This is a genomic window from Desulfovibrio sp. 3_1_syn3, from assembly GCF_000145315.2.
Classification (GTDB): domain Bacteria; phylum Desulfobacterota; class Desulfovibrionia; order Desulfovibrionales; family Desulfovibrionaceae; genus Desulfovibrio; species Desulfovibrio fairfieldensis.
In genome coordinates this window covers 1,711,814-1,768,498 of sequence record NZ_ADDR02000001.1, presented here as the reverse complement: position 1 = coordinate 1,768,498, position 56,685 = coordinate 1,711,814, and the positions used below count along the sequence as shown (strand labels likewise).

Sequence of the window (56,685 nt, the reverse complement as noted above, 5' to 3'; positions counted from 1 at the left end):
GTGCGCGCCACGCGCGCCCAAATGGACCGCGACGCCTATCAGCGCGTCCTGAAAAAAACACTCTACGCCACGCCCGGCCTGCGCCTCTGGCAGGACACGGTCACGGACGTCGTCACGGACGCGGGCCGCGTCACGGGCGTGCGCACGGCTCAAGGCCTGGAATTCACGGCCCGGCACGTGCTGCTGACCACCGGCACATTTCTGGACGGGCGCATCCACATCGGCCTGACCAACCTGCCGGGCGGCCGCCTGGGCGACGCCCCGGCCCTGGGCCTTTCCGACAGCCTGCGCGCTTTGGGCCTGGAACTGGGCCGCCTGAAAACCGGCACCACCCCGCGACTTTTGCGCTCTTCCATCGACTTTTCCCGCCTGGAGGAACAGCGCGGCGACACGCCGCCTCCGGCATTCAGTTTTCACGGCCCCGGCCCGGTCTTGCCCCAGGTTTCCTGCCATATCACCTGGACCAGCGGCCGCACCCACGAAATCATCCGCGGCGGCTTCGACCGCTCGCCTCTGTTCACCGGCGTGATCCAGGGCGTAGGCGCGCGTTACTGCCCCTCCATTGAGGACAAGGTGGCCCGCTTTCCCCAACGGGAACGGCATCAGATTTTTCTGGAGCCCGAGGGCCTGGACAGCGCGGAGGTCTATGCCAACGGCATTTCCACCAGCCTGCCCCTGGACGTGCAGATGGCCATGCTGCGCAGCATCCCCGGCCTGGAGGGCGCGGTCATGGTCCGGCCGGGCTACGCCATCGAATACGATTACGTGAACCCCGTGCAGTTGCGCCCCACGCTGGAAAGCAAAAACGTGCCGGGGCTCTGGCTGGCCGGGCAGATCAACGGCACCTCCGGTTATGAGGAAGCTGCGGCCCAGGGCCTCTGGGCCGCCCTGAACATCGTCCGTGCCGAAAAGGAACTGCCGCCCTTCGCGCCGGGCCGGGACGCGGCCTACATGGCCGTGCTGGTGGACGATCTGGTGACTCTGGGCACCCAGGAGCCCTACCGCATGTTCACTTCCCGCGCCGAGCACCGCCTGCTGCTGCGCGAGGACAACGCCGACGCCCGCCTGACCCCGCTGGGGCGCGACCTGGGTTTGGTAGGCGACGCCCATTGGCGCGCCTTCTGTGAAAAAAGGGAAAATGCGGAGCGGCTCAAAAAACACCTTGAGAATATGCGTATTCCCGCCGATAAGCAGGATGAGAACAACGACGCCGCCCTGCCGCCGGGCCGCAGCCTGGAAGACGTGCTGCGCCGCCCGGACATGGACCTGGAGCGGCTGGCAGCCGTGCTTGCGGCGTCTCCGGGCCCGCTGGCCGGGCTGGGCGCGGAGCTGGCCGCCGAGCTGGAACGCTGCGGGCGGACCGTATACGGCGGCGTGCAGACGGACATCAAATACGCCGGATACCTGGAACGCCAGCGCGCGCTGATCGCGCGTACTGCCCGATTGGAGGCCACGGCCTTGCCCTCGGATTTGGATTATGCCAGAGTGGCCGGACTGTCCCGTGAAGTGGAAGAAAAACTCAGCCGCGTGCGCCCCTTGAACCTGGGGCAGGCGGGCCGTATTTCCGGGGTGACCCCGGCGGCGGTGGCCTGCCTGGAAATACACCTGCACAAGCTGGGTCTCTTGCGTCCTGTCCGACGGCAAGAGCGCAGAGGCGACGTTTTTTCGTAATTCCGACCGCGAGCCGAGCGCAGGCTCACGCGCAACGTGTTCCTGGAATCCATTCCGGTGGCCTGATAATGAGCACAGAAGAATACATCCTGATTTTCGGCGTCCTCTTTGTGGCGCTCTGCATCCTTCTCGTCTGCCTGCGCACCAGATTGCAAAAGATCAGGCAGGAGGAACGCCGCAGAAACGTGGTTCGCCGGATGCTCGAGACAGCTCAGGAACAGAACGAAATTTTCGATCTGAAAATGCTGGACAGCGAAGCCGGAAAAAACGGCCTGTCCGGCACCCTGGTCAAGCTGACCCCCGAAACCCTGCACATGGAAGTGCTGGCTTACGTCTCCAAGGAATGGACGGACACCCAGGTGGACGTCTATTTTCGCGTCAGCCTGCCGGAAGGCCCGGTCTTCTATAAATTCCGCGCCGCCATCCAAAGAGTGGAAGCCTCGCGCGAAAAATCCCGCGTTTTCCTCACCGCGCCCCGAGACCTGGAAGTGGGGCAAAAGCGCAATTTCATCCGCATCAAACCGCAGAAGGACGCGGTGCGGGTTATCGGCGTCTGGGCCATTGATCCGGCCAAACCCATTCCCCGCACCACGGCCGAAATCGGCCGCCCGGTCATTCACTACAAGCTGGGCATGAACAACGAGCCCGTGCAGGTGGAAAACATCTCCGCAACGGGCATGGCCCTGCGTTTTCAGATGGAAAACCCGGAAACCCGGCCTGTTGACCTGGACAAAGGTTCACAGCTACTCTGTCTCGTCATTTATGCCATGGACAAAAAAGGCGAGAAACTTATTACTTTCTGGTGCACCTGCGAGGTGATCAACACCCGCACGACCGAAGCTCCCTCGCCCGCTCTGATTCTGGGGGTGGAGTTCACCAACTGGGCCGTGCTGGAACAGGGCAAGTCCGAAATCCACTGGTTTCACAGCTCCACATCACGGGGCGTGGGGCCGATCACCCAGTGGGTCATGCGCATGGATATGGAACAGCGCAAACTGCTCTAGGACTGTTTTCCAATACCATGTAACAGTTAGAGCATTTTGCGCCTGAAAGTATCGTTTAACGGCGAAGTAAATTCGCCTTGCGATAATCTCGCGGTGCGGATTTTCACGGAAAATCCGCACAGAGCGTTGAGGTATTTTCAATATCAACACGCTCTAAGACTTCATTTTAGCAGCTTTCAGCTTGTTCACGATGTCACGCCTCACCTGTGGGTTTGGCGTGAAGCTCGCATAGCAAAAAGCGCGGTTTTTGCTGTGGTTACGCCGCTTCGCGGCAGGAGGCACGGCCCCGGAACCGGACTCCGCAGATCCGCGCCCAAACATGGAGGTTATTTTGGACGGAGGCTCCGACGGTCATAGTACCATCTGGTCGCGCCTGGGCAGATTTTTCGGGCACGACGACGAAGAATCCCTGGAAAAAGCCATTCTTGAAGCCAGAGCCGACGGCGAGGTGGAACCGGACGAGGAGTCCATGCTGCTGGGCATCCTGCGCTTCAACGATCTTCAGGTGCAGGACACCATGATCCCCCGCACCGATATCGACTGCGTGCCCGACGACATGCCCCTGCCCGAAGTGGCCCGCGTCATCGTGGACTCCGGACATTCCCGCATTCCCGTGTACAAAGACACCCGCGACAACATGGTGGGCATTCTGCACGCCAAGGATCTCCTGCGCTGCCTCATCGAACCGGCCGGAAAGCATCCCCCGGTGGCCCAGGTCATGCGCGAGCCCTTTTTCGTGCCGGAAACCAAGCCCATCCGCGCGCTTCTGCAGGAATTCCGCGCCCGCAAGCAGCATATCGCCATCGCCTTGGACGAATACGGCGGCACCTCCGGCCTGATCACCATTGAGGACGTGCTGGAGGAAATCGTGGGCGACATTGAGGACGAGCACGACACCCCCCGCCAGGAGGACATCCGCCCCCTGGGCGACAATGTCTATGAGCTCACGGGTCGCGCCCTGCTGGAGGATCTGGAGGAACTGGGCGTTGACCTGGTTTCCGACGAGGTGGACACCATCGGCGGCTATCTGAGCATGGAGGCCGGCCATGTGCCCGGCCCCGGCGAGGTTTTCAACCTGCACGGCTGGGCCTTTACGGTGCTGGACGCCGACAAGAAGCTGATCCGTCGCCTGCGCATGGAACCCGCCGACAAGGCGGCGCAGGCTTTGGACGAAGCCGGGGACAATGCCGGAGCATGAACACGGCGCGCGCGGGCGGACAGCCGCCGTTCCGAAGCCTGCGTCCGGACCTGCTCCTGGGCCTGGCAGGCGCTCTGGCGCTCTGGCTGGGCTTTCCCAATGATTTTCTGAGCCTGCCGCCCTTGGTCCTGCTCTGGCCCATGGCCCTGGCCCTGTTGGGCCTGCGCGCGCCCGGCCGCATGGCCGCGTTGCGCCGAGGCTGGCTGGTCAGCCTGGCGGGCGGCACGGCGGCACTGTACTGGCTGGCCCTGCCCGTGCACAATGTGGGCGGCCTGCCCTGGCCTTTGGCCGTGCCCTGCGCCCTGTTCATCGCGGCCTGCCTTGCCAGCGCGGGCGGCCTGTTCTCCCTGGCCGCGCAAATTCTGCGCGCCCGGCCGCCGATGCTGCTGGCCCTGGCGCTGGCCCTGCTCTGGTATCTGCTGGAAGCTGTCTACGCCTTGGCGCTGGGCTTTCCCTGGCTGCCCCTGGCCGGAGCTCTGGCGGTCTGGCCCGTGCTGGTCCAGGCCGCTGATGTCGTAGGCGCGTACGGCCTGGGCGGACTCTGGCTATTGGCCGCCCTGCTCTGCCTGTTCAGCCTGCCCCTGATCCCGCAAGCAGCCGCGCCACGGGCTTTTTGTCCGCGCCGACCGGCAACGAGCTTGGCAACGGGACTGGCTCTGGCCGTGCTGCTGCTCGCTTACGGGGCCTGGAGGCTGGACGCCCATTCGTTCCGGGCCGAGCCCTCCGGTCCGGAAAGCATGGCCGTGCTTTTTGTGGAAGGCAATGTGGACCAGAACCGGAAATGGCTGCCCGCCTTCCAGCGGCAGACCGTGGACCTTTATCTGGCGCTGACCCGCGCGGGCCTGGCCGCGCGGCCCGCTGCGGACCGGGATGCAAAGCCGCTCATCATCTGGCCGGAAACCGCTTTGCCCTTCTTTTTTGAAACCAAGCCCGCCCTGGCCGCCCTGGTGCGCGATATGGCCCTGGAGGCCCGCGGCCCTCTGCTTTTCGGCGCGCCCGGCGTGGAGCGGCGGCCGGGCCGGGCGGAACCCGCCATTTTTAACCGGGCCTTCCTGCTGGGCCCGGACGGCGCGACCATCGGGCATTATGACAAGGAACATCTGGTGCCCTTCGGCGAGTATCTGCCGAGTTGGCTGAACTGGGGTTTTCTCGAAGCCCTGCTCCAAGGGGTGGGCGTCTATGAGACGGGCACGGCCGTGGCGCCCCTGCGCTACGAAAATCTTGCTCTGGGCATGCTCATCTGCTATGAAGGCATATTCCCTTGGCTTGCCCAGGCCCGCGTGGCGGACGGGGCCAATATTCTGGTGGACATCAGCAACGACGGCTGGTTCGAGGACACTCCGGCATCGCGGCAGCATCTCTATCTTACTGTGTTGCGTGCCCTGGAACAAAACCGTTGGATTCTGCGCGGCACCAATACCGGCATTTCCGTGGTGGTGGACCCGCGCGGACGCCTGACCGCGCGCGGCGGCCAGTTTCGGGCCGAGAGCCTTTGGGCCCGCGCCGGACTGAGCACAGCGCCCAGCCTCTACCACCGTCTCGCGCCCTGGCTGCTTCCCGTAGCGGCCCTGCTCTGTCTGGTCCTGCTGGTCCTCGGTCCACGCGGCGCCAGAACTTCAGACTGATGCCCCGCTTCACGGGGCACGCGCCGTCCCCACGGCTGGTCTTCAGCCCGCTCCCGCTGTCCGGAGCCGCTGACAACGCCGATAATCCCGGTGCCGTGAACGCGTAAGCGTCGCACGACACCGGATAAAACGGAATCTTCACCCTCAACCCCACAGAATCGACCATGCTGCATCTCAGTGATTTGCGCGCCGCCTGTCAGCCCCTGTCCCAGCGTTTTGACAACCTTTGGGGGCGTCTTTGACGTCGCGTCCAGCGAACAACGCCTGCGCGACATCGAAACGGAACTCTCCCGTCCCGGCGCTTGGGACAAGCCCGAGGCCCTCACACCGGTTTTACAGGAAAAAAGACGCCTGGAAGACGAGGTGGGCCGCCTGACCCGCCTCAAGACCTGCCGGGACGACATGGAGGAATGGCTGGTTCTGGCCTCGGAAAACGAGGATCAGGAAGCCTTGGAATCCCTGGAGCAGCAGCAGAAGGAACTGGCCGCCCTGCTGGACGAGACCGAGCTGGTCATGTTGCTCTCGGCCGAGGAAGACGGCCAGGACGCCATTCTGGAAATCCACCCCGGCGCGGGCGGCACGGAATCCCAGGACTGGGCCGAAATGCTGCTGCGTTTGTACACCCGCTGGGCCGCGCGCCGCAAATACGCGGTGGAGGAAATGGACTTTCTGCCCGGCGACGAGGCGGGCATCAAAAGCGTGACCCTGCGCATCTCCGGGCCGCACGCCTTCGGCTTTCTCAAGAGCGAACGCGGCATCCACCGTCTGATCCGCATCTCGCCCTTTGACGCCTCGGGCCGCCGCCACACCTCCTTCGCCTCGGTGGACGTGATCCCGGACGCGGGCAACGACATTCAGCTGGATATCAAGGAATCGGATCTGCGTTTCGACATCTTCCGTTCCAGCGGTCCGGGCGGCCAGAGCGTGAACACGACCAGCTCCGCAGTGCGCGTCACCCACCTGCCCACGGGCATTTCCGCCCAGTGCCAGAACGAAAAATCGCAGCACCACAACAAGGAGACGGCCCTGCGCGTCCTGCGGGCCCGCCTCTACAACCTGGAATTGCAGAAACGCGAGGCCGAGCGCCAGGCGGAATACGCAGGCAAGGACGCCATTGCTTTCGGCAGCCAGATCCGCACTTACACCCTCCAGCCCTACCGCTTGGTCAAGGACCACCGCACGGGCTCGGAATCCGGCGACGTGGACGCGGTTCTTGACGGTCAGATCGACCAGTTCCAACACGATTACCTTTTGTACCGCCATGAGCAACAACGCTGAATTTGACGCCCTGGCCCGCGAACTGCGCGCCCTGCGGGAAGAAGGCTGCGGCGACGCCGTGCCCCGGACCCGCGAGGCCATGCTGGTGGTCCGGCTGGTGCGCGGCCTTTCCCGGCAGCGCTGGCAGGAATTCTGCCGCGCCTTTCCTTTGAGCCAGTGGTGTGCCCTGCCCGTGCCCGGCGCGTCTCCGGAAGGGCGGGTCGCGGATCTGCGCTCCGACGTCCAGCCGCCCATGCCGCCGGACATGCCGCCGGATGCCCTGATCGGCGCGCTGAGCGCCGAACTGTTCGCGGCCCAACTGAGCCGCGAACTGCTGCGTCTGGCGCGCAACGGCGGCGGTCTCAGCCTGATCCTCGCGGCCCTGTCCGAACGGCGGAGGCTGTGCGTGGCCTTGGGCGACGGCACGGTGAAACGCCTGGAGCGGCTGCTGGCCGAAACCCTGCGCGACAATCTGGACGCCTGCGACAGCCTGGGCGACATTGCTCCCGGGCGCTATGCCCTGCTTTTGCCGGGCATGGGCCAGCTCAAGGCCCGGCGCTTGGCCGAACGCCTGCAACACGCCTTTGAGGAGCAGGCCCGGCCGCTCTTCCCCACAGGCGGCATCTCGGCCGGAACCGGGGCCAGCTGCGCCCTGGGCATCGTCTGCGTCAGCCAGGGCGCGGAGGGCCGCGCCCTCGACCTGCTCAGCAAGGCCGACACGGCCCTGAACACGGCCATTCAGCAGGAAAACGGGCATATCCACCAGGAAGCGCCCACTCCTCTGGGCGAACGGACCACCCTGGTCCATTCCAGTGAAAAACGCTTTCTCTTTTTCGGCGGAGAATAATTTATGAACAGCACCTTGAGCGTTGCCGTGCTCAGCGGCAAAGGCGGGGTCGGCAAGACCAACCTGTCCCTCAATCTGGCCTGCGCGCTCTACCAGGCGGGCTTCAAGAACCTGCTCATGGACTGCGACATGGGCCTTGCCAATCTGGACGTGCTGCTGGGCATCACCCCGGAAGGCAACCTCCAGGACGCGCTGCTGGGCGACGCGCGGTTAAGCGATGTGCTCTATCCCCTGGAGCCCAAAGGCTTTGACGTGCTGCCCGCGGCCTCGGGCGTGCCCGAGCTCAACGACATGCGCCCTGATCTGCGCGACATGCTGCTGGAACGCCTGGAGCCGGTGCTCGGCAAGTACGATTACATCTTCATGGATCTGGGCGCGGGCATTTCCGAAACAGTGCAGACCTTCGCGGCCATGGCCGCCATGCGCATCGTCATCATCACGCCCGAACCCACATCTCTCACGGACAGCTATGCGCTGATCAAGGTGCTCAACAGCCGCTTCGGCATGCGCGACTTCATGGTGCTGGTTAATCAGGCTGAATCGCCCAAGGAAGCCCAGGGCGCCTTTGAAAAGCTGAACGGGGCCTGCCGCCACTTCCTGCATCTGGAACCCGTGCTGCTGGGCCACGTGCGTATGGACAAAAAGCTGCCCGAGGCCGTCTGCCGTCAGCAGGCCCTGCTGCGTTACGCGCCGGGCAGCCCGGCGGCCCAGGATATCCAGGCCCTGGCGGGCCGCCTGCAACGCGTGCGCCTGAACATGGCCGACTGGCTGGCCCCGCGCGACGTCTTGCAGGCCCCGCATACAGCATTTTGAGTTTGGAAGGTTGCACATTTCAAACTCCACGCCGCCCGCGTGCTGGGGAAGAATACGGTTTATCGCTGCTGTCGATGCCCGCAAGCCCTTTGTGGGCTAACAGGCACGGCTGCGCCGCCTCCGGTCGCTTCCTTGCATTTGGGGGCGGGTATCCGCTCACGCGGCCACCAGAGCAATTCACTCATTTCAAACGTGAATTGCTCTAAGTAAGCGGTTTACCTTACTGCATAAAAGGTATAGGTATAATGAAGCTGGCTGAGTTCCCGCGTTGTCGCCCTTCCCCCACGGGATAATAGTATAACGTGTCAACGGAGGCGTGATGAATAAAAGCGAACTGATCAAGGCTTTGGCCGAAGAGACCAATATTCCCTTTGATGATGCGTCACTGGTTGTGAACACATTCATCGACGCCATGAAAAAATCGCTGATCGCCGGGGAACGGATAGAAATCCGCGGGTTCGGCAGCTTCAAAATCAAGGAATACGGTGGCTACGCCGGGCGCAACCCCAAAACCGGGGAAAGCGTCTCGGTGATTCCTAAACGCCTGCCCTTCTTCCGCGCCGGCAAGGAACTTAAGGAATTCATCAATCAGTAGCAGCCGCGCCCGAGATTGTGTCGGCCGTATCCGAACCGCATTCGCGCGACGGCAAAGCCGTTGTTTCGCGGAACGGTGCGTGTTTCCAACGCCGCGTGACGTCGGAATGATCCGGGCCATGCCTTCCGCCGCCCGTTTACAGAGCCCCGGAGTATTCCGCCACGACGCCGCGGGCGCAGACATAAGGAGTCGGATATGCTTTTTTCCGGTGCGATGACAGCGCTTGTCACCCCGTTCAAGAATAATACCGTGGATGAAGAGACCTACCGGGCCTTTATCGAACGCCAGATCACCGAAGGCATCCACGGTCTGGTGCCTTGCGGCACCACCGGCGAATCCGCCACGCTGTCCCATGAGGAACACGAGCGGGTCATTGAAATCTGTATCGATCAGGCCAAAGGCCGGGTGCCGGTGCTGGCCGGGGCCGGTTCCAACAATACCAGCGAAGCCATCCGCCTGGCCCTCTTTGCCAAAAAGGCCGGGGCCGACGGCGCGTTGCTGATCACCCCCTATTACAACAAGCCCACCCAGGAAGGCCTGTATCTGCACTTCAAGGCCATTGCCGAGACAGTGGATCTGCCCTTGGTGCTCTATAATGTGCCGGGCCGCACGGGCTGCAATATGCTGCCGCCGGTGTTGAGCCGCCTGGCCCGCGACTTTTCCAACATCGTGGGCGTCAAGGAAGCCACCGGCGATATGGTGCAGGGCAGCGAAACGCTGGAAGCCTGCCCGGAGAGCTTCAGCGTGCTGTCCGGCGACGATCTCACCGCCCTGCCCCTGATGGCCCTGGGCGGCAGGGGTGTGATTTCCGTCACCTCCAACCTGGTGCCGGGCCGCGTGGCCGCCATGTGCAACGCCTTTGCCGAAGGCGATCCGGCCGGGGCTGCCCGCCTTCACCATGAGCTCTTCCCCCTGCATCAGGCCATGTTCATGGAAAGCAATCCCATTCCGGCCAAGACGGCCTTGGCCCTCATGGGCCGGATGGAAAGCGAAATGCGCCTGCCGCTCTGCCCCATGAGCGAATCCGGCAAGGCCAGGCTCATTGAGGTGCTGCATCGGCAGGGCCTGCTCTAAAAAACGTTTCCGGCGGATATAAAAAGGAGCGCGTCCATCGAAATGGACGCGCTCCTTTTTATATCCGTTCAATGCCCTGGCGGCCCCGCCGCCAGGGCTGGCCAGCATTAGAGCAGTTTGCGCTTGAAATTATCGCTTAACGGCGAAGTAAATTCGCCTTGCGATAATTTCGCGGCACGGCTTTTCACGGAAAATCCGCACAGAGCGTTAAGATATTTTCAATATCAAACGCTCTATTCTTCCCCGCCCCGATCCTCCCGAACCCGCTGCATATCCTCGGGCTCGTCCGCCAGTTCGCCGTGATGCTTGAGGGTCAGGCCCTGATTGATGAAATAGACGTGCTCGGCAATGTTGATGGAGCGCCGCCAGATCCGGGTCAACGAACGGGTGACCAGAATGATGTGCATGGCCAGGTGGGGCTCAAGATCCGTCCCGTGGCCGGAAAGGCGCTCCATAATGCCCTGGATGATCCGCACCTCGCACTGCACCGCCTCATCCTCGCCCCGGCTCATGTCCAGGGCGGCCTCGACGTCGTTCTCGCGGAAGATGACCACGGCCTGCTCAAAGGCCTGGCGGGCTTTGTCGAACATGACCCGCACATGGGGGATGACGCCGTAACCGGGCATGTCCTGCATCAGAATGGCCTGTTCGGCCATGCTCACGGCCTCGTCGCCGATGCGCTCCAGATCCACCACCATGCGCAGGGCGCTGACCACAAAACGCAGATCCCCGGCCACGGGTTGGGTGCGGGCCAGCAGGCGCAGGGCCATGTCGTCGATGTCGTTTTCCAGCTCGTCGATGGCCGCGTCGCTTTCAATGACCGCTGCCGCGCGGCCGGGATCGTTGGCGGCCAGAGCCTTGTCGGCCTCTTCCAGGGCAATGCCCACGCTGGCGCACATGACCAGAAGGCGCGTGCGCAAGGTCACGAGCATCTGCTGCAAATAATTTTCCTGCTGGTTCATCAGGCTTTCTCCTGAATAAAATTCTTTCCCATACACGAGTTAGTCGCCCTTATTCGTCGCCGCTCCAAGAGCTGTTCCTGAAAAGGGTGTTCGTTCTCTGCCAAAGGAACAGAGCGGCGGCTCTAGCCGAAGCGGCCGGTAATATAGTCCTCAGTCTGCTTCTTGCCGGGCCGGGTGAAAATAACGTCCGTGGCGTCGTGCTCAATAAGGCGGCCCATGTAAAAAAAGCCCGTCCAGTCCGACACGCGCGCGGCCTGCTGCATGTTGTGGGTGACGATGATGATGGTCAACGAAGCCTTGAGCTCGCGGATGCTCTCCTCAATCTTCTGGGTGGCTATGGGGTCCAGGGCACTGGCCGGTTCGTCCATGAGCAGCACTTCCGGCTCCACGGCCAGGGTGCGGGCGATGCACAGGCGCTGCTGCTGTCCGCCGGAAAGGCCCAGCGCCGATGACTGCAACCTGTCTTTGACCTCATCAAAAATAGCGGCCCGGCGCAAGGAAATTTCCACCTTCTCGGCGATCAGCGTTTCGTCGGACAGGCCGTTGACGCGCAGCCCATAGGCCACGTTTTCAAAAATACTCTTGGGAAAGGGGTTGGGCTTCTGAAAGACCATGCCCACCCGGCGGCGCAGCGAAACCACGTCCGTTCCGGGCCGGTTCACATCCTCGCCGTCCAGCAGGATCTCGCCTTCCACGCGCGCGCCGGGCACCAGATCGTTCATCCGGTTCAGGCAGCGCAAAAAGGTGGATTTGCCGCAGCCGGACGGCCCGATCAGGGCCGTAACCCTGCCCGGAGCGAAGTCCAGGCTCACGTCGTGCAGAGCCTTGTTTGAGCCGTAATAGACATTGATATTCCGGGCCAGCAGATTTTCCTTCATGCCTTTGCCGCTCCGTCAGGATTTTCGCCAGAGCGATGTTCGCTCTCAACAGAACCAAGGGTGAACACAAGGGCCGTGCTGCCGTCCTGAGCCGGGCTTTCCGCCCGGATACGGCCGCCGTGCCGCTCCACGATATGCTTGCAGATTGCCAGGCCCAGCCCGGTGGAGGCCTGGCCCCGGTGCCGTTCCACCTGGTAGAAACGCTCGAAAATGCGATCCAGGTCCGCCGCCGGGATGCCGGGCCCGTCGTCCACCACCCGGAAAACCACCTCATTGCCGACCGGATGCGCTGTAACGCGGATGTTGCCGCCTTCCGGCGCGTAGCGGCAGGCGTTTTCCAGCAGGTTGCGAAAGACCTGGGCCAGATGCGGCAGGCTTGCCATGACCCGGCACTGTTCCGGCATATCCACATTCAGATGCAGGTTGCGGCGCTCCAGAACCTCGCGGCACATGCCTTTGGCCTGGGCCAGGGCCTCACGCGGGTCCGTGGGGGCCAGCTCCAGGCTGCCCGTCTTGCCTTCCAGGCGGGCCAGAGCCAGCAGGTCGCCGACCATGCGCGTGAGATAGGCGCCGTTCTTGAGAATGATCTCGCCGAAACGGCGGCACTCCGGCGAGGTGTCCAGGCTGATGAGGGTTTCCGCATAGCCCTGGATGGCCGTGAGCGGGGTGCGCAATTCGTGCGAGACGTTGGCCACAAAGTCGCGGCGCACGCGCTCCAGGCGCACCAGCTCCGTAATGTCGTGGAACACGGCCACGGCTCCCAGGTGGCTGTCCGGCCCGGCGGGCCGCGACAGGCAGACCGACATGACTTGGCCGGACGGCAGGGTGAGGTGCAGGTGGCGCTGCACCCGGCCGTTTTCGTCGCCCGGCTCGCTGCCGGAATCCGAACGGGACGCGTCATGGGATGCGCTTTGAGATGCGGATGACGGCGCGGGCGCGGCCAGCACCTCGTCCACGGCTTTCTGCAATTCCGGCGAGGGGATAATCTCCACCACCTGCGCGCCTTGGGCCGTGGCCGCTGCCGGAAACTCCCCGGCAAGAGCGCGGTTGCAGCGGCGGATATGCCCGTGCGGCCCCAATACCAGCACGCCGTCGCTCATGGTGTCCAGAATGCTTTCCAACTGGGCGGTCTGGTCTGCGGCGGCACGCACATGTTCCTCGATATTTTCGGCCATGCGGTTGACCGCGTCGGCCAGGGGCGCGAATTCACTGCCCGGAATGCGCCGCAGGCGGCGCTGAAAATTGCCCAGGGAAATGGCCTCCACCACGCCGACCATCTGGCTGAGGGAACGGCGCAACGCGCCGGACAGCAGCATGGCCAGCAGCAGGGAAAGGGCCACGGTGATCAGGCCGATCTGGCTGAATACCGTGAGGCGGCTTTCAATCTGGCGCTTCAGATTTTCCAGGGGCACGGCCAGCCGCAACAGGCGGCCGTCGTCCAGGCGGGTCACGGCATAGGCCAAGGGCAGATCCAGAGTGCCGCTGGGCCGGATGGCGAAACCCTGGCCGCCGCCCTCTCCATCCGCGCCGTCCCCTCCGGAAAGGGCCTCGCGCACTTCCGGCCTGTCCGCGTGATTGTCCAGCCGGTCCACGGGCTGGGCTCCCACGGCTGTGTCGGCCAGCACGTTGCCCTTGCCGTCCAGCAGGGAAAGGCGCTCGTCCGGCAGGTTCAGAATGCGGGCCAGTTCCGGCAGAGCGTCAGGATCGGGCCCCAGCTTGTCCAGAATCACACCCGCCAGGCGGGTTTCGTACAACAGGCGTTCGCGGGCGGCCTGCAACTGGCTGTGTTCCAGCCAGCTTTTGCCGTAAAACACGGCAATGCCGATGGAGAGCAGCGCCACTGCCAGCACGCTGCAAAAAATCCGGGTACGAAAGGAAAACATGAACTTACCCCGCCAATGGTTGTCTTTGGCACTCTTCCTGAACCAACGCTGAGCAGAGGCGCTATTCCCTGATCCGGTAGCCCACGCCGCGCACGGTCTCCAGCGCGGCCGCCGCCTCGCCCAGCTTGGAGCGCAGGCGGCGCACATGGGTGTCCACTGTGCGGGCGTAACCTTCAAAGGAATAGCCCCAGACATTGTTCAGCAATTGCTCGCGCGTGCGTACCGTGCCCGCGTGACGTAGCAGATCTTCCAGCAGGCGGAACTCCGTGGCCGTGAGGACCAGCTCCCGCTCTCCGGCGCTCGCCGTGTGCGCGTCGGGCCGCAGCCGGATGCCGTGGCGCTCCAGCAGGGCGCTTTCCGCCACACGGCCGCCCCGGCGCAAAATGGCCTTGATGCGCAACATGAGCTCGCGCACGCTGAAAGGCTTGACCACGTAATCGTCCGCTCCCAGGCTCAGGCCCACCACGCGGTCCATTTCCTCGCCGCGCGCCGTGAGCATCAGCACCGGAATGGCCGAGGTCTCGGCCTGGCCGCCCAACCGGCGGCTGACCTCAAAGCCGTCCAGGGCGGGCAGCATCACATCCAGAATAATCAGGCACGGCAGATGCCGCCGGGCCAGCTCCAGCCCCTTCTGGCCGTCCTCGGCCTCCAGCACGCTGAAGCCCTCGCGCTCCAGATTGAAGCGCAGCAGTTCGCGGATGTCGCTTTCATCTTCCACTACCAGGATATGTTGTGCGCTCATATATCTTTTCCTCTGTGCTGCGGAGCCAGTTAACAATGCCATTGCGCCAAACAGGTGGTGACATTGTTACAATCGCGTGACAAGCGCCTCAACGCCCGATTTCCGCGCCGGACAAGGCTTCGACAGGCGTCCGGCCCGGATTCACGCAGTCTTCGCCTTCCTGTCATCATTCTGTAACAGAGGCCGGTCAAAAGGAAAACGCGCGGGGAGCTTCCCCGCGCGGCACCTTCGCAAACCCTAAGGAGAGTACGGAATGACTATCGGCAAAATGCTGGTCACGGCCCTGACGGTTCTGAGCCTCAGCACCCCGGCCCTGGCGGCCCGGGAAATCGTCATCAACGGTTCCACCACGGTGCTGCCCGTGATGCAGAAGGCCGGCGAGGCCTTCATGGCCTCCCACCCAGGCGTGCAGTTGAGCATCTCCGGCGGCGGTTCGGGCAACGGCATCAAGGCGCTCATCGACAGGCAGTGCGATGTGGCCATGAGCTCGCGCGACATCAAGGGCAAGGAAAAAGCCGCCGCCGACAAGAACGGCGTCACGCCCGTGCGCACGGCCATCGCTGTGGACGCCATCGTGCCCGTGGTCCATCCGTCCAACACGGTCAGCGGCCTGACCACCCAGCAGCTCAGGGACATCTACACCGGCAAGGTCACCAACTGGAAGGAATTGGGCGGCGCTGACGCCAGGATCGTGATCATTTCCCGCGACACCTCCTCCGGCACTTTTGAATGCTGGGAAGAACTGGTCATGAACAAGGAACGCGTGACCCCGGCGGCCCTGATGCAGGCCTCCAACGGCGCTGTGGTGCAGGCCGTATCCAACAACAAGAACGCCGTCGGCTACATCGGCCTGGGCTATCTGGACAAGTCCACCAAGGGGCTCAAGGTCAACAATGTGCAGGCCAGCGCCCAGACCGCGCTTTCCAAGCAATGGCCCGTGGCGCGTGAACTGTATATCTTCACTGACGGCCAGCCCACCGGCGAGGTCAAGGCCCTGGTGGACTACCTGCTGGATCCGGGCAAGGGGCAGAAGAGTGTGCGGGAAGTGGGGTATGTGCCCCTGGCCCATTAAACACGCCGCGCTTTTGCCCACCGGCGGCGTTAGGCGGCATGGCCCGGCGCGCGGAGCGTAGCCGCCTACGTGACCAAGCCGGGCCACTTGCCTGCCTTGCCGGTAAACAAAATCCCCGCCGTGTTTAAACCACCAGTCCAATGGCGGGTTCTTTCCTTAAAGAACCCGCCATTGGGGGAGAAAGCCATGCGCAGAGCCGATCTCAAGGAAAAAATCGTCCAATACAGTCTTACCGGCGTGGCCGGAAGTTCCCTGCTGGCGCTGGCGGGCATTGTGCTTTTTCTGTTTATGGAAGGCCTGCCGCTGTTCGCCCATTATTCGGTTTTCGACTTCCTTTTCGGGCGGCTCTGGTATCCCACGGAAGATCCCGGGCTGTTCGGCATCTTTCCTCTGCTCATGGCCTCGCTGGCGGTGACCCTGTTTTCCTCCCTGCTTGCCGTGCCCCTGGGCGTGCTGACCGCCGTGTACCTGACGGAGATCGCCCATCCGGGCGTGCGCCGGATCATCAAGCCCTTTGTGGAGCTGCTGGCCGCCCTGCCCTCGGTGGTACTGGGCTTTCTGGGCATGGTGGTACTGGCCCCCGTCATCCAGGACTGGCTCGGCGCGGCCACGGGCCTGAACCTGCTCAACGCTTCCCTGGTCCTGGCCCTGATGAGCGTGCCCACCATCTGTTCGGTCTCCGAGGACGCCCTGTACAGCGTGCCCCGCGATCTGCGCGAAGCCTCTCTGGCCCTGGGGGCCACGCGCTGGCAGACCACCGTGCGGGTGGCCATTCCGGCCGCGCTTTCCGGCATCGGTACGGCGGTGATGCTGGGCATGTCACGGGCCATCGGCGAAACCATGGTGGTGCTGATGGTGGCCGGGGGCGCGGGCCTGATCCCCACCTCCCTGCTGGACCCGGTGCGGCCCATGCCCGCCTCCATCGCGGCCGAAATGGCCGAAGCGCCCTTCCGCAGCGATCACTACCACGCCCTGTTCGCCATCGGCATCGTGCTCTTTTTCCTGACCCTGGCCTTTAATCTGGCGGCCGGGCACATTGCCGAAAAACACCGTCAGGCCGGTTCGTCCGGTCTCTAGAACAGATTAACTTTGAAATTTTACAAATTTCAAAGTTGGCATTCTGGCGAAAAACGTGGTTTTCGCCAGAATCCACGCCACTTCGTGGCGGCTGCCGCCTTCGCGTCAGCAGAGCAATTTCAAAGTGAAATTGCTCTAGGGCCTGTTAACACTATTTGACAAAGAGCGAGTATTCCGTAAGAATGTCTTATGCAAATTACTCGTGAACAATATGAGAGAATCGCTGACTGCTTCCCGCGCCAAAGAGGTAATGTCCATTTTGACAATCTCCAGGTGTTGAATGCGATTCTGTACGTTGCGGAGCATGGGTGTAAATGGCGTGGACTGCCGAAAAATTTTGGCTGTTGGCACAGCATCTACACGCGCATGAACCGCTGGAGCAAGAACGGAGTTCTTGACCGTATATTTGAACGCCTTCAACAAGAGCAGATACTCCGCCTTAAAATAGAAGCAGTTTCTCTCGACAGTACTATTGTTAAAGTTCATCCCGATGGAACAGGGGCCTTAAAAAAACAGGTCCGCAGTCCATCGGAAAGTCCAGAGGCGGCTGGACGACCAAGCTTCATATGGTTGCCGCGAATGCTGAATGCGCGTTGAATTTCAGCCTCACTCCCGGCAACGCCGGCGATGCCCCCGAGGGGCGCAGGCTGCTTGTCCAGTTGGGGCCGATGCCAGCGCCGTGCAGCTTGCTTATGGATGGCGCATATGAGGGTAATGAAACGACTCGCTTGGGACGTGAGTTGGGCTTCACTCCGGTGGTGCCGCCCAATCCCAACCGACTGAAACCGTGGGAGTATGACAAAGAGCTATACAAAAGACGTAATGAGGTAGAACGGCTTTTCAGGAGGCTCAAAGGCTTCCGCCGTGTTTTTACTCGGTTCGATAAGCTCGATGTCATGTTCCTGGCCTTTGTCGTCTTTGCGTTAATTGTTATAGCTCTGAAATAGTGTTAACAGGCCCTAGAGAAAATTACCTTTGAAACTCTTTGCGCTCCAAAGGTTCATTCGGCCGCTTCGGCTGAATCCACGCCGCCTCGTATTTCAACTTTGAAAAATCAGAGGAGCACCTCCCATGTCAGCTCTGTCCCCCGGCATTTCCTCCAGCCGCTCCCGCCTCTGCCGCCAGGCCGCCATGTTCTGGCTGCTGCGGTGCATCGCCGCCGTCAACGTGCTGGCTCTGGTCGGCGTGTGCGCCTTTCTGCTCTGGCACGGCTTACCCGCCCTGTCCTGGGAATTCCTCACCGAACCGCCGCGCAAAATGATGACCGAGGGCGGCATCTGGCCCTGTATTCTGGGCACGGCCATCCTGTCCCTGGGTGCGCTTTTGCTGGCCTTTCCCATGGGCGTGGCCTCGGCCGTGTATCTGCACGAATATGCCAAGCGCAACGCCTTCGCCCGTTATGTGCGCCTGGGCGTGAACAATCTGGCCGGGGTGCCCTCGGTGGTCTTCGGCCTGTTCGGCCTGTCCTTTTTCGTGACCTTCTGCGGTTTCGGGGTGAGCATCCTTTCCGGGGTGCTGACCCTGGCCGTGCTGACCTTGCCGGTGATCATCGGCACGGCCGAGGAAGCCCTGCGCTCCGTGCCGGACACCTACCGCGAGGCCTCTCTGGCCCTGGGAGCCACCAAATCCCAGACCATCGCCCGCGTGGTGCTGCCCTGCGCCCTGCCCGGCATGCTCACCGGAGCCATTCTGGGCGTGGCCCGAGCCGCCGGTGAAACCGCGGCCATCATGTTCACCGCCGCCGTATTCTATACGCCCAAGACCCCGGACTCGATTTTCAGCGCGGTCATGGCCCTGCCCTACCATATGTATGTGCTGGCCACTGCGGGCACGGAGATCGAAAAAACCCGCCCCCTGCAATACGGCACGGGTCTGGTGCTGATCCTGCTGGTGCTGGGCATGAATCTGCTGGCCGTGTTGCTGCGGGACCATCTGCAACGCCGACGCTAGAGCATTTTAACTTTGAAATGCTCTAACGCCGAACACGGTGAGGCGCGCCGCGAAGCGGCGTGGATTTGGGCAAAAATGCGATTTTTGCCCAAATGAACCCTTTGAAACGCTACACGTTTCAAAGGTAATCTGCTCTAGGACAAGGTTTGGAATGCACAGCATTTCGAACGGAACATGCTCCAGGAGCTTTCCTTCCCTCCCAAAACACGAGGCCCCCGCATGCTTGGCGAGCATGCGGGGGCCTCGTTCATGGCTACAAGAGATGCATCATAGCGGCGCGTTGGCGCCATGCTCATCATAGTCGTCCAAGGCCCTGGACACCAGCTTGGCCAGACCGATCAGGGCTACCAGGTTGGGCAGAGCCATCAGGCCGTTGAACATGTCGGCCAGCTCCCAGACAAGGTTGACCTGGAGGAAGGAGCCCAGCACCAGAAAACCCATGACCAGCACCCGGAAGACCGGCACGGCGCCGACTCCGAAAAGATACTTGATATTCTGCTCCGCGAAGAAATACCAGCCGATAATGGTGGAAAAAGCGAAAAAGAAAAGGCAGACCGCCACAAAGCCGAAGCCGTAGCCCGTGGAGCCCAGGCCGGTCTCAAAGGCCTTCTGGGTCAGGGCGATGCCCGTGGTGCTGCCGTCAATGGCCCCGGTGACGAAGATGACGAAGGCGGTCATGTTCAGAACCACAAAGGTATCCACAAACACGCCCATAATGGCCACAAAGCCCTGCTGGGCCGGGTACTTGACCTTGGCCACGGCGTGGGCGTGCGGCGTGGAGCCCATGCCCGCTTCATTGGAAAAGAGGCCGCGGGCCACGCCATAGCGCATGGCTTCCTTGACGCCCGCGCCGATCAGGCCGCCTGTGGCCGCCGAGGGGTCGAACGCGCCCACAAAAATCATCTTGAAAGCGGGCAGCAGCATGTCCAGGTGGGTCAGCAGCACCCAGAGGCCGCCGGCCAGATAAAGCACGGCCATGAGCGGCACGATCTTTTCCGTGGTGGCCGCGATACGGCGCATGCCGCCGAAAAAGACGAAACCGGCCAGCAGGGCCAGAACCACACCGATGATCCAGGTGGGAATGCTGAACGCGGAATGGAAGGCGTCGGCAATGGAATTGGCCTGGACCATGTTGCCGATGAAGCCCAAGGCAATGATGATGGCCACGGAAAAGAAAGCGGCCAGCCATTTGCAGCCCAGGCCCTTGGAAATATAGTAGGCCGGGCCGCCGGTGACATGTCCTTCGGAATCGCGGGTCTTGTACAGCTGGGCCAGCACGGCCTCGGCGAAGATAGTGGCCATGCCGAAAAAGGCGGCTATCCACATCCAGAAAATGGCGCCGGGACCGCCCATGGCAATGGCCGTTGCCGCGCCCGCCAGGTTGCCCGTGCCCACCTGGGCGGCAATGGCCGTTGCCAGGGACTGGAAGGAAGTCATGCCGTCCTTGCCGGCCTTTTTGCCGAAGAGCGTCAGGTCGCCGAAGGTATAGCGGACTACTTTGCCGAATTTGCGGATCTGCACGAACTTCAGGCGAAACGTATAATAAATGCCCGTGCCCACCAGTAAGGGGATCAGGCAATATACGCCCCACAGCACGCTGTTGATATTCTGAACCAGTTTTGTGAGCTCTTCCATGCTCCCTTCTCCTTGATGGCGATTCTCCCCGGCGGGGCATGCCGTTCGCCGCCCGTTGTTTTATTCCGCCCACCGGGCATTACGCTTCTCGCTTCATTTCCGTTTTGGCCGCCTCCGGCGCGGGCAGGGGGCGGGCTATGGGGCTGCCGCCCCCTCCTCCGCCCCCTTGCAACCCCCCGGAACACCCCTGTGGAGCTTTCCAATGCTTCCAGCTTCCGAGGGCTGCGCGGCGTTTGCTGCGGGAGCTTCCCTCACCTGCTTTTGCAGATTCGGGCGATCTCCCTCCGCGCCACGCAATGCCATTCACTGACTATCTTTGAAAAAGGAACTGACCCCATTCCGAAAGTTATTGAAACGCGGGCTTAGAGCAATTTCACTTTGGAATTTTACAAATTTCAAAGTTGGCACCGTGTGCAGCGTTAGAGCAATTTGATTTTGAAATTGCTCTAAGGTGACCTCTCTACATACAAAATTACTCTGACTACGGGAGGAAAATGGAATGCCCCTGGTCACGTCCGTCGCCCATTTTTCGCAGCCTACTCCCCGCGCTACAAGCAGGCAAGCCGGAAAACAGACGCGAAAAGGGGGAGCCGAGGCTCCCCCTTTTATAATCATCCTACGGGATAAATCCCGCGCAAATCGGGCTTAGAAGCTGTATGCGAAGATCAGCTGGGCCTTCCAGGCGTCCTGCTTCTGGAACGAGCTGGAGTTGTTGGCCTTCTTCCAGGTGTCGTTGTCCATGAAGTTGGCAATATAGCCCAGCTCCAGGTTCACGTCGAAGTTTTCGTACATCTGGTAGGAGTTGACCAGGTTGAATTCCAGCAGGCCGTCGTTGGTGGTCAGGTACGGGGAAGCATTGCTGCCCCAGCCTTCATTCCAGGAATAGGCGTTGTTCATGTACTTGGCCATGGAGGTGGAGTTGGTGCCGCCCCAGTAGGCCACGCGGAAGGTGTGCTTGAGGTCTTCCAGGAAGCTCATATCACGGACCTGCAGGCCCAAGCCCCAAGTGCCGGCGTATTCCAGAGAGTTGTCAACCCACATCCAGCCGTAGTTGCCGTCGCCCATGAAGGAGGTGAAGTTGCCCATGGGCACGATGGAAGGCATGCGCTCGGAACCGTTCTTCACGTTGCCGTCATCGCCGGAACCGTACCAGCCGAAGATGCCGGGAACGCCCCAATCCATCTTGTATTCCACCAGGGCTTTGGCCAACCAGCCCTGACGCTCGGTGCTGCCGCGCTTATAGACGGTGTTATGGTTCTTGTAGGCATCATAACGGCCCATGGCTTCCACATAGCCGTAATTGATGTCCACTTCGATGTTCAGCGGATCCCAGGCGGTGATGGCGAAGGGCAGACCGGCCCAGAACATGGAGCCATAAGCCTTGCTGGTTTTGCCGATGGGCCATTCGTTATTGGGGGTGCCGAAATAGGGACGCGTGGTAAAGGGCAGATTGCCGTCAGCCGTGGAACCAAGATCCGTGAGGGTGTTCTTGCCGGCAGCGCCGTACATGGCCCACGGGGTGATTTCAAAGCCGTCCAGCTTCACGGGCACCATCAGGGCGAACAGATCCATGTTGTCCAGGAAGTTCTGATTGTAGTGCTCGTTGTCGCCCCTCTTATAACCGAGGTAGTTGTCATTGGCGGGACGCGCCCACAGGGCGGTGAGGCCGACATTCTCGTTGAACTGGTAGGAGGCGGTGATACCGGCCGCGTCGGTGTCCATGATGGCGGAACCACCGGCCTTGTTGGGCAGGGTCACGCCCTGGATGCCCATGCGGAACTTCAGGTCGGTCTGCGGCACCATCCAGTCGATGTAGGCGCGCTTGAGCTTAATGGTGTTGGCGCCGTCAGCGCCCAGAGCGCCGCCGCCCACGCCGGCTCTATTGGAACCCCAAACCTGGTTGCCGATTTCAAAGAAAACCGTGCCCGACAGAGATTCGGAAGCCACGGCGTCCAACTGCAAGCGCACGCGCTGCTGCGCGGCGAACTTGTCGTTGCTGTTCAGTTTTTCTTTGGGGCCGTTGCCGGTACGGGTCTTGTTGATCAGCTGATTTTCGCCGCCGGCGAAGCCCATCAGCCACTGGCCCTTGGCCTTGAAATCAATGGCGCTGGCGCCCGTCGCCACGCCCAGCAGCATGCCAGCCGCCAACAGAAGCGTACAGATACGTTTCATGTTTTTTCCTTCCTCTCGTTTGAGCCCTCAAAAAGTTAAAAAAGTTGTCCTGTCCCATACAGGTTGACATACTGTTTATCGGCTTTCGGGTAGGAAGGCAAGGCTTTTTGTAAAAAAATTTTTACCGCCTCGCGGCTTCGCCCCAAGACAAAGAAAAAACCGGCCCCGAAGGACCGGCTGCCGGCACGGCAACATATATAAAGCTATAAAAAGTCCGGGTCCGCCGCCGCCTTGCCACCGGCCAGCATGATCCGCACATAATGCAGGCCGTGCTCGTCCACCGGGATGATGGGGAAGGCAAGGCCGCAAGCATCGCAGGAGATCATCCGAGGTTCCGTGGGGCTGACCAGAGGGATATGCTTGCCGCATTGCGGGCACTGGTAGAAGAAGAGGATTTCCATGCCGTCCGGCGGCACGGGCGTCAGGGGACGGTTTTTCTTGTCAGCCATGCCGCACCTCTTTGGCGGCCAGATTCCGGCCGGTCATGGGCGCTGAGGGCTCCATGCCCCAGAGCCCGAGCAGGGTCGGGGCCACATCGGCCAGCTTGCCGTCGGCCAGAGCTGTGACGGCGCCGCCCGGCTCCAGCAGAATGCAGGGCACGGGATTGGTAGTGTGCGCCGTGTGCGGTTGCCCCTCGGGGGTCAGCATGACCTCGCAATTGCCGTGGTCCGCGATGATCAGCATGCGGCCGCCGCGCGCCTCCACGGCTTTGAGCATGCGCCCCACGCATTCGTCCACCACGGCACAGGCCTCCACCGCCGCCTTGAGCACGCCGGTATGGCCCACCATGTCGCCGTTGGCCAGATTGCAGACCACCAGGTCGTAAATGCCCTTGTCCCAGGCTTCCACAAACTTGTCGGTGACCTGGCGGGCGCTCATGGCCGGTTTGAGGTCATAGGTGGGCACGTCGCGCGGCGACGGCACCAGAATGCGGTCCTCGCCGCGGAAGGGTTCTTCCACGCCCCCGTTGAAGAAGTAGGTCACATGGGCGTATTTTTCCGTTTCCGCCAGGCGGAGCTGGCGCAGACCGGCCCGCGAAACCACCTCGCCCAGCCCCATGGTCACGGCTTCCTTGGGAAAGGCCACGGGAATGCCGAAATGCGCCTCATAGGAGGTCATGGACCCGATGCCCGCCAGTTTGGGCAGCGTGCCGCGCTCAAAGCCCTTGAAATCCGGCTCGATAAAGGCCTGGGTCAACTCCCGCATGCGGTCGGCCCGGAAATTGAAGAAAAAGAGCGCGTCCCCGTCGGCCATGCCCACGGGCTCCTCGGCCCCATCCGGGAGGGGAGCGCTTGCGCAGCGCACGGGCTTGACGAACTCGTCGGTGATGCCCTCGGCATAGGAAACCTCAAGGGCCTTCACCGCGTCCGGGGCCACGCGGCCCTCCGCGCTCTGCCCGTGGACCAGCAGATCCCAGGCGGCCTTGACCCGGTCCCAGCGCTTGTCGCGGTCCATGGCGTAGAAACGCCCCACCAGACCGGCAATGCGCGCCAGAGGCTGGTCCTTGAGATGCTCCTCCAGCGCGCGCGCAAAGCCCACGCCGCTTTTGGGGTCCGTGTCGCGGCCGTCCATGATGCAATGCACCCGCACGGGCACGCCCGCACGGGCGGCCATATCGCAGATGGCTTCCAGATGCCGGATATGGCTATGCACGCCGCCGTCCGAGAGCAGGCCCGCCAGATGCAGCCTGCCGCCGCTCTTTTTGAGCGTTTCCAGCAGCCCATTGAGCACCGGGTTGGCGGCAAAGGAGCCGTCCTCCAGGGCCACATCGATACGCGTCATGTCCTGGTAGACCACGCGCCCGGCCCCGATGTTCAGGTGGCCCACCTCGGAATTGCCCATGTAGCCTTCAGGCAGGCCCACGGCCCGGCCCGAGGCCGTCAGTTGCGCATGCGGGCAACGGGCGTTGAGGTTGTCCAGATTGGGAGTGGGCGCGAGATACGGCGCATTGCCGGGAGTGGGCGCGGCCAGGCCCCAGCCGTCAAGAATCAGCAGCAAGGTGGGAGTCATGCCGAGGCCTCCCCCCCGGGTCCGGCCGCCGAAGCCGCATGGTCGGAGGCGCGGGCCGGAGACTGGCCCCAGAGGGCCTCCAGACGGTACAGCTCCCGCACGGGCTCCAGAAAAATGTTGATGACGATGTCGTTCAGATCCACAAGGATCCACTGTCCGGCCTCATAGCCCTCGACGCGCAGATATTCGTAATTGCGTTCGTGGCAGAGAGCGGCCACCCCGTCGGCCAGGCTCTGGGCATGGCGCATGGACCCTGCGGTGAGCACCAGCAGGGCGTCGGCAAAGCCCCCCTGCTCGGTGAGATTGAGACTGACGATGCGTTCCGCCTTGTGTTCTTCAAGCCAGGCCGTGATGACAGCCAGCTTTTCGGCCAGGGGAACGTCCGCATAACGCTTGCGGCCCGGGCGCGCGGCCTGGGCCTCGGTATTTTCGGTAGAAGGAATCTGTTCCATGTCAAGCACATATCCCAAAGCCGGACTGAGAGCAATGGCGTGGTGGCCAAGGCGGCGGCACCGCGGAGTTCCAATGGATAGCCGCCGGAAGGCAAAGCCGTGCGTCGGGCCGGTTGACCCGGCCCCCACATTGCGGCATACCGGAGTGACGCCGCGCGCCGCGCGCGTTTCCCTGTTTTTCTGTCCCAGGGCATTTCAACTTTGAAATTGCTCTAGCGCCGCACACGATGCGGCGCGGATTCTGACGAAGCGGCCGAAGGGCTGTCCCCGTTGGCGACAACGGAGCCATACGAAGATCGACAGCAGCGATAACCACGTTTTTCGTCAGAATGCCGACTTTGAAATTTGCAAAATTTCAAAGTTAATCTGCTCTAGTTCCGCCATATAATAAGGAGTGGCCCGTGCTCTTCAATATCAAACAGGAAACCCTGCCCCGCGAGGAACTGGAAGCGCTGCAATTGCGCCGCCTGCGCGATCTCTGCAACCGCGTGTACGCCAATGTGCCCTTTTACCGCAAACGTTTCGACGAGATCGGGATCACCCCCGCGGACATCAAAACCCTGGCGGACCTGCGGCTCCTGCCCTTCACCGAAAAGCAGGATATGCGCAATCACTATCCCTACGGCCTGTTCGCCGTGCCCAGAGAAAACATCGTGCGCCTGCACGCTTCCAGCGGCACCACGGGCAAGGCGGTGGTGGTGGGCTACACGGCCCGCGACCTGGAAAACTGGGCGGAACTGGCCGCGCGCAGCCTTTCGGCGGCCGGGGTGAACCGCACGGACATCGTGCACGTGGCCTACGGCTACGGCCTGTTCACCGGCGGCCTGGGCGCGCACGGCGGCGCGGAATACCTGGGAGCCACGGTGGTGCCCGCCTCGGGCGGTGCCACGCGGCGGCAGGCCTTTCTGCTGCGCGACTTCGCGGCCACGGTGCTCTGCTGCACGCCCTCCTACGCCCTGCACCTCTGGGAGGCCGGACAGGAGGCGGGCATCGACTTCCGCGACCTGCCGCTGCGCATCGGCGTGTTCGGGGCCGAACCTTGGACCGAAGCCATGCGCCGGGACATGGAACAGAAAATGGGCATCGACGCCCTGAACATCTACGGCCTTTCCGAGATCATGGGACCGGGCGTGGCCATGGAGTGCGTGGACGCCAAATGCGGCATGCACCTCTGGGAGGACCATATCCTGCCCGAAATCATCGACCCGATCAGCGGAGAACAACTGCCGCCCGGCGAAGTGGGCGAACTGGTGCTGACCACCCTGACCAAGGAAGGCATCCCCCTGCTGCGTTACCGCACCCGCGACCTGACCAGCCTGGATTACACGCCCTGTCGTTGCGGGCGCACCCATGTGCGCATTTCGCGCCTGCGCGGCCGCAGCGACGACATGCTGATCATCCGCGGGGTCAACGTCTTCCCACAGCAGATCGAAGGCATTCTCATGGAGAGCGAGGGCCTCACGCCCAACTACCAGATCATTGTGGACCGCTCCAATAATCTGGACACACTGGAAGTGCGCGTGGAAGTGAGCGATTCGCTCTTTGCCGACGAAATCCGCAAGCTCCAGATGCTGGAAGGCCGTTTGCAGAAGAATATCAAGGAATTTCTGGGCGTCACGGCCAAGGTGCGCCTGATGGAGCCGCATTCCATCCAGCGCTCCGAAGGCAAGGCCCAGCGCATTGTGGACAACCGCCTCAAGGATTGAACGCCGCGCCGGGATGCGGGCCGGGGATGATTTCAACAGTCCGTATTCCGGCGTTTTTCCGGCACAAAAGAGCGATTGGGAAAAAAGTTTCAGCCCGGCGCTTGACAGCCGGGAAAGGAACGCGTAAAAGATTTTTTCGCTGAGCGGGAGTAACTCAGTGGTAGAGTGCAACCTTGCCAAGGTTGAAGTCGCGGGTTCAAATCCCGTCTCCCGCTCCAATTTTTTTTATCGGCGGCATAGCCAAGTGGTAAGGCAGAGGTCTGCAAAACCTCCATCTCCAGTTCAAATCTGGATGCCGCCTCCAGAGTATTTTCACGCCTCGCCGTTTCATATATGCGGGAGTAACTCAGTGGTAGAGTGCAACCTTGCCAAGGTTGAAGTCGCGGGTTCAAATCCCGTCTCCCGCTCCACCGCCCTTTCTGCGGGAATAACTCAACGGTAGAGTGTCAGCTTCCCAAGCTGAAGGTTGCGGGTTCAAATCCCGTTTCCCGCTCCAGATTTCAAAACAGCCGAGTCCGGCACGGTCTAAAAATCCTTTCCTGGCAAGAGAAAAGCGAAAATAGATTGTCTGGACTCGGCTCAAAAAATCCATAGACAGCCTACTCCTTTGGGGGCACTTCTGGGGGTATATAGCCCCTTGCCAGGAGTCTATACCCCCATGCCCCTCACAGATACGGCAGTACGTGGCGCAAAGCCCGCAGACAAGCCCCAAAAGCTCTTTGACGGCAACGGCCTCTTTCTTTATGTCGCTCCAAGCGGCACCAAAAGCTGGCGCTTGAAATACCGATTTCAAGGCCGTGAAAAACTTCTTACTCTCGGCACATACCCCCAACTTTCCCTCAAAGAAGCGCGAGAAGCCTGTGCTGCCGCCAAAAAACAGCTTGGCGGGGGTATCGACCCGTCCGTGCAGAAAAAGGTGATTGCCCGCGCTTGGGAAAACACCTTTGAGGCCATAGCGCGGGAATGGCACGAGAACAAAAAATCCGCTTGGACGGAGCGCTATGCGGGAGACATGCTTGAGCGCATCGCCAGCAACATCTTTCCCTATCTCGGCAATCGCCCCATCAATGAAATTACCCCGCCGGAACTTTTAAGCGTACTGCGGAAAATCGAAGCGCGTGGAGCCTTTTACCAAGCCAACCGCTTGCGTGAATCCTGTTCTCTGGTCTTCCGGTACGCCATTGCCACCGGCAGAGCCGAGCGCGACACCGCCGCCGATCTGCGTGGAGCGCTCAAAAGCCACGTTACTACCTCACGGGCCGCTATTACCGAACCGGAGGAAGTAGGCGGCCTGTTGCGGGCCATAGACGGCTATACAGGCCACTTTGTCACCAAGTGCGGCTTACAGCTTCTGGCGTTGACCTTTCTTCGCCCTGGGGAAGTGCGCTTGGGCGAATGGTCGGAAATAGACCTTGATGAAAAGCTCTGGCGCATCCCGGCAAAACGAATGAAAATGCGCCTTGACCATTTAGTGCCATTGAGCGCTCAAGCTTGCGCCGTTCTGGAAGAACTGCGCGAACTCACCGGACGTGGTCGCTTGATGTTTCCGGGGCTGCGGGCAAAGGAACGGCCAATCAGTGACGCGACCTTTATCGCCGCCCTGCGGCGCATGGGCTTTGAAAAAGATGAAATGTGCGCTCACGGCTTCCGCTCAATGGCAAGTACCATCCTCAACGAGCAAGGCTATCCAGCCGATGCCATCGAAAAGCAGCTTGCCCACAATCCGCGTAACAAGATACGCGGTATTTACAACCGCGCCGAGTACTTGCCAGAACGCCGGAAGATGATGCAGGATTGGGCGGATTATTTGGAAAAATTGCGAAATAGTTAAGCAACGCTTGCTTATCCATGTATTCTGGTTGCAGCATAGGGATAGTTCATGAGTATTGAAATTGACCGAAAACGATTATTGCAAAATAGTAATCTCGCAGTACTGACTAAAAAATTTTCCACCGAGGAATTGATTTCAGTTTACCTTTCAAACAAGGGCAAAAACTGTGACTACACGATATTTCCAGCAATCATTCCTTTAAAAAAAGCAAAACAAGTTCTATCAGATCAAGGGTGGGACTTTTTGGAGGGGCGAGGCAAGCCCGGCATTATTGTTTACCATGAAGGGAAGCAGGAAAAACCAAGATATTATCGATATGGTAATAACGATGGCTTTGAACCGTTTGTGCTTACTAGAAATTTCAGAAACAAAAAAGGCTGCTTTGAGCTTTGCGAAGAATTTCGACTACTACACAATTTATACCATGATATTGATTCCAATACCTATTTGAAATTATTCGATAATCACGAGGAAATTATAGCCACTATCAAAGAAAATGAGGTAAAAGTTCGATTAAAAGAAATACAGCAATTTTTGGCAATAAAAAGAAAATACCTCTCTATCCAATTCGATTTTCGTGAACATTCTTTACATCCCCTTGAAGATTTAAATCTTGTCGGATGCGATAGAGAGCATGTGGAAACACTAGCCAGCTGGATCATTGGCTTTGCCGATTATGGTGGCGCAGCAGATGAAGATAGAGCCTTTAGCCGCTTGTTAGGCAAGAGGTTAATAGCGCCGTTGCCATTTACAGAAAGTGGTTTTGTAGGTGCTGCACCTGAGCGCCCCAAAAGATATGTCGACTTTATTATTGGCACAACCCCAGAGAGACAAGAAGTCATTTATACTTCGAATCCAGGTTGTTTAGCTGATTTTTTCGGAGCCAACCCAGATGCTCCAAATTACTTAACTCCAGTTCATTTCAACAAAGAAGTTCTTGAGAAATACTATCAACGCCCAAGTAAGTACAAGGTTGAAGACGGACTCCTATGCTGCGGTAATGATTGGGCTTTACAAATTGATAATCATTTTGATGACAAGGTTATTGCGTGGCTTGGCGACCTAGGACGTGATCTTCCATACGATGAGCAAATGTTTTGGAGAGCATATAACATAAGCCCAGGCGCTAATAAGATAAGCAATATTTTTTTCAAGCGACAACTACTTGCTCAACCAACAGATTCAACGAACATTGAGCACTTGTTTCAAGACCGCTATGCCAAGTTAAGAAAGGTATGCGAGGAGCATTTAAGTTGGCAAATCCTGCTACCGCTGAACCAAGACGATTCTTACCATATTGACTGCGTACGGACTTCTTTAACGAATGAGCAGAAAGAATTCGATGAGCAGTTGCTCAGCCTAACCAAAATACTGATAGACTCTTTGAATGAAAAACAAATATCGCAGTTACTGCCATCAAGTTCGGATATCGTTGGTGGTATCAACAAATTAGAAGCAGTCTTTACTTTGAAAAAAATAGAAGGCGCGGAACAAATTGATTTCCTAAGAAAACTTCAAAAGTTACGCTCAAAAAGCGCTGCACATAGGAAAAGCCAGGAGTACAGGAAAACAATAAAAGACCTTAGCTACCACCAAATGCCACTCAAAGAGGTATACTCTGACCTCTTGCAGCAGGCAGTAGCTTTTTTCTGCTTTCTAATACACATAATTGAGAATAAGCAACTGCAATAATATATACCGCTGCCAGCGAGGCGGCGCGAACCTTGCGAGGCACACCACTAAGAAGTGTGCCGCTGCAAGGAGCGTGACGCCTCAGTTCTATGGCAGTCTTCTTTCGGTCTTCCGGCTGTCTTGGATGCGTCCTTTTCAGAAGACTGTGAATGGGCAGTGTTCCCTCTTCTTGACTCTCCCGGTCAAGCTGGAAGCTTGCCCACGTTTTACGAAGTAAAGCATAGTGAGCTATACTTCTGCTTTCCGCAAAGATCAGAGGCAGACCCATCCGCCACGCTCGAAGCCTCGCAGAGCGCACTCAGTTTCCATAGGAAACTGGTAAGTGCGCTCTACTTTCCCGTAAAAATTCAGAGCGTATATCCAACGGCACAGCTAGCAGATTCAGGGGGCAATAAACCAATCTCCGCCCACAGGTGACGTATCTATTGCACTTTTATGCAAATACCGCCCAACCATGACGCGATATTGAAAATAGCAACGCAAGTGGGCAGTGGGCGTTATTCGGTTAATAGTTTGCAATCAAGAGATAGAGCAGGACAGGTGAGGTAGCGCTACCTCCCGTCCTGCCCTGCGTGGCTGCTTATTCGCCTTTCGGCTCAACGCTAATTCACGGACTCAACCTTGTCATAGAAATTCTTCATCCGAAGCACCAGGGCGGACACCTGCTCAAGCAAGCACCCCAGACTGGCAATGACATAGCCTTTCACGCGCACGTCATGGTGTGTGTTTTTCATCACCTTGACCAAGCCGACCAGTAGCATGTGTGTTTCTGCCAGAAGCCCGCGAAAATCTTCTGCGCGGTAACGCTTCAATAGTTCCCGCTCATGCTGCACCGTTCCCGGTGAGAGATAATAGCAACGGGTTTCTCCATTTTCAGCAGGCCGCAGAACGCCCTCCCGACTTTGTTCTGACGGCTCATACATCGCAAGCAAGTCTTGAGTGGCTTCTTGAAATCTTTCGATTCGCTTTGCCATTTCAGGATGGCTTGGAGGATAGGACGCGGAAGATTGAGGCTGCGGAACAGCACTCCGGGAGTGATGGGACATAAGGCACCTCGTGATTTGTACGATTGGCATTGCTACAAATAGCAAATGCCGGGTGTCGTACCCGCCCACGAGAGCGGTTTATGGCTTTTGGCCTTTCGGCTTGGACATGACCATAGCACCCGGCAATAGATAGCCAGAAGCGCCAACCAATGGGCGCAAAAAAGCCATACTGTCGGGATGGTAGCCGCTCGTGGAGGTGGGTACGAATCACCTATCAAAAAGAAAACACACTATTTCAATAAGGTCAAGAATCACGCTGCCCGTGAGGATTGAAGCGAATAATATATTAGCGTATATCTAGGCATCCGAAGCAATAACAACATAATTTAATTTACTATGCTTACTCCACAATCCTTAAAAATTGAAATTCTAGCTAATATCAAGGCAGATTTTGGCGAAAAAAGCCCATTATATCAGTCATTGATGATGTCTGAAATGGAGTATGAAGATTCTGGCCTTTTTTCACGAAAAATATGGAATGTTTTCTCTCGCCATTTAAAAATATTCTGTCTTTCTGAAAACAAAAAGGCATTAGACAACAATATAGAATATTTATTTAAGGTGGCTGATGGAATACACAGTGTTCAATCAAATGGAACATCAGACTATTGTATCACAGAAATTAATATACTTGTCAGAAATAATCTCAAGCCAGATGTATATTCAACTGATGAAATTGTTATAAATTCATCGGTAAAAATTGATACAAGTAAAAATTATATTAATCAAGGTGGATTTGGACGTATATATAAGATTCATGATAGCTTTTTAGATAGAGATTTCGCCTACAAATTTTTTGACCCGAGTCCATTTAATGAAGAAAGCTTAGACGACTTAGTTAGGCGATTTATCCGAGAGGGTAAAAAGCTTTTGCGGTATAGACATGAAAATATTGTTGCAGCATATGATGTTGGATGCGTATCCGGTTCAAATGTGTATTATTTGAAAATGGAATATATAGATGGTGTAAATTTATTAGATTTTATTTCTTGCAATACATTGGATACAAAAATAAAAATAAGTATTGCGGATCAATTTATATCTGCAATGGGATATATCCACTGTATTGGAGATTTGCATAGAGATATAAGCTATCAAAATATTCTTGTTACTAAGGATAATAAAGTTAAAGTTATTGATTTTGGATTTTCTAAAGGTCGCGATGATACCAGTTATGAAACAACAAAGTATCCTCTTGCTTCAAAATTTGCGGCCCCTGAGAGCACTGGTCAAGTAAAAGATAGCTTTAGCGCGGAAGTCTACTCAATCGGTGCCGTGCTGTATTCGATATTTACTCAAAGTAAATTTCACTCACAAAATATTTTGAATCTTGAAGAGTACGACATACCTGACAATTATAAGTCAGTAGTGTTGAAATGTTTAGAAACGAATCCAGACAATAGAATAAAGAAAGCAAACCATATTAACTGGCATTTAAGAAATTATTTGAATAAAAAGAGCGACACAAGCATCGATTTGACAAGAAGAAATGAATACAATCTTGATTGGCTGGCGTCTTTCATTAATGAGGTAATAATTAAGATTATATTCAACTATGGTGAGTATCCAGACTTTGATTCTGTACAGATATGGATTACTGAAGAATTCAAAAGCGCCATAGAAGATAATGCATTTATTAAAGAAATTCATTTTTCAAATTTGATATTCAGGCTTCACGGGGTAAAAAAGATAGAATATTACAAGGGCATAAGCAAATATTTAGATTTTTCGCTTCTTTATGAAGCCTATACCTACTATATAAACCTTCCAAATGCTCAAAAGGTCTTGTTCTGCAAGACAATAATGACGATAATCCAAAGAAAATCCTATCAGGAGGCAGCATCTGGAATGGATGATGTCCCTTTTTAGCGTCCAGCAAGAACCTATTTATTCGGGGGTATTTTTAGGGGTACAAAATTTTCTCTCGAAATTTATTATGTTTTATTTAAGATTGTTATATATATTTTTAAAATCCCGTTTCCCTCCAAAAATTTAAGCCCTCGCGAGGGCAGATCGCGAGGGCCTTTTTGCATGAAGAAATAGTGACGCCAAAAGAGATTGGGAGCTGCTTACCGGCTGACCCTTTCCATCCTGTCGTAGACGTTCCGCATCCGCAACACCAAGTTGGACGCCTGCTCAAGGAGGCAGCCCAGGCTGGCAATGACATAGCCTTTCAAGCGCACGTCATGGTGCGTGCTTTTCATTATTTTGACCACACCCACCAGGAGCATATAGGTTTCCGCCAGCAGGTCGCGAAAATCTTTCGCGCTGTAGTGTTTCAAAAGTTTGCGCTCATGCTGCACCGCTCCCGCAGAAAGGTGATAGCAGCGGGTTTCGCCGTCCGAATCCGGACTGGGACGCGGATTGAGCCCGCTGCCCTGCCCTGCCGGTTCATAGATGGCCAACAGGTCCTGGGCGGCGGCCCGGAATCTTGCGATCCGTTCCGTCAGTTCGGAATGACTTTGAGAAGGGGGCGTTGACGACTGCGGCTGCGGAGCAGCGCTCGGGAAATGATGGGACATAAGGCACCTCGCGGGTTTTTACATTGGCGCTGCCTTACGATGACAACGCCGGGTGTCGTAAACCGCCCGCGAGCGGCTTGTGGCTTTTAGCCTTTCGGCCTGGACATGACCACAACACCCGGCAATAGATAGCCAGTAGCGCCAGCCAAAGGGCGCAAAAAAGCCATACTGTCGGGATGGTAGCCGTCGCGGGAAGGTGTTTTACGAGCACCTGGATTGAGAAAAGCACACTTCGTTTTTCCAGTCAAGACAATGAAGCATTGCAAAAATACATCAAGCCAAGTTAAATTTATCTATATTAAGCAACAATGCAATGGAGCAATTGGGTCAGATTTACCAGAATATAGTATTAATTTAACGAGTGAAGAGAATTAATTTTTCCATATATGAATGATATAAAAATTTTCCCACGTGGCAGAGAGACTCTTTGAAAAAGCTTTATTGGGGAGACAAAATAAAAGGTGTCGCATGATAACGAGCAACGTCAAAAAGATTATGGATGACAGAAAGATAACGATACGTGCTCTGGTCGCGCTGTCAGGTTTGTCAGACAAAACGATCCTGCGCACACGGAATGAGCACATAGTGGAATGCCGGTTATATACGCTGCAAACAATCGCCAAACATCTTGGGAAGCACTGATTAATGGTCTTTTTGCCCTCTGCCCGCGTCAGGCTCGCCCCGTGCGAAGGTCGAATATGTTTGGATATACTCCCTCCGCCCGCAGTTCGCCTTCCTTGGCAGAGAACAAAAATCTTCATTAATCAGCACTTCCCTTGGCTGCAAAGTCAAAGATCTTTTTACTGAAAGGCAATAATTTTTATGCCGCTGCTGTGAACAGCCGCAAATCCCGCCCCGTTGATTGACCCGGTCGCGAAATACCATTATCTCCCTGAACCGGCCTGAATACGGCCGCCCGGCCTCCGGGAATTCCGCAATCCAGCCCGACCGCGCCTGTCGCCATCACCGGCGGACAAGAACGTCATGGGCGCGGCTGTTGCCTGGAAATATTACTGATGGGGAATGGTATGGCAAAGATCAAAATGGGCTTGCCCATGCAGATGGGCATCGGCATGGTTGCGGGCGTGCTTGTGGGCGTGGTCGCGCAGGACTGGGCGCTGGGCAGCGCCGTCTTCAAATTTCTCGGCGACATTTTCATCCGCCTGATCCGCATGGTGGTGGTTCCGCTGGTCTTCGCCACCCTGGTGGCGGGCGCGGCGGGCATCAGCGACACCACCAAACTGGGGCGCGTGGCCACCAAGACCCTGCTTTACTACCTGATCACCACGGCGGTGTCCGTGGCCGTGGGCCTGCTGCTGGCCAACATCGTGCAGCCGGGCGCGGGCGTGAACCTCTCCACCGACAATCTGCACGTCAAGCCGGTGACCCCGCCGGCCCTCAACGACACGCTGATGAACCTGATCCCGATCAATCCGGTGGAAGCCATGTCCAGGGGCAATATGCTCCAGATCATCATCTTCGCCATTATTTTCGGCTTCGGCATCAGTTCCCTGGGTGAGAGCGGACGGCATCTGCACCGTTTCTTCGACTCCTGCGGCGAAGTCATGATCAAGGTAACGGGCTTTGTGATGCACTATGCGCCTATCGGCGTCTTCGGCCTCATGGCCTACACCGTGACCAAGCACGGCCTTGCCGTGCTGCTGCCCCTGGGCAAGGTCATTCTGCTGATGTACGCCGGTTGCGCCATTCTGTACTGTTTCATGTTCCTGCCGCTGGTCAAGTTCGTGGTCAAGATTCCGGTGATGCGCTTCGTCAAGGGCATGCTGGAACCCTTCATGATCGGCTTCACCACCTGTTCCAGCGCGGCCGCCCTGCCTTCGAACATGCGCTGCACCGAGGCGCTGGGCGCATCGCGCACCGTGGTCAGCTTCGGCATCCCGCTGGGCAACACCATCAACATGAACGGCACCGCCCTGTACATGGGCATCAACACGATTTTTGTGGCGGAATTCTACGGCATCTCGCTGCCGCTGGACGCGCAACTGACCGTCATTCTGATGTCCATTCTCGCCGCCGTGGGCACCATGGGCGTTCCCGGCGCGGGCCTGATCATGATGAGCATCGTTTTCGTGCAGATGGGCATGCCCTTGGAAGGCGTGGCCCTGATCGCGGGCATCGACCGCGTTCTCGACATGGCCCGCACGCCCATGAACGTGCTGGGCGACAGCCTCGGCGCGCTGGTGGTGTCGCGCCTGGAAGGCGACTTCAACGACAATCCGGAACCGGTGCCGCAAGCGCGGGAGCAGGCGCAAGGGCAGGCATAGAGCATTTCAACTTTGAAATGCTCTAACGCCGAACACGGTGAGGCGCGCCGCGAAGACCGACCCGACGGGCGGCCCGTAGGGCCGTGCCTGTAGCCCAAAGAGCGTACAGGCATCGAGAGCAACGCGGCGTGGATTCTGGCGAAAACCATGTTTTTCGCCAGAATGCCGACTTTGAAATTTGTAAAATTTCAAAGCTAATCTGCTCTAGCCGCCCGCGCGCAATGCAAAAATCCGCAAAAGGGCGGCATCCGCACGATGGATGCCGCCCTTTTGCAACTCGCCGCTCTTTTTTCACCCCGGCAGTTCTTCCCACCAGCGGGGAAAAACCGACCACGGCGCACCCGGCGCGGGCAGTGTGACGACTTCGCCGATTTTGGGCGTGAGCAGACTGTACGCCTGCCCTTCGGCCGCCGCCACGGAACGCCGGAACGGATCATCCCAGGAATGAAAGGCAATGGAAAACTTGCCCACATGGGCGGGCAGCAGGGCCTCGGCTTGCAGGTCACGGGCCGCACGGGCCGCCTCCTCGGGCGTCATGTGAATATACGGCCAGTCGGCGTCGTACTGGCCGCTGTCCAGCATGACCAGGTCAAAACCGCCGAAGGCCTTGCCGATGGCCTCGAAATGCCTGCCGTAACCGCTGTCGCCGCTGAAAAAGAGCCGCCGTTGGGGCGTGGTCAGGGCAAAACCCAGCCAGAGCGTGCTGTCGCGGGCAAAGCCACGGCTGGAATAGTGGCGCGCGGTCTGGGCATGCACGTTCAGGCCGCCGCCCAGCGCGACGGATTCACTCCAGTCCAGTTCCGTGACGGCCGCCTCCGCATAGCCCCAGCGCACGAAAGACGCGCCCACGCCCAGCCCGCAGACCACGCGACGCACCTTGCCCCGCAGTGCCGTTGCCGTGGGATAGTCCAGATGATCCCAATGGTCGTGGGAAATGAGCAGCGCGTCGATGTCCGGCATATCCGCCGCCGAATAGATGTTACTGCCCGCAAAGGCCGGGTTGCCGCGCGGCAGGGGCGCGGCGTTCTCGCTGAACACCGGGTCGATAAGCAGACGGTGGCCGCCCAGTTGCACGAAATACGAGGAATGCCCCAGCCAGACAACCACATCCGTGTTGCGGTCCAGGGCGCGCAGGTCGGTCTTGCATGTGGGCAGGGGCGCGGGCGGCGCGGGGTTCACCTTGCGGCGCAAGGCATATTTGATCAGGGCCAGGGCCATGCCGCCCTGGGCCCCGTCCCGGGGCACGGGCTCCAGATTGTGAAAAATGCCGTCCCGATACTGAGGCGAACGCTGCATACGCTCCAGGCGTTCGCCCTGGGACCGGGCCCCGAACGGCGGCGACTGCATATAGGCGTAGCCGCCGAGAACCAGAAGCAGAATGCCGAACACCAGTCCCGCCAGCATGCGCCGCCACCGCCTTTTCATGACTGTTCTTCCCTGTATGCCGCCGTGGAGCGGCTCCCGGTCCCAGAGCAAACCGACTTTTAAAGTTAAACTGCTCTAAACCGCTCGGGGGAGCCGTCCCGCCGAAAACAATTTCTACCACTCAGATTGTGATCAGCTCATACTGATCGCTGCCCATGCCCATTTCCTTCATATAGGAAAGCTGACGCAGGCCGCTGCGGGATTCGATGCGCTCCACCATATCGCGCCGCACGTCTTTTGGCAGGGCGTAGATCATGTCCACGGAAGCCTTGTCCACGGCCAGGATGTCCGTGGAGGCCAGGATGCCCAGGTCGGGCAGCGTGACCGGCGCGGCGTTGACGCCTTCGCAGTCGCAGCTCACGGACATGTTGCGCAGCACGTTGATGTAGGCGATGTGCGGGCCGAAATGGCTTGTGACGGCGTTGCCGCCCTCCACCATGCGTTCCATGAAGTTTGGTCCGCCGGACCAGAGTTGCTTGCCCTCGCGGTGCAGTTGGGCCTTGCCCACCTTGCCGGAGGCGCAGCCGATGGCGATGTTTTTCAGCGAGCCGCCGAAGCCGCCCATGGCGTGCCCTTTGAAGTGGGTAAGCGCCAGCAGGGAATCATAGTTAAGCAGATGCTTGCCCACGGCCACTTCCTTGAGCCGTCTGCCGCCGGGCACGGGCAGGCTGACGTCGCCCTCGGCGTCCATAATGTCCACAGCGCAGAAGGTCCAGCCGTTGGTCTTCAGGGTTTCCCGGTGCCCTTCCGTGGTCTGGCGCGGGCTTTCGTAAAGCACGTTGCACTCCACAATGGCGCTGTCGGGAATGGAAGCCTGGAGCCGTTGCACCCAGGGGCGGGGCAGAATGTTCGGCCCGTTGGGTTCGCCGGTGTGCAGTTTGAGGGCGACCTTGCCGGTCATGCCTTCATTGACCTTGGCGTAGATGTTCAGCAGGCCCTCGGCGCTCAGATCCCTGGTGAAAAAAACCTTGGCCTTGGCCGGAGGCGCGGCCAGAGCCGGGCCGCCCTTCAGGGAAAGGCCCATGGCCAACGCTCCTGCGGTCAGCGTCCCGTTTTTCAGAAAATCGCGTCGTGAAAATTCGTTCATATGTTCTCCTGAGAGGTCGTTTGCCCTCAGTTTGCCTCAGATTTGGTCGCTACCGGGCCTGGCCGGAGCGCGCGGTCAGTACCGCATCCAGCACCTTGCCCGCCTCGACGGCCTCTTTCTTGCCGACTCCGGCGTCAAGCACGGCGATGAAGTCCCGCAGCTGCGCCGGGCTGAGTCCGGTATTCATGGCCGCGCCGAGATGGAAGCGCAGCTGCGCGCCAAGGCCCGGCATGGCGGCCAGGGCCGCGATGGTCGCCAGTTCCCGGCTCTGATGGTCCAGATTGTCGCGGGCAAAAATGTCCGCGAACAGATGTTGCTTGAGAAAGGCGTCAATGGCGGGCGTAAAGAGCTGATAGCCGGAAGGCGCGGGAATGCTTTTCCACCCGGCCAGCTCGGCCCTGACCCTGGCCCCGTGGGCGTCCCGGTCCAGGTTCGCGGGCAGCGGGCTCGGTTCCCGGCCTTCCTCGTCCCGGATGCCCCGTGCCTTGCGCTCGTCCATGACGGCCATGAAAACGCCGATGCCGTTGAGACTGCGCGGAAAGCCCGTGTAGGCGTACAATTGCACAAGGACTTCCTTGATCTCGTTGACGGTCAGACCGGCTTCCAGACCGTCGTGCAGGGCGGGCTTCAGCTTTTCCAAATCGCCGTTGGCGGTAAAGGCCGCGATGGTCACAATGCCCCGTTGCCGGGCGTTCAGAGTCTGGGTTTCGTCCATGGAACGCGCCTCCGTAAGCGTGATGGTCAGCGCCAGCGCGCAACAGACGGCGCGGAACACAAACAGTTTTTTCATAATTTCCTCCCGTTGCCGGAGTTACATCCGTTGGAATCAGCATATCCGCCGGACGGGCAGGCTTAAAGACACAATTTTCGCAAAAAATTGCCTGATCCTGCCTCGAAGGCTGAAGGGGGAGAAAGGGAAAATGCGGAGAGGGGGAATCGCCCGGCCGGACTGAACCGGCCGGCGGAAAATAACAACTTGGCAGCCCTTGGAGCAGATTGCCTTTGAAACGTGTAGCGTTTCAAAGGGGGCATTCCGGCAAAAACGCGGTTATCGCTGCTGTCGATCCCCGTATGGCTCCGTCGTCGCCAACGATGACAGCCCTTGGGGCTGCCTTCGGTCGCTTTTCCGGAATCCACGCCGCGTTGCTCTCGATGCCTGTACGCCCTTTGGGCTACAGGCACGGCCCCACGGGCCGCCCGTCGGGTCGGTCTTCGCGGCGCGCCTCACAGTGTTCGGCGTTAGAGCAATTTCAAAGTGAAATTGCTCTAACAGCGGCCGTAATTGTCCTCAAAGCGGACAATATCGTCTTCACCCAGATAGGAACCGCTCTGAATCTCAATGATCTCCAGAGGCTGCGGCCCGGCATTGGCCAGACGGTGCATGGTCCCGATGGGGATGTACGTGGACTGGTCCGCATGCAGTTCCACAAGCTTATCCCCCACGGTGATCTGTCCCACGCCGCTGACCACCACCCAGTGCTCGGCCCGGTGGTGGTGCAGTTGCAGAGACAGTGACGCGCCGCTCTTGACCATGATCCGCTTGACCTGAAAGCGCTCGCCCAGGGCCAGGGTTTCATACCAGCCCCAGGGGCGGAACACACGCAGATGGGTGTCCTTTTCCGGGCGGCTGTGTTGGGTAAGCCGGGCCACCAGGCTTTTGACATCCTGCGAGCATTCCTTGCGCGTCACCAGCACGGCGTCGCCGGTTTCCACCACCACCAGATCCCTGACGCCCAAGGCCGCCACCAGACGACCGCTGGAATACAGATAGCTGCCCGACACGTCTTCAGCCAGCACGTCGCCCACCCGCACGTTGGCGTCGGCATCCTTGGCCGCCGCCTCGTACACGGAATTCCATGAGCCGAGATCGCTCCAGCCCGCATCCAGCGGCACCACGGCCGCCAGCGGCGTTTTCTCCATTACCGCGTAGTCGATGGAATCCGCCGGGCAGGCGGCAAAATCCTTGCCCAGCCAAACGAAATCCCGCTCCTCGCTCCGCTCGCGCCAGGCGGCGGAAGCGCCTTCCAGCATGGCCGGAGCGTAACGTCCCAGTTCGCCCAGAAAGGCCGAGGCCCGGAACAGAAACATGCCGCTGTTCCAGTAATAACCGCCGTCAGCCAGCATGGCCTCGGCCGCGTCGCGACGGGGTTTTTCCACAAAACGCCGCACCGCGAAGCCCGTCGCCAGCGCGTCCCCGCGCTGGATATAGCCGTAACCGGTTTCCGGGCCGCCGGGCTCAATGCCGAAGGTCACCAGCCGCCCTTCCGCCGCGCAGGCGGCGGCCTGGGCCACGGCGCGGGCAAACACCCCGGCGTCGCCGATGACGTGGTCCGAGGGCAGCACCAGCAGAAGCACGTCTTCCCCGTCAGGGGCCGCTCCGCCCGCCGCATTCAGGGAAGCCAACGCGGACAGGGCCGCCACGGCAATAGCCGGGGCCGTGTTGCGGCCCTCGGGCTCCAGCAGCACGCGGCCCGTGGGGTCCAGACCCTGCTCCTGCATCTGGGCGGCGGCCAGAAAGCGCTGTTCCTTGTTGCAGATCACCAAAGGCGGCGTCAGTTCCGGCAGGCCGCCGAGCCGCTTCAGAGTGTCGCCGAACAGCGTATGGCCGCCCAGATCCATGAACTGCTTGGGATACAGACGGCGAGAAAGCGGCCAGAGCCGGGTGCCGGTGCCCCCGCATAAAATCACGGGACAGAGTTTCATTATGCCTCCCCCAACAGGACGAAAATGCGCTTCCCGGCCGGAACCGGAGCGGAAAGAGCCCGCGCGGCCCGGCCGGAATGCGGGAAAGATTTTACCTTGATCAGAAAGGTGCATTCTATCCTGATCAGCGTATTTCGACAATGCGTCCCGAGGTGGAAAACAGAGCTATCGAATGAAAGCCTTCATCGCCGGATAGTCATTTGATTTCATAAGGGCACCGTCCTTATACCCGCAAACGCAGCCGACACAGTCGGCAAGTGAGCGGGAGCTGGTTTTGCGGGAATTTTGCAAAATTGGCGATTTTTTTGTGCGGGCAAGGCAGCGGCGCGTTTTTGAGCGGAGCGTACTCAAGTACGTGAGCATCAAAAACGCGCCGATAACGCCGCCCGCGCGGAAAAGGCGGATTTTGCAAAATAACCGCAACGTTATAGAAAGGCTAACGCAAAAGTATGACTCTCTCGTGCTCTGAACACAAAAAGTTTATTTCAGTGCCCCGTGGGAGAAAGCCGCGCATCGCCCGCTCAGCGCGCCAGACCGTTACGCCGCAGCCAGGCAGCTGTAATTTCCTGAGCATCCGCCACGCTCTCGCCGTAGACAGCCAGGCCCGGCAGTACAGTGGCTTTGGGGCAGAGCTTTTTGATGTCCTCCACGGCGCGGCCCAGGCGGCTGCCTCCGTGGGTGACAAAGGGCGCGATGGTCTTGCCGGAGAAATCCGCGCTTGTCAGAAAGGTCATCACCGGCGGCGCAATGGTGCCCCACCAGTTGGGCGATCCCACGAAAATCACGTCATAGGCCGCCGGGTCCGGCGGGGTGGTCTGCAGCGGCGGCCTGTAGCCCGAGGCCAGTTCCTTTTTGGCCTGTTCCGTGGTGGCGCGGTAGTCCTCGGGATAGGGCGTAACCGTGCGCAGCTCCAGCAGCTCCCCGCCCGCCGCGGCCTGAATCTGCCCGGCGATGGTCCGGGTGTTGCCGGTACGCGAAAAGTAGGCAATCAGATGCCTGCCGCCCTGTGGGGTCGCGGCCCCGGCCTCGCCGGAGCCGAGGACAGCGGGCGCGGCCAGCAGGCCCAGCCCGGCGGCGGCCAGCTGGCAGAAACGCCGCCGCGCCGTATTGACGGAACATTCGTGGTGCTTGCTCATACCTGTCTCCTTTGGGATGCCGGAGCATCCCGGAATGCATTTACAGCACCGACATTACAACTGTCCGCCAACGAAATGGATATCCGATCCTCTCCAATCCTTGCCCGATTCTCTCATGCCGCCGCATAGGGAGACTACCGGCTCGAACCGTGCCGAAAGAATTGAGAGCTGTAAGGACAGAACATACCTTCTCTTTGTTTTCTCCGGCACGAACGGAACCAGGGCAATTTCAAAGTAAAATTGCTCTGACAGCATCTTCCAAGGCCCGTTGCCGCTGCCGGAGTTTTGCTCGCCGGCAAGGAGAGCAAGCCTTTTATGGAGGGAGTGTACTCTTCTGGTACTCGACCGGAATAAAAGGTGAAGCTCGACGCAGCCAGCGGGCAAAAGAACGCAGCGGCAACGAGCCTTAATCCAGTTCGCGGCCCACCCACACCGCCCTCCCGATAATCCGCACCAGATCCGCCAGCTGTTCGCAGGTATCCGCCTCGATCGGGGCATAGTCCGGATTGACGCTGGTCAGGATCAGCTTGCCCGGCATGGCATTGACGATCTTCAGATAGACCATGCCCTCCACGCCCACGGCATAGATCCGCCCGGGCACGGGATCGCTCTGGGACTGGTCGATGAGCACCACGTCGTTGTGCAGGATACGCGGCTGCATGCTGTCGCCGGACACGCGCAGCAGCACCATCTGGGCGGGATTGCCCTTGCGGTGCAGAAAATCCCAGCGGAAGGCATAATGGCGCAGGATTTCGCCGCCGGTTTCAAAGCTGCCCGTGCCCGCCGAAAGCCGCGCCTCCACCATGGGCACCATGACCAGCCGCGCTTCGGGCGTGTCGAGGACGTCGCCGTCGGCGTCGCCCTTGCCCGCCAGCAGCCAGTCCAGGGAGCAGCGCAGCGCCTCTGACAGGCGCACGGCAAATTCGCCCTTGGGCAATTGCCCGTTTTCATATTGCTGAATGGTGGTCAGGCTCACGCCCACCTGTGCCGCCAGATCCTGCTTGCGCAGGGCGAGCTGCACGCGGCGCTGACGCAGACGCTCGGCGAAACCGCTATGCAGGCCGCCGGAAGAGAGAGGAGCTGCTTTCATAAGGCTCTCGTTTTTAAGCTAAAGAAGCGCTGGTTAATGACCCAAGGGAGTTAGGGAAAACCTCCTGAGGAAATTAACAATTTTTCCTTTGAAAAAAATCGGAAAAATATATTAGAATAGGCATTGTTCTTAGTGAGGATAAACCGGTTTTATCTGTAACGCAAGGTTTCCCTTGAAATAACCACAATGCCTTTGCCCGGAGGCGACCTGCCGGGCGTGACCCGGCCGGGGATATTTTCACGCGTATCAGATGGAATTATTTTAAAAATTAAAACTTTTCTTTTATTGATGAACATTTTTCCTGCAATATAACATAAAAATCTATAACCCATATGGAAACAGTTTCACACACCGGGAAACTTTCATGAGGGAGCATAGCATGTCCGAACTACGCGATGAAATCCGAAACCTGAGCGCTGTGCTGGAACTTTTGCAGACTGAGGCCCGCCGCCGTGACGGAGGCCTGCCATGTACGCCAGTAAGGCCGCATCCCGTCCGGGCCGTCCGCCTCTGGCGCGGGGGCGCGATTCCTGGGGCCATGCCCTGCGCCTCTCCCAGGAGGAACGGGAATGGGAGGAAATTCTGCTCCATCTGCCGAACAACGTGCGCCAGCTCTGGCGCGTGCTGCATGCCTACGGCGGCCAGGACCTGCGCGTGCCCCGGCAGGAGCCGAAGCGCGACAGTCCTCTGCGCCGCCTGGGCCTGCGTTGCCTGCGCAAGCTTATGGCCGCTTTCGGAGGGACGCGGGTCTATGTGCCGCGCTGCAATGCCCTGCTGGGCAAGCTGCGCCAGCGGGAGATCATTGAGGGCTTCAGCCGCCATACGGGCCACGGCCTGAGCAGCACGGCCGCCGTGGCGGCCCTGGCCCAGCGCCACGACATGTCCGACCGGCGCATCTGGCAGCTCCTCAAAAAGGAAGCCTCGGCCCCGGCCCGTGTGCTTTACCGCTTGGGCGATTCCGCAGCCCTGGCCGAAACCGGCGCCGACGCTCAGGGCGCGGCGGTGGCCCTCACCGCCCTGAAAATTCCGGGCCGCATGGAGCCCATGCCACTGTGCGTGCCCGCCACTGAAGCCTTTTCGGCCGAAGAGGTGCAGAGCCTGGCCTTCAGCCTGGAAGAGGCCGATACCCCGGACTCCGCCAGCGATTCCTGGTCCGCCGTGCCCGGCGCGGTCTGGACCGCCGCGGGCGCGCAGCTTGCCCTTGGTGCTCGTATGGGGCCCCGCTTTCTGCCCCACGGCGTGCGCAAGCCCTGGCTGCGCCTCAATTTCACGCATACGCCGCAGCGGAAAAAGCCCGAGCGCAGGCAGGCTCTTCGCGGCCCTGCTGCGAGAGGAGGATATGCCGTATGAACCGGCCCTGCAGATAACGTAAGGCGGCGCTCCGTTCTTTTGCCCTCTGCCCGCGTCAGACAGCGCGGCCCGCCTCGGCCGTGTAGACGGCTACACTCCGCTGCGGCGGGCCGCTTGTTTTCCTTGCCGACGGACAAAATTCCTGTCGCGCCGATCCACTTCGCACGATCATAAGCAGCCTGCGCTGCCATCCGTGGCAGAAGCGCCATACCCCAAAAGATGCCCATGACCATCAGTCAAATCTCCATATGGAACCGCGCCCTGGGCTTTCTGGGCACGCGCACCGTGGCGTCGGAGCGTGAAAACACGCCCGAGGCCCTGCAATGCCGCCTGTACTGGGATTCCGCCCGACGGCAAACACTGCGCGGCTTTCCCTAGAACTTTGCCAGCGCCGGGTCTGCGCGGGCGCGGCAACACCGATTATCTGGGCCTGACCACCACCCTGCTCAACAGCGCGGGCCGCACGGGTCGCAATTTCTTCAACCTGGATAGGCAGGGTCCGCGCCTGCCCTGAGGTCCCCCCGGACCCATCGCGACGTCATCCGCAAAAAATAAAATTTTTTTCTGACAGCGAGGCACGGGGAAATTAGGCTAATCTGTATTTCAATACAGCAAAGCAAATTTCCATGGTATAACGCGCCCACGCGGAAAAATCCGACTTTGCGGCCAGCCGTTTGCGCGTATTCTTCTCCGCGTGCATCTGTTCTGAAAACCTTTCCAATAGTTAGATAAGACCATGTATATAGAGCCCCCGCTCTCTCGCGGGGGCTCTCTGTCTATACTCCCGTTTCCCATAACTCTTTTGCAGGAGAAAACAGCATGGCCCAGCACCGTCCGCAGCACTCCGCCACAAGCCGCCCGTCCGGAAACTCCCGGCGGCGCGATGGCGCGCGGGCCGCCATACTGCGGCTCGATGCCTTTGTCGCCGCCGTCTACCTGCCGCATGTCCGGCTTCGCAAGCGGAGCTGGCGGGTGGACGAGCGCATTGCCCGGCAACGCCTTTCCCCGGCCTTCGGCGCCCGGAGGCTGGACCGCATCCGGCGCGGCGAAGTGGAAGACTGGCTGCGCGATCTGGCGGAGGAGGGGCTGTGCCCGGCCACCTGCAACCGTATTCTGGCCGTCTTCAAGAGCGTCTGCTCTCTGGCGATGCTGCACGGCGTCCTGCCCGCCGGGCAATCGCCCTGCGCGGACGTGCCGCCCTTCAAAATTCATCTGCAACGGGAACGCTATCTCGCGCCGGACGAAGCCCAACGGCTCATGCGGGAGCTTGAGCGCTCCGCGCGGCCCGAGGCTGCGGCCATCCGGCTGCTTCTGCTCACCGGCGCGCGCAAGAGCGAAATTCTCAAAGCCCGCTGGGAAAATGTGCGCCTGGACTTGCGCCTGCTCACCGTGCCGTTGTCCAAGTCCGGCAAGCCGCGCCACCTCCCCTTGTCCGACGCGGCCGTGGCCGTCATCCGCGCCCTGCCGCGCGGGCCGGGCTGCCCGTGGCTTTTTCCCGGCCATGCGCCGGGCAAGCCGCTCAGCGACGTCTATCTTTTCTGGGACGGGCTGCGGCGCGGCCTGGGCCTTGCCGATGTGCGCATCCATGACCTGCGGCACACCTTTGCCAGCTTTCTGGTCAATGCCGGGCACTCGCTCTATGAGGTGCAAAAACTGCTGGGGCACAGCGATCCCAGAACAACCATGCGCTACGCCCATCTGGGGCAGGCCTCCCTGCTGGCGGCGGCCCAGAGCGTCAGTTGCTTTCTGAGCCCGGGCAAAGGGAGAAAGAACACGAAATAAACGGTGCGGACAGACAAAAAACAGGAAAAAAGACTTTTTCCATTTGTCCGCCCGACTGGGATGGACGCCGAAATGGGTGCTGGCGGGCCATACGCCAAGTGTTCATTGACAGATGCACTGTCAATGAACACTTGGCGCAGAATACTGTCAACAGACTAAATGTGCAATATAATTTTTCATGTAAAGTTTTTCAAAATTTTTTGCTCTATAAAAGTCTTTATTATTTCATCGAGATAGCCTTCCTCCAAATCCACCTGTTTCCCCCAAAAGCCGACAGTGCATCTGTCGGCAAAGGAAGGGAGCATTGGGCTCCGTATGAATTCTTGGGGAGCGGAGTCTCCCGGGAGGTATGCTATGTTGACGAAGGGGGCTATCGGTAATCTTGTCAATAAATATCGGGCAGTACTTAAAAAATGCCGCCTGCTGAACGTTTTTGGCAGCCTGGCCCTGGCCGGGGCTTTGACTGTGGGTGCGGCGGGCATGGCCGGGGCGACGTCAGTGAACTGGGGAGATTCGGTCGTCACGATAAGTTCCGGCACGGAAACTATATCCACCCGCACGGATACCGTTGCCACATCCATTACCATTGAGAACGGTGGCTCCTTGACGTTGGGTAGTCAGAGACAAGACCTGTGGACCACGCCCGGTGCGGGTGCGGCCGATTTCAGCGGCCCCACCATCACCATTAAGGACGGCGGCGTATTTACCAGCGGCGGCGGCGCGTTGCAGGGCATTGTCCCCCATGATCCCTGGAATTATCACGGCACACTGGATGCGCAGCAAGGTTCCACCATTACTCTGAGCAACGGCGGTTCCATTTCGGCTCTGGACATCACCCTTGACGGCACGGCCGCCATCAGCGGGCAGTTGGCGCAGAGCCCTCACCCGGACAACGGCGCGTGGCGCAAAGACGCCATGATCTACGCCGGGCATGATCTCACTGTGGGTGCACATGGAAAGATCACCCTGGGCGACAACGGCCTGATCGGCGCGGGCACCAGCAACGGCGGCGACGGTCAGCAGGTGAATATTCAGGGCTCCGTGAAGATGACGGGCTCCGCGCAGAACAGCGCTTCGGTCATCCGGGCGACCGGCGACGCCGCGCTGAATATTTCGGGCACTGTTGGCGTTGATACCTCCAAGTACGGCGTCATCGCCGCGCCCGTAACCAATGTTGACGGTGGCTCCATTGTGGCGACCGGCACATTGGAGATGGTCGCGACGCTGCCTGATGAAAAAAACGCCAACGCTATGACTGTCGGCACGGCGGGAGCCACCTTCCGGAACGGCGAGCTGAATCTGGCCAACGGCGGGCGGCTCAAAGCCGAGGCGGTCGCCGTCAAAGGCGGCGTCATCAACATCACGGGCGGCGTCAAAGGCAACACCTATCAGACCAACGGCCGTTCCGGCATCTATGATCTGGACGCCGCCGGGAACAGCGGTGAAGTGACGCTGACGGACGGCACGGTCAACGTCGCGGACGGCGGCGGCATTGAAGTGAAGACGGTCACCGTAGACGGCGGCGTCCTGAACGTCAGCGGCAAGGGCGACTACACCCTGAACGATGCCAAGGAAACCTGGCGCAACAAGAGCATTGTGTACGGCTATGGTGGTCTTACGGTCACCAACGGCACGGTCAATGTGGGGGCCGACGGCCTGCTGGGCGTGGACTACAGCGGCACCAACACCGCCAATAACATGGTATTCTCCGGCGGCACGCTGAATCTTGCCGGTACTCAGGGGGCGGAAGCCCTGCTGCTGGCCCATGATATAAAAACTGACGCGGGTACGACCGCCGCCACGCTGACTTTCAGCGGAGCCACGGTCAACGTCAACGGCGATGCCATCATCCTCGCCAAGGAGGCGGCCGTCAGCGGCGGCTCGCTGAACGTGGCCTCGGGCAGCCATCTGCTCATGCGCGACGGCAAACCCTATGGTCAAAACCTGGTCGGGGCCGCCACGGCGGGCCTGACCGTGCGGAACACGACTGTCAACATCAGCGGAACGGGCGCGGTCAACGTCGAGGACGGCCTGACCCTGAATAAAGGCGGCATGGTCAATGTCAGCGGCGGCACGTTGGTCGTGAACGGGGCCACCACCTGGACGCCGGTTTCCGTCGGCGAGACGTCCGGCAAGCTCGACATCAGCGGCGGCAGCGTGACCCTGCAAAAGAGCAGCATCCTCAATGCCGACTACGGGCTGGCTGCCCAGATCACGGACAAGACAAATCAACTCGGCCTCGGCGGCACATTGCTGCTGACCAGCGCGGACGATTATACTGTGGCTGATCTGGAAAAGGCCAAGACAACATTGACGGGCGTCGGAACTCTGGGCTTCCTGGGCGGCAAACTAGTGAACGATGCGGGCAAGGCCGAAACCCTGGTGGTGGACGCCTCAACGTCTGGCGGCGTGATCACCAGCGGCACCAACATCACGTCCGGTACGGATGTCGTGGGCAAGGCGGACGGCAACAACCTCTTTGCCGAAAACTCCATGAATGTGACGCTGGGGACAAATACCACAGCCCAAGCGCAAGCCACGCTGAACGCCAGGGACATCAACCTGGTGACTGACGGCGCTGTCGCGCTCACAACATTGGCTGTGTCTACTGCCAACGGCAACGTCACCGTGGTGGGCGACAAGCCCGGCCAGTCCCTGGTCACTGGCCAGAATGGCGCTGACGGGGCCAAACAGGATGTGGCTGTAGCCGTGAGCAACAGCGGCACCTTCAATATGGGCCTGGAAGGCAACAGCCAGAGCCAGGGCGGCCTTGTGGACGAGCTCAGCGTGGCTGGCGGCACGGCCAATGTGAACGGCAACGGCGCGGGCACCTCCGATTACACCATCAATTCCCTGAGCATGACTAACGCCAGCGCCCAGGTCAATGCGACCAACACCACGCTCAGCATCGGCGAATGGGACGCGCAGGACGGCACCTTCTATGTGGACCCGGCCTATGTCAGCATTGCCGGTCTTACCGGCGGTACTCTGAGGAGCGCCCTCCTGGTGGGCGACGGTTCGGTGGTGAATATCGGCGGCATGGGCGGCGCTGATCTCCGCACGGCTCTGGCCAAAGCGGGCATGAGCGCTGGCCCCAACCTGACGCTGGGCGACGGCCAGTCCGCGTTGGCCCTGGCCTCGCCGGTGACGGTGAGCGGCGCGGGCAAGATCGTGGTGGACGCCGGAGTGGACGCTTCCGGTCAGATCGGCGGTGCCACTGTCAATCATCAGACATACTTCGGCGCGGATTCCGTGCTGGTGGTGGACGCCTCCAAGCTGGGTGCTGACGCCGCCATCACCAGCGGAACTCCCACTGGCTCTGTTACCCAAACCGCCGTCATTGACCCCGACGGCCACTTGCAGGTCGTCAACGCCACCAAGGGCGAAGTCACCCTGCTGGACGGCTTTACCGGCGGCATCAGCAGCGATGGCGCCACAGGCACGGACTATGGCTGGGTCAAGAACGGCGTGGCCAATCCGGATCGCATGCTGACTTCCACGGCTGTGGTGGACCCCGCTGGCAGCGTCACCCTGACCAACACGGTCAACAAGGCCAGCGATGTGCTGCCCGGCCTGGACGGCGAGCTGAATCCGGCCATGGCCGATGTCTGGGACAACGCCAAAAACGACGTGAACGCCGAGGCCAAGGGCGTGCGCTTCCTCAGCCGCGCCGCGCGCGCCGACTATATCGCGGACGCCAGGCAGGCCGCCGTGACCATTGAAAGCGCGGCGCGCATGGCGCTCGTCGGCGCGGTGCCGCAGATGACCATGGCGGCCAGCAACGCGGCGGGCAATGCCGTGACCCAGCGTACCGGCCTGGCCCAGCCCGGCGGCAACGCCATCCAGAGCATGGGCACGGACGGCTCCATGCAAACCGGCGCTTCCGCGGGCGACGCCGCCAAGACCGGCTTCGCCATGTGGGTCATGCCTCTCTACCAGAGCTCCAACGGCTTCGGCATGAAGGCCGGAAACTTCGACATGGACTTCAGCGGCGGCCTGGGCGGCGTGGCCCTGGGCGCGGATTACACCTTCGACAACGCCATCCGCGCGGGCATCACCTTCAACATCGGCGGCGGCTACGCGCAGGGCTCGGGCGATCTCAACGAAACCACCAACAATATGAACTTCTGGGGCATCGGCGCGTATGCCGGATGGACCCCGGGCAACTTCGGCCTGACCGCCGACGTGAACTACACCTCCACCTACAACAAGCTGGAACAGGACCTGCCCGCAAGCATGCAGATGGGCAAGCTCAAGAGCGACGTGACGGCCTACGCCATCAGTGCGGGCCTACGCGGCGAGTACAAAATCGAAACCAGCGCGCTGGATATCATCCCGCACGTGGGCGCGCGCTACATGAGCCTGAACACCGACGAATACGACGTGAAGTCCGGCGGCACACTGCTCAAGGGCGACGCCATCAACCAGAGCATCTGGACCTTCCCGGTGGGCGTGGCCTTCAGCAAGCAGATCGAGACCGGCAACGGCTGGCACTTCAAGCCCAGCCTGGACCTGGCCGTGATTCCGGCCGCCGGGGACATTGACGCCCGCAGCGACGTGCGCTTCACCGGCACGGGCACCAAGGCGGAACTGGACACCCAGACCATGGATTACGTCTCCTACATGGGCCAGGCCGGTTTGGAATTCGGCAACGAAACCACGTCCCTGGGCGTGAACTACAACATCCAGCTCGGCGCGAAGAGCACGGCGCACGGCGTGTTCGGGACATTCCGCTACGAGTTCTAAACCGACAACCAGAAGCGTTATCAGCATCAGCGCGGCGGCTCCATTGGGTAAGGAGCCGCCGCGCCCGGACATCCGGGAGGCGGGGGCTTCCCGGGTCCGGTTGCCGTCCGCCGACATCGCTTCCCCGACGGGCGGCACCTCCTGAAGCCCGCGCTCTTGTCCCTTCCTGAAGGGCGCGGGCAACGGCGCGGCGGGTGAATTCCACCGCGCCGTTTTTTGTGGGGCGGGGCTTGTCATATGGATGAGGTTTTGTGTGCCCTGCGGGCACAGGAGCTTTACGCCTCCCGGCGTTTGGGCCGCCTCCCCGGCGCGGGGCAGGGGGCCGGGGACGGCTGTCTCCAGGCCCCCTACAACCCCCTGCCCCTGCTGTACGTCGTAACCCGATGACGCGGCGTCCCACGGGTCTTGCTCGCGGGGCTCGCTACGCCCCGAAATCGCCGCGTGTCAACAAATTTCGGGTATGGGACCAGCGGCTTTCTCAACGCCAAACAGTGGATGGCATTGTGCGGCGCGGAGGGAGGCTTCAGCCGTTGGGGCAAGGCCGCCTTACGGATGAAGACAGCAGCGATAGGCGGCCCAAATGCCGAGAAGCGTAAGGCCCTCGTGCCCGCAGGGCACACAGAACATCATCCATGTGACAAGCCTTCTCCACCCGGCAATAACAGTCACATACAGCAAGGAACGAGAACAGATAAGATAAAGGAGATCATCCCCCCATGCGCCACATCGCAACAACGCTTGCCCTCACGGCCCTCCTTGCCGCCTGCCTCCTGGGCGGCTGTCTGGAGGGCAGCACCAGCGCCGCGCCCCAGACCGCCGTGGTCGATCTGGGGCGGATCATGTCACAATCCCGCGCCGCCGAGGCCGGGCGCGCCCATCTGGCCAAGGCCCGCCAGCGCCTGGAACAGGGCTTTGCCGACCTGCAAAAAGCCTGGGCCAAAGCTCCGGACAAGGAGCGCGAGGCCGTGCTCCGCGACGGCGCGCTGACCCTCCGCCACCAGATGGCCGCCGAGGAGGCCGCCGTACAAAATGTCGTCAACGGCCTGCTGCTGGAAGAGGTCAAAGCCTGGCGCAAGGCCCACAAGGCCGCCCTGGTTCTGCCCCGCCGGAATGTGCTGGACGCCGACGCCAGCCTGGACATCACCACGGACGTGCTCAAGGGCATGGACGCCCGCAAGGCCGTCTTCCCGGCGCTGCCCGTGGTGTCCGTCAAGCTGCCCGGCGAGAAGGGGAAAACGCCGGAAACCCCCGGCCAAGCCAATCACAACGCCGCCCCTGGCGCAAAAAGGAAGTAAGCATGAGCGCACAGAAAAATTCCGGCAAGACCGGGGCCGAAGCCGCCGCTTCCGCCGAAGGCCAACAGATCCGCGTGGCCCTGAACAGCGCCCACCTTGCCACGTCCTACGCCAATGTCTTCCAGACCCGCTGCACGGCCGAGGAAATCATCCTCTGCTGCGGACTGAGCCAGCCCGAAAGCCTGAACGCCCCGGACGGCGGCACTGAAAACGTCCTGGCCGTGGACCTGGACCGGCGCATCGTCATGACCCCGGCCTCGGCCCAACGCCTGCTCCTGGCCCTGGACCGCGCGCTCAAGGAGCATGCCGCCCGTTTCAGCGGCAATATCGGCGGGGAAAACGCCTGACACAAATACCCCGGCAAACGCGGCAAGGCCCCCGCATTCCGATGGATGCGGGGGCCTTGCCGTCTGAGGGAAAGAAGCGCGCTACGCCATGAACGCGTCGTACAGATCAATGCCGGTCCAGCACTCATAGAGCACCAGAATCATCAGAATGGTATTGCCCACCCCGTGAATCAACGGCAGCCAGAAGCGTTTTTTCTTGTATTTGTTCATGATCCCGCCGGTGATCAGTCCCAGAATGGACAGAACAATGATCGGCCAGGCCAGGGTGGCGTGGATGCCGGTAATATGGGTGGCCCCGAACAGGCTGTGCGTCACGTAAAAGCCGAAGGCCCCGGCCGTCCAGAGCAGCAGCCCCACAGTGCCCAGGCGCACGTGGGTCCGCCAGGGAAAGATGACCTTGCGGCCCCGCAGCATTTCAATGCGCTTCCAGCCCTGCCACATGGCAAGCAGGCCGATCAGCACCGCCAGGCTCTGCATGGCCGGATGCACCCAAAGAACCAATGTATCCCACATAGCACAATCTCCGGTAATAACGGTATGGCGACGTCCGACGCGCCACGCAAAAAAGCCCGCGCGCCTCTTGCGAAAGAGGGCCGCGCGGGCGGGCGTGGAACAGGTTTAGAACGTGTAATTCAGCTCTTCAAAATAGGCTTTGGGATGGGCACAGGCGGGACAGACGTCCGGCGCGCTGGTGCCTTCCACCAGGCAACCGCAATTGAGGCAGCGCCACACGGTAGGTTTGGAGCGCATGAACATGCGGCCTTCCTTGATGTCGCCGGCCAGTTTCAGGAAGCGCTTTTCATGATAGGCTTCGGCCACGGCGATGTTGCGCATGACCGAGGCGATTTCGGAAAAGCCTTCCTTGGCGGCCACATCGGCGAAAGAAGGGTACATCTGGGTGTGTTCATAGTTTTCACCGCTGGCGGCCTCGATCAGGTTGGCCTCGCTACCCGCGATGACGCCGGCGGGATAGGCGGCCTGAATTTCCACTTCGCCGCCTTCCAGGAACTTGAACAGGCGCTTGGCGTGTTCCTTTTCCTGCAGGGCCGTTTCCGTAAAGATGTCGCTCACGAACACGTAACCGTCTTTCTTGGCCTTGGAGGCGAAGTAATCATAACGGTTACGGGCCTGGGACTCACCGGCGAACGCGGTCAGAATATTTTTTTCGGTCTGGGTGCCTTTCAGCGATTTCATAGCTACCTCAACTCTGAACATGCCTGGCATGGTTGAACAGTTGAAAAGACAAGGGGATAGAGCCGTTCACGCATGAAATGCGTCAACCGCTCTACAAGGATTTGTCTGCAAATCCTTGCCACGAAATGCGAGTAGGCGGGCTTTGCTCGCCGTAAACGAGCATTTCAAGTGTACATCTCACCAGACCCGCTATCCCCTGTTTCTTTTTCGTAACCTTTATCAATTTGCCTGTCAAGGCATGTATGCTCCCGCTTTATGACAATCGAATGAGCGCTTCCTCTCCGGATACGCATTTGATTCCATCCGTGCGTCTTCCTTCCTTAAGACCCGCGAACACAGCCGACACAGTCGGCAAGTGAGCGGAGGCTTATTTTGCGGGAATTTTGCAAAATTGGCGATTTTTTTTGTGTGGGCAAAAACGCGCCGATAACGCCGCCCACACGAAAAAGGCGGATTTTATAAAATAACCGCAACGCTACAGGAAGCCTGACGCAAGAGCATTTTTCTTTTTCGTTCTATTTATTCGATTGTCCTGGTGCCCGCTTTATGGCCTCAGGCCTGCTCGGCGGCGTTGAGCTGGGCCTCCAGGGCCGCGATCTGGGATTGCAGGGCGTTCATCTTGCTGGTGACGCCCGCATCCGCCCCGCCGCCGCTCAATTGGGAAGCCAGGCTCATAAGCTGGCTCTTGAGCGACTCGATCTGCTTCTTGATGGCTTCCGTGCTGTCGCTGCCCGAAGCGGACGCGCCGCCCGAGCCGCCGCTGGCCCCGCCGCCCTGCGCTTCGGACGCCTCGGTTTCTTCCCCGCCGCTGTTCTGGTTCGCGTCCGCGGTTGTCGTTGTGGAGCTGCCCTTGTCGTACTGGTGGATTTTTTCCGAAAAGAGCTTCCGGGCCTCATCGGAAATGTCCACCGTATCGCCGGAAGAACCGCTCTGCCCCGTGGACGAGGATTTTTGTGAAGACGAATCCACGCCGTTGAGGGCGTTGAGATCCCAAAGGCCGCTTGCGCTGTAGGCGGATCCGATTTCCATGGTTGCGCTCCTGTGCTGGCTGGAGGGTGTCGTCATGAGATGGATTTTCGTGTTATGTCAAGGAGAACGAGCCTTTTAGCGCTGCTGCCTTTATCCGTAATGCTCGTTCCTCGCATAACGGCTAAAGCATGCAGGGAGTGTACTCTTCTGGTACTCGACCGAAATAAAAGGCGATGTTCGACGCGGAGATAACCGAAAAGACACTCATGGCGACAGCCTCTGGGAAAATATTGCTCCCACTGGTTGTCCCCGGCCCCTACAAAGCAAGTTTCGCGCCAAGAACGTCCGGGCTGTCGACACGCCGCTTTACAGCCTCCCCGGCCTGTGGCAGCCTGCCCCCATGCCTGCAAAAATTGCCGCCCCCGCGCCGGACGCCACGGCGGACTTCACGCTTGCCGACGGCACGCGGCTCACGGCCCGCGTGCGCCGTTCGCCCCGCGCCCGCCGGGCGCGCCTGAGCCTGGCCCCGGATGGCGGCTTGTTACTGACGGTGCCCGGCCACTGGTCCCCCTCCGCCGTGGACCAGGCCCTGCCCCGCTTTCTGCCCTGGCTGGAACGGGCATGGCAGCGACATCAGCGCCGCGCGCCGGAAAAAGGCCTGCCGAGCGCCGTGGTCCTGCCCCTGCCGGGCCTGGAGTTCCGGGTGGAAACGGCCGGAGATCTGGCCGAGGGACGGCGGCACAGCCAAGCCCGCGCGCATTCCCTATTGGTCAGCCAGGGGGCGCGCCGCCTTCTGCTGCTGGAAACGCCGGGCCTGCTGCGCCTGTTCGGCCCGCCGGAGGACGCGGCTCTTGGCGCTCTGGCCCTGCGCCGCTGGTGCCGGGAGCAGGCCGCCCGTCTGCTGCCGCCCTATCTGCTGCACCTGGCCGCCAGGGAAGGTTTTGCCGTGTCCGGCGTGAGCGTGCGGGACCAGCGGAGCCGCTGGGGCAGTTGTTCGCGGACCCGGCCGGACGCGCGGGAACAACGCGCGGCCCGTCCGCGCCGTGGCGTCAGCTTCAAGGATTTTCTGGGCAGGCTGCTGGGCGGGAAGAGTGAAAATGAGCCGGCCAACGGCGCTGCCGTGCAGAACGCGGCGGGGCACATTAACCTGAACTGGCGGGCTCTGCTCCTGCCTGTACCCCTGCTGGAGCACCTTTGCTGGCACGAGCTCTGCCATCTGCGCCAGATGAACCACTCCCCGGCCTACAGGGCGGAACTGGCGCGCTTTTCACCGCACTGGCCGGACATGGAAAAGGCGCTCAACCGCGCATGGCGCGACCTGCCCTGGTGGGCCCTGCCCGGAACCGTCCCGGACGCGCGGAACCGCTGAAGGCTACCGGTAACCGGCACCCATTCTATCCCCCCCCGCAGGCTATGCCGTGCCTGCGCAGTTTGGCGTAAAGGGTGGGAATCTTCATGCGCAGCAGCGCCGCCGCCCCGCCTTCGCCCCGCACCTTGCCTTTGGCCAGCCGCATGACCCGGCGCAGATAGAGCGCCTCGGCCTCCTCCAGGGTCGGCAGGTT

49 protein-coding genes and 4 tRNA genes (2 of these 53 only partly in view) are annotated in these 56,685 nt (G+C 60.0%); 32 read left to right on the top strand and 21 right to left on the bottom strand.

Features of this window, described 5'->3' with window-relative positions; all coding sequences use genetic code 11:
• The 9 genes from mnmG to dapA form a co-directional block, all read left to right on the top strand.
• On the top strand, window positions 1-1,671 hold the 3' portion of the coding sequence (gene mnmG / locus HMPREF0326_RS07475; protein WP_442852418.1) for a tRNA uridine-5-carboxymethylaminomethyl(34) synthesis enzyme MnmG. 276 nt of this gene lie to the left of the window's left edge; the window shows 1,671 of its 1,947 coding nt (coding positions 277-1,947); its start codon lies beyond the left edge, outside the window; its stop codon occupies window positions 1,669-1,671.
• Window positions 1,672-1,739: 68 nt separating this feature from the next.
• Window positions 1,740-2,675 carry a PilZ domain-containing protein gene (locus HMPREF0326_RS07470; protein ID WP_008685499.1) on the top strand — a complete coding sequence of 312 codons (936 nt, stop codon included), beginning with the start codon at window positions 1,740-1,742 and terminating at the stop codon, window positions 2,673-2,675.
• A 331-nt stretch (window positions 2,676-3,006) separates the two neighbouring features.
• Window positions 3,007-3,873, top strand: a complete 867-nt coding sequence (locus tag HMPREF0326_RS07465; RefSeq protein ID WP_020990391.1) for a hemolysin family protein — start codon at window positions 3,007-3,009, stop codon at window positions 3,871-3,873.
• On the top strand, window positions 3,870-5,498 hold the full coding sequence (gene lnt, locus HMPREF0326_RS07460; RefSeq protein WP_020990390.1) for an apolipoprotein N-acyltransferase: 1,629 nt from the start codon (window positions 3,870-3,872) through the stop codon (window positions 5,496-5,498). Before HMPREF0326_RS07465 ends, lnt begins: the two co-directional genes overlap by 4 nt.
• Window positions 5,499-5,662: 164 nt before the next feature.
• Window positions 5,663-6,776, top strand: a protein-coding gene (gene prfB / locus HMPREF0326_RS07455; RefSeq protein WP_223299959.1) for a peptide chain release factor 2 whose coding sequence is annotated in 2 segments (ribosomal slippage) — window positions 5,663-5,737 and window positions 5,739-6,776 — 1,113 coding nt in all. Because the reading frame shifts where the segments join, the coding sequence is not laid out codon by codon here.
• Window positions 6,760-7,602 (top strand): GGDEF domain-containing protein, encoded by an 843-nt coding sequence (locus HMPREF0326_RS07450; RefSeq protein WP_008685495.1) that lies wholly within the window; start codon window positions 6,760-6,762, stop codon window positions 7,600-7,602. The genes prfB and HMPREF0326_RS07450 overlap by 17 nt, the downstream gene beginning before the upstream one ends.
• A 3-nt stretch (window positions 7,603-7,605) precedes the next feature.
• Window positions 7,606-8,415 (top strand): MinD/ParA family protein, encoded by an 810-nt coding sequence (locus HMPREF0326_RS07445; RefSeq protein WP_008685494.1) that lies wholly within the window; start codon window positions 7,606-7,608, stop codon window positions 8,413-8,415.
• A 319-nt stretch (window positions 8,416-8,734) separates the two neighbouring features.
• On the top strand, window positions 8,735-9,010 hold the full coding sequence (locus tag HMPREF0326_RS07440) for an HU family DNA-binding protein (RefSeq protein ID WP_008685493.1): 276 nt from the start codon (window positions 8,735-8,737) through the stop codon (window positions 9,008-9,010).
• A 195-nt stretch (window positions 9,011-9,205) separates the two neighbouring features.
• The gene (dapA, locus tag HMPREF0326_RS07435) at window positions 9,206-10,084 is read left to right on the top strand and encodes a 4-hydroxy-tetrahydrodipicolinate synthase (protein ID WP_008685491.1); all 879 of its coding nucleotides are present in this window, start codon (window positions 9,206-9,208) and stop codon (window positions 10,082-10,084) included.
• A gap of 233 nt (window positions 10,085-10,317) precedes the next feature.
• Here the strand turns inward: dapA and phoU are convergent, their stop codons facing one another.
• The 4 genes from phoU to HMPREF0326_RS07415 all read right to left on the bottom strand — a co-directional run bounded on the left by phoU (window position 10,318) and on the right by HMPREF0326_RS07415 (window position 14,549).
• The gene (gene phoU, locus HMPREF0326_RS07430) at window positions 10,318-11,046 is read right to left on the bottom strand and encodes a phosphate signaling complex protein PhoU (RefSeq protein WP_020990389.1); all 729 of its coding nucleotides are present in this window, start codon (window positions 11,044-11,046) and stop codon (window positions 10,318-10,320) included.
• A 122-nt stretch (window positions 11,047-11,168) separates the two neighbouring features.
• Window positions 11,169-11,924 (bottom strand): phosphate ABC transporter ATP-binding protein PstB, encoded by a 756-nt coding sequence (gene pstB, locus HMPREF0326_RS07425; RefSeq protein ID WP_008685487.1) that lies wholly within the window; start codon window positions 11,922-11,924, stop codon window positions 11,169-11,171.
• Window positions 11,921-13,807 carry a HAMP domain-containing histidine kinase gene (locus HMPREF0326_RS07420; RefSeq protein ID WP_020990388.1) on the bottom strand — a complete coding sequence of 629 codons (1,887 nt, stop codon included), beginning with the start codon at window positions 13,805-13,807 and terminating at the stop codon, window positions 11,921-11,923. The genes pstB and HMPREF0326_RS07420 overlap by 4 nt, the downstream gene beginning before the upstream one ends.
• A gap of 61 nt (window positions 13,808-13,868) precedes the next feature.
• A complete protein-coding gene (locus HMPREF0326_RS07415) occupies window positions 13,869-14,549 on the bottom strand; it encodes a response regulator (RefSeq protein WP_008685484.1) in 681 nt (226 codons plus the stop codon).
• Between the two features lie 253 nt (window positions 14,550-14,802).
• Here HMPREF0326_RS07415 and HMPREF0326_RS07410 point away from each other — a divergent pair, with 253 nt between their 5' ends.
• From HMPREF0326_RS07410 to pstA, 4 genes are all read left to right on the top strand, one after another.
• Complete coding sequence (locus HMPREF0326_RS07410; protein WP_008685482.1) at window positions 14,803-15,621, top strand: phosphate ABC transporter substrate-binding protein; 819 nt, start codon at window positions 14,803-14,805, stop codon at window positions 15,619-15,621.
• A gap of 186 nt (window positions 15,622-15,807) precedes the next feature.
• Window positions 15,808-16,698, top strand: coding sequence for a phosphate ABC transporter permease subunit PstC (pstC, locus tag HMPREF0326_RS07405; RefSeq protein WP_008685481.1), 891 nt, complete (start codon window positions 15,808-15,810; stop codon window positions 16,696-16,698).
• 189 nt (window positions 16,699-16,887) lie between these two features.
• A protein-coding gene (locus tag HMPREF0326_RS16740) for an IS5 family transposase (RefSeq protein WP_147568319.1) occupies window positions 16,888-17,645 on the top strand; the annotation gives its coding sequence in 2 pieces (ribosomal slippage) (window positions 16,888-17,212 and window positions 17,212-17,645; 759 coding nt in all).
• A gap of 124 nt (window positions 17,646-17,769) precedes the next feature.
• The gene (gene pstA / locus HMPREF0326_RS07395; protein ID WP_008685477.1) at window positions 17,770-18,648 is read left to right on the top strand and encodes a phosphate ABC transporter permease PstA; all 879 of its coding nucleotides are present in this window, start codon (window positions 17,770-17,772) and stop codon (window positions 18,646-18,648) included.
• Between the two features lie 267 nt (window positions 18,649-18,915).
• On the opposite strand, the gene HMPREF0326_RS07390 is transcribed toward pstA, so the two are convergent.
• The 5 genes from HMPREF0326_RS07390 to rsfS all read right to left on the bottom strand — a co-directional run bounded on the left by HMPREF0326_RS07390 (window position 18,916) and on the right by rsfS (window position 24,917).
• The gene (locus HMPREF0326_RS07390) at window positions 18,916-20,283 is read right to left on the bottom strand and encodes an alanine/glycine:cation symporter family protein (RefSeq protein WP_008685476.1); all 1,368 of its coding nucleotides are present in this window, start codon (window positions 20,281-20,283) and stop codon (window positions 18,916-18,918) included.
• A 645-nt stretch (window positions 20,284-20,928) separates the two neighbouring features.
• Window positions 20,929-22,455 (bottom strand): outer membrane homotrimeric porin, encoded by a 1,527-nt coding sequence (locus HMPREF0326_RS07385; protein ID WP_008685474.1) that lies wholly within the window; start codon window positions 22,453-22,455, stop codon window positions 20,929-20,931.
• Window positions 22,456-22,658: 203 nt separating this feature from the next.
• Entirely contained in the window at window positions 22,659-22,904 is a 246-nt protein-coding gene (locus HMPREF0326_RS07380) for a hypothetical protein (protein WP_008685473.1), read from the bottom strand.
• A complete protein-coding gene (gene gpmI / locus HMPREF0326_RS07375) occupies window positions 22,897-24,465 on the bottom strand; it encodes a 2,3-bisphosphoglycerate-independent phosphoglycerate mutase (protein WP_008685472.1) in 1,569 nt (522 codons plus the stop codon). The genes HMPREF0326_RS07380 and gpmI overlap by 8 nt, the downstream gene beginning before the upstream one ends.
• Entirely contained in the window at window positions 24,462-24,917 is a 456-nt protein-coding gene (gene rsfS / locus HMPREF0326_RS07370) for a ribosome silencing factor (RefSeq protein ID WP_008685471.1), read from the bottom strand. The genes gpmI and rsfS overlap by 4 nt, the downstream gene beginning before the upstream one ends.
• Window positions 24,918-25,318: 401 nt before the next feature.
• Between rsfS and HMPREF0326_RS07365 the strand changes: the two genes are divergently transcribed.
• From HMPREF0326_RS07365 to HMPREF0326_RS07335, 7 genes are all read left to right on the top strand, one after another.
• On the top strand, window positions 25,319-26,623 hold the full coding sequence (locus HMPREF0326_RS07365; protein WP_008685470.1) for a phenylacetate--CoA ligase family protein: 1,305 nt from the start codon (window positions 25,319-25,321) through the stop codon (window positions 26,621-26,623).
• A 143-nt stretch (window positions 26,624-26,766) separates the two neighbouring features.
• A tRNA-Gly gene (locus HMPREF0326_RS07360) sits at window positions 26,767-26,841 on the top strand.
• Between the two features lie 12 nt (window positions 26,842-26,853).
• A tRNA-Cys gene (locus tag HMPREF0326_RS07355) sits at window positions 26,854-26,927 on the top strand.
• A gap of 31 nt (window positions 26,928-26,958) precedes the next feature.
• Window positions 26,959-27,033, top strand: a tRNA-Gly gene (locus HMPREF0326_RS07350).
• An 11-nt stretch (window positions 27,034-27,044) separates the two neighbouring features.
• Window positions 27,045-27,119, top strand: a tRNA-Gly gene (locus HMPREF0326_RS07345).
• Window positions 27,120-27,281: 162 nt separating this feature from the next.
• Entirely contained in the window at window positions 27,282-28,454 is a 1,173-nt protein-coding gene (locus HMPREF0326_RS07340; protein WP_020990387.1) for a tyrosine-type recombinase/integrase, read from the top strand.
• Between the two features lie 48 nt (window positions 28,455-28,502).
• Window positions 28,503-30,146 carry a hypothetical protein gene (locus tag HMPREF0326_RS07335; protein WP_008685468.1) on the top strand — a complete coding sequence of 548 codons (1,644 nt, stop codon included), beginning with the start codon at window positions 28,503-28,505 and terminating at the stop codon, window positions 30,144-30,146.
• A 602-nt stretch (window positions 30,147-30,748) separates the two neighbouring features.
• Here the strand turns inward: HMPREF0326_RS07335 and HMPREF0326_RS17195 are convergent.
• Window positions 30,749-31,192 (bottom strand): hypothetical protein, encoded by a 444-nt coding sequence (locus tag HMPREF0326_RS17195; protein ID WP_009303639.1) that lies wholly within the window; start codon window positions 31,190-31,192, stop codon window positions 30,749-30,751.
• Between the two features lie 336 nt (window positions 31,193-31,528).
• Between HMPREF0326_RS17195 and HMPREF0326_RS07325 the strand changes: the two genes are divergently transcribed.
• Window positions 31,529-33,061 carry a serine/threonine-protein kinase gene (locus tag HMPREF0326_RS07325; RefSeq protein WP_008685466.1) on the top strand — a complete coding sequence of 511 codons (1,533 nt, stop codon included), beginning with the start codon at window positions 31,529-31,531 and terminating at the stop codon, window positions 33,059-33,061.
• Window positions 33,062-33,261: 200 nt separating this feature from the next.
• Here HMPREF0326_RS07325 and HMPREF0326_RS17190 read toward each other — a convergent pair whose 3' ends face one another.
• A complete protein-coding gene (locus HMPREF0326_RS17190) occupies window positions 33,262-33,714 on the bottom strand; it encodes a hypothetical protein (protein WP_008685465.1) in 453 nt (150 codons plus the stop codon).
• Window positions 33,715-34,182: 468 nt separating this feature from the next.
• Between HMPREF0326_RS17190 and HMPREF0326_RS15975 the strand changes: the two genes are divergently transcribed.
• The gene (locus HMPREF0326_RS15975; RefSeq protein WP_083823328.1) at window positions 34,183-34,356 is read left to right on the top strand and encodes a helix-turn-helix domain-containing protein; all 174 of its coding nucleotides are present in this window, start codon (window positions 34,183-34,185) and stop codon (window positions 34,354-34,356) included.
• 386 nt (window positions 34,357-34,742) lie between these two features.
• Window positions 34,743-35,999, top strand: a complete 1,257-nt coding sequence (locus HMPREF0326_RS07315; protein WP_009303635.1) for a dicarboxylate/amino acid:cation symporter — start codon at window positions 34,743-34,745, stop codon at window positions 35,997-35,999.
• A 291-nt stretch (window positions 36,000-36,290) separates the two neighbouring features.
• Here the strand turns inward: HMPREF0326_RS07315 and HMPREF0326_RS07310 are convergent, their stop codons facing one another.
• The 6 genes from HMPREF0326_RS07310 to HMPREF0326_RS07285 all read right to left on the bottom strand — a co-directional run bounded on the left by HMPREF0326_RS07310 (window position 36,291) and on the right by HMPREF0326_RS07285 (window position 43,440).
• A complete protein-coding gene (locus HMPREF0326_RS07310) occupies window positions 36,291-37,424 on the bottom strand; it encodes an MBL fold metallo-hydrolase (RefSeq protein WP_232224915.1) in 1,134 nt (377 codons plus the stop codon).
• 121 nt (window positions 37,425-37,545) lie between these two features.
• On the bottom strand, window positions 37,546-38,511 hold the full coding sequence (locus tag HMPREF0326_RS07305; RefSeq protein WP_008685462.1) for a DUF362 domain-containing protein: 966 nt from the start codon (window positions 38,509-38,511) through the stop codon (window positions 37,546-37,548).
• A 49-nt stretch (window positions 38,512-38,560) separates the two neighbouring features.
• Window positions 38,561-39,301, bottom strand: coding sequence for a carboxymuconolactone decarboxylase family protein (locus tag HMPREF0326_RS07300; protein ID WP_008685461.1), 741 nt, complete (start codon window positions 39,299-39,301; stop codon window positions 38,561-38,563).
• Between the two features lie 476 nt (window positions 39,302-39,777).
• Window positions 39,778-41,214 (bottom strand): mannose-1-phosphate guanylyltransferase/mannose-6-phosphate isomerase, encoded by a 1,437-nt coding sequence (locus HMPREF0326_RS07295; RefSeq protein ID WP_008685460.1) that lies wholly within the window; start codon window positions 41,212-41,214, stop codon window positions 39,778-39,780.
• Between the two features lie 521 nt (window positions 41,215-41,735).
• Window positions 41,736-42,350 carry a flavodoxin gene (locus HMPREF0326_RS07290; RefSeq protein WP_020990386.1) on the bottom strand — a complete coding sequence of 205 codons (615 nt, stop codon included), beginning with the start codon at window positions 42,348-42,350 and terminating at the stop codon, window positions 41,736-41,738.
• A 406-nt stretch (window positions 42,351-42,756) separates the two neighbouring features.
• The gene (locus HMPREF0326_RS07285) at window positions 42,757-43,440 is read right to left on the bottom strand and encodes an XRE family transcriptional regulator (protein ID WP_008685457.1); all 684 of its coding nucleotides are present in this window, start codon (window positions 43,438-43,440) and stop codon (window positions 42,757-42,759) included.
• A gap of 468 nt (window positions 43,441-43,908) precedes the next feature.
• Here HMPREF0326_RS07285 and HMPREF0326_RS15535 point away from each other — a divergent pair, with 468 nt between their 5' ends.
• The 8 genes from HMPREF0326_RS15535 (at window position 43,909) to HMPREF0326_RS07255 (ending at window position 52,960) form a co-directional block, all read left to right on the top strand.
• Entirely contained in the window at window positions 43,909-44,790 is an 882-nt protein-coding gene (locus tag HMPREF0326_RS15535) for a Mor transcription activator family protein (protein ID WP_020990385.1), read from the top strand.
• A gap of 225 nt (window positions 44,791-45,015) precedes the next feature.
• Complete coding sequence (locus HMPREF0326_RS16735; protein WP_156896231.1) at window positions 45,016-45,168, top strand: hypothetical protein; 153 nt, start codon at window positions 45,016-45,018, stop codon at window positions 45,166-45,168.
• A 4-nt stretch (window positions 45,169-45,172) separates the two neighbouring features.
• The gene (locus tag HMPREF0326_RS17495; RefSeq protein ID WP_269545625.1) at window positions 45,173-45,304 is read left to right on the top strand and encodes a hypothetical protein; all 132 of its coding nucleotides are present in this window, start codon (window positions 45,173-45,175) and stop codon (window positions 45,302-45,304) included.
• A gap of 305 nt (window positions 45,305-45,609) precedes the next feature.
• Window positions 45,610-46,572 carry a tyrosine-type recombinase/integrase gene (locus tag HMPREF0326_RS07275; protein WP_008685454.1) on the top strand — a complete coding sequence of 321 codons (963 nt, stop codon included), beginning with the start codon at window positions 45,610-45,612 and terminating at the stop codon, window positions 46,570-46,572.
• A 354-nt stretch (window positions 46,573-46,926) separates the two neighbouring features.
• Complete coding sequence (locus HMPREF0326_RS07265; protein WP_020990384.1) at window positions 46,927-51,318, top strand: autotransporter domain-containing protein; 4,392 nt, start codon at window positions 46,927-46,929, stop codon at window positions 51,316-51,318.
• Between the two features lie 237 nt (window positions 51,319-51,555).
• Window positions 51,556-51,705 (top strand): hypothetical protein, encoded by a 150-nt coding sequence (locus tag HMPREF0326_RS16730; protein WP_020990383.1) that lies wholly within the window; start codon window positions 51,556-51,558, stop codon window positions 51,703-51,705.
• Window positions 51,706-52,034: 329 nt separating this feature from the next.
• The gene (locus HMPREF0326_RS07260) at window positions 52,035-52,613 is read left to right on the top strand and encodes an OmpH family outer membrane protein (protein ID WP_008685452.1); all 579 of its coding nucleotides are present in this window, start codon (window positions 52,035-52,037) and stop codon (window positions 52,611-52,613) included.
• A 2-nt stretch (window positions 52,614-52,615) separates the two neighbouring features.
• Window positions 52,616-52,960 (top strand): DUF3467 domain-containing protein, encoded by a 345-nt coding sequence (locus HMPREF0326_RS07255; protein ID WP_008685451.1) that lies wholly within the window; start codon window positions 52,616-52,618, stop codon window positions 52,958-52,960.
• An 81-nt stretch (window positions 52,961-53,041) separates the two neighbouring features.
• Here the strand turns inward: HMPREF0326_RS07255 and HMPREF0326_RS07250 are convergent, their stop codons facing one another.
• From HMPREF0326_RS07250 to HMPREF0326_RS07240, 3 genes are all read right to left on the bottom strand, one after another.
• Window positions 53,042-53,473: a hypothetical protein gene (locus tag HMPREF0326_RS07250; RefSeq protein ID WP_009303622.1), complete on the bottom strand. Its 432-nt coding sequence runs from the start codon at window positions 53,471-53,473 to the stop codon at window positions 53,042-53,044.
• A gap of 105 nt (window positions 53,474-53,578) precedes the next feature.
• Window positions 53,579-54,154, bottom strand: coding sequence for a rubrerythrin (gene rbr / locus HMPREF0326_RS07245; protein WP_008685449.1), 576 nt, complete (start codon window positions 54,152-54,154; stop codon window positions 53,579-53,581).
• A 552-nt stretch (window positions 54,155-54,706) separates the two neighbouring features.
• Window positions 54,707-55,183: a FlxA-like family protein gene (locus tag HMPREF0326_RS07240; RefSeq protein ID WP_020990382.1), complete on the bottom strand. Its 477-nt coding sequence runs from the start codon at window positions 55,181-55,183 to the stop codon at window positions 54,707-54,709.
• Window positions 55,184-55,523: 340 nt separating this feature from the next.
• Here HMPREF0326_RS07240 and HMPREF0326_RS07235 point away from each other — a divergent pair, with 340 nt between their 5' ends.
• Complete coding sequence (locus HMPREF0326_RS07235) at window positions 55,524-56,492, top strand: M48 family metallopeptidase (protein ID WP_020990381.1); 969 nt, start codon at window positions 55,524-55,526, stop codon at window positions 56,490-56,492.
• A 25-nt stretch (window positions 56,493-56,517) separates the two neighbouring features.
• On the opposite strand, the gene HMPREF0326_RS07230 is transcribed toward HMPREF0326_RS07235, so the two are convergent.
• Window positions 56,518-56,685: the end of a sigma 54-interacting transcriptional regulator gene (locus HMPREF0326_RS07230; protein WP_020990380.1), read on the bottom strand. Its footprint extends 2,952 nt past the window's final position; 168 of the gene's 3,120 nt are visible here — the last part of the coding sequence; the start codon falls outside the window, past its right edge; it ends in the stop codon at window positions 56,518-56,520.

What these genes read in the sequence shown, in the direction of transcription:
- HMPREF0326_RS07470 (WP_008685499.1), top strand. Translation starts at nt 1,740, where the DNA reads ATGAGCACAGAAGAATACATCCTGATTTTCGGCGTCCTCTTTGTGGCG.
- lnt (WP_020990390.1), top strand. Translation starts at nt 3,870, where the DNA reads ATGAACACGGCGCGCGCGGGCGGACAGCCGCCGTTCCGAAGCCTGCGT.
- HMPREF0326_RS07450 (WP_008685495.1), top strand. Translation starts at nt 6,760, where the DNA reads ATGAGCAACAACGCTGAATTTGACGCCCTGGCCCGCGAACTGCGCGCC.
- HMPREF0326_RS07445 (WP_008685494.1), top strand. Translation starts at nt 7,606, where the DNA reads ATGAACAGCACCTTGAGCGTTGCCGTGCTCAGCGGCAAAGGCGGGGTC.
- HMPREF0326_RS07440 (WP_008685493.1), top strand. Translation starts at nt 8,735, where the DNA reads ATGAATAAAAGCGAACTGATCAAGGCTTTGGCCGAAGAGACCAATATT.
- dapA (WP_008685491.1), top strand. Translation starts at nt 9,206, where the DNA reads ATGCTTTTTTCCGGTGCGATGACAGCGCTTGTCACCCCGTTCAAGAAT.
- phoU (WP_020990389.1), bottom strand. Translation starts at nt 11,046, where the DNA reads ATGAACCAGCAGGAAAATTATTTGCAGCAGATGCTCGTGACCTTGCGC.
- pstB (WP_008685487.1), bottom strand. Translation starts at nt 11,924, where the DNA reads ATGAAGGAAAATCTGCTGGCCCGGAATATCAATGTCTATTACGGCTCA.
- HMPREF0326_RS07420 (WP_020990388.1), bottom strand. Translation starts at nt 13,807, where the DNA reads ATGTTTTCCTTTCGTACCCGGATTTTTTGCAGCGTGCTGGCAGTGGCG.
- HMPREF0326_RS07415 (WP_008685484.1), bottom strand. Translation starts at nt 14,549, where the DNA reads ATGAGCGCACAACATATCCTGGTAGTGGAAGATGAAAGCGACATCCGC.
- HMPREF0326_RS07410 (WP_008685482.1), top strand. Translation starts at nt 14,803, where the DNA reads ATGACTATCGGCAAAATGCTGGTCACGGCCCTGACGGTTCTGAGCCTC.
- pstC (WP_008685481.1), top strand. Translation starts at nt 15,808, where the DNA reads ATGCGCAGAGCCGATCTCAAGGAAAAAATCGTCCAATACAGTCTTACC.
- pstA (WP_008685477.1), top strand. Translation starts at nt 17,770, where the DNA reads ATGTCAGCTCTGTCCCCCGGCATTTCCTCCAGCCGCTCCCGCCTCTGC.
- HMPREF0326_RS07390 (WP_008685476.1), bottom strand. Translation starts at nt 20,283, where the DNA reads ATGGAAGAGCTCACAAAACTGGTTCAGAATATCAACAGCGTGCTGTGG.
- HMPREF0326_RS07385 (WP_008685474.1), bottom strand. Translation starts at nt 22,455, where the DNA reads ATGAAACGTATCTGTACGCTTCTGTTGGCGGCTGGCATGCTGCTGGGC.
- HMPREF0326_RS07380 (WP_008685473.1), bottom strand. Translation starts at nt 22,904, where the DNA reads ATGGCTGACAAGAAAAACCGTCCCCTGACGCCCGTGCCGCCGGACGGC.
- gpmI (WP_008685472.1), bottom strand. Translation starts at nt 24,465, where the DNA reads ATGACTCCCACCTTGCTGCTGATTCTTGACGGCTGGGGCCTGGCCGCG.
- rsfS (WP_008685471.1), bottom strand. Translation starts at nt 24,917, where the DNA reads ATGGAACAGATTCCTTCTACCGAAAATACCGAGGCCCAGGCCGCGCGC.
- HMPREF0326_RS07340 (WP_020990387.1), top strand. Translation starts at nt 27,282, where the DNA reads ATGCCCCTCACAGATACGGCAGTACGTGGCGCAAAGCCCGCAGACAAG.
- HMPREF0326_RS07335 (WP_008685468.1), top strand. Translation starts at nt 28,503, where the DNA reads ATGAGTATTGAAATTGACCGAAAACGATTATTGCAAAATAGTAATCTC.
- HMPREF0326_RS17195 (WP_009303639.1), bottom strand. Translation starts at nt 31,192, where the DNA reads ATGTCCCATCACTCCCGGAGTGCTGTTCCGCAGCCTCAATCTTCCGCG.
- HMPREF0326_RS07325 (WP_008685466.1), top strand. Translation starts at nt 31,529, where the DNA reads ATGCTTACTCCACAATCCTTAAAAATTGAAATTCTAGCTAATATCAAG.
- HMPREF0326_RS17190 (WP_008685465.1), bottom strand. Translation starts at nt 33,714, where the DNA reads ATGTCCCATCATTTCCCGAGCGCTGCTCCGCAGCCGCAGTCGTCAACG.
- HMPREF0326_RS15975 (WP_083823328.1), top strand. Translation starts at nt 34,183, where the DNA reads ATGATAACGAGCAACGTCAAAAAGATTATGGATGACAGAAAGATAACG.
- HMPREF0326_RS07315 (WP_009303635.1), top strand. Translation starts at nt 34,743, where the DNA reads ATGGCAAAGATCAAAATGGGCTTGCCCATGCAGATGGGCATCGGCATG.
- HMPREF0326_RS07310 (WP_232224915.1), bottom strand. Translation starts at nt 37,424, where the DNA reads ATGAAAAGGCGGTGGCGGCGCATGCTGGCGGGACTGGTGTTCGGCATT.
- HMPREF0326_RS07305 (WP_008685462.1), bottom strand. Translation starts at nt 38,511, where the DNA reads ATGAACGAATTTTCACGACGCGATTTTCTGAAAAACGGGACGCTGACC.
- HMPREF0326_RS07300 (WP_008685461.1), bottom strand. Translation starts at nt 39,301, where the DNA reads ATGAAAAAACTGTTTGTGTTCCGCGCCGTCTGTTGCGCGCTGGCGCTG.
- HMPREF0326_RS07295 (WP_008685460.1), bottom strand. Translation starts at nt 41,214, where the DNA reads ATGAAACTCTGTCCCGTGATTTTATGCGGGGGCACCGGCACCCGGCTC.
- HMPREF0326_RS07290 (WP_020990386.1), bottom strand. Translation starts at nt 42,350, where the DNA reads ATGAGCAAGCACCACGAATGTTCCGTCAATACGGCGCGGCGGCGTTTC.
- HMPREF0326_RS07285 (WP_008685457.1), bottom strand. Translation starts at nt 43,440, where the DNA reads ATGAAAGCAGCTCCTCTCTCTTCCGGCGGCCTGCATAGCGGTTTCGCC.
- HMPREF0326_RS15535 (WP_020990385.1), top strand. Translation starts at nt 43,909, where the DNA reads ATGTACGCCAGTAAGGCCGCATCCCGTCCGGGCCGTCCGCCTCTGGCG.
- HMPREF0326_RS16735 (WP_156896231.1), top strand. Translation starts at nt 45,016, where the DNA reads ATGACCATCAGTCAAATCTCCATATGGAACCGCGCCCTGGGCTTTCTG.
- HMPREF0326_RS07275 (WP_008685454.1), top strand. Translation starts at nt 45,610, where the DNA reads ATGGCCCAGCACCGTCCGCAGCACTCCGCCACAAGCCGCCCGTCCGGA.
- HMPREF0326_RS07265 (WP_020990384.1), top strand. Translation starts at nt 46,927, where the DNA reads ATGTTGACGAAGGGGGCTATCGGTAATCTTGTCAATAAATATCGGGCA.
- HMPREF0326_RS16730 (WP_020990383.1), top strand. Translation starts at nt 51,556, where the DNA reads ATGGATGAGGTTTTGTGTGCCCTGCGGGCACAGGAGCTTTACGCCTCC.
- HMPREF0326_RS07260 (WP_008685452.1), top strand. Translation starts at nt 52,035, where the DNA reads ATGCGCCACATCGCAACAACGCTTGCCCTCACGGCCCTCCTTGCCGCC.
- HMPREF0326_RS07255 (WP_008685451.1), top strand. Translation starts at nt 52,616, where the DNA reads ATGAGCGCACAGAAAAATTCCGGCAAGACCGGGGCCGAAGCCGCCGCT.
- HMPREF0326_RS07250 (WP_009303622.1), bottom strand. Translation starts at nt 53,473, where the DNA reads ATGTGGGATACATTGGTTCTTTGGGTGCATCCGGCCATGCAGAGCCTG.
- rbr (WP_008685449.1), bottom strand. Translation starts at nt 54,154, where the DNA reads ATGAAATCGCTGAAAGGCACCCAGACCGAAAAAAATATTCTGACCGCG.
- HMPREF0326_RS07240 (WP_020990382.1), bottom strand. Translation starts at nt 55,183, where the DNA reads ATGGAAATCGGATCCGCCTACAGCGCAAGCGGCCTTTGGGATCTCAAC.
- HMPREF0326_RS07235 (WP_020990381.1), top strand. Translation starts at nt 55,524, where the DNA reads ATGCCTGCAAAAATTGCCGCCCCCGCGCCGGACGCCACGGCGGACTTC.